Raw genomic sequence first — 57,671 nt, 5'->3', positions numbered from 1 at the left:
CTTATGAATGGCGTACGCCTGCTTTATGGGGCATTGGTCTGGCGCAAACGGTCGATCCACAAGCAACGTTTTTGCATGATGGTCGCGCCCGTACGTTGATGGAAGCGGTGTTATGGCACGGCGGTGAAGCCCAGAAGCAACAGCAAAAAGTACTCAAACTCGACAAACAAGGTCGTTCTGAATTGAATGCGTTCTTACAGTCATTATAGAGATAAGGTCATTTATCTATGCTAAATGACTGAGCAATAACTGAGAAAATAAGTAAGTGTTGATAAGGTTATCCGCCCAATCAAACACTAGAGACTAGAGCTTGTAAAGATTAGAATTTAAACCATTATTGATAATAATATTGAGAAATTTATGAAAATAAACCATGCTTTAGCGATGGCCTTATCGGCCTTAAGCGCAGGCTTGCTGATCAGCTGTGTTAAACCGGCTGATGACAATAAAGCGCCAGAAGTAGATAGCCAAAAAGTTGCGCAAGACAGTGCGGCATCTACAAGCGCAGCAGAAAAAGATAGTAGTGGAGATAAAATTACCGCTGTCGATATTAGTGCCGAGACTGAAAAGACCTATTTGACCCATGTGGCAAATGACATTGTCATTCCAGCCTATGCGGATGCCGCAAAACAGAGTGATTTATTGCATGATTTGGCACAAAAGCATTGTCAGCAAGCACCAGTCAGCGGTGATGAGCTGCAAGCACTGCGCGATCAATGGCTAGTGCTCGCACAAGCATGGGCAGGCGCTGAGATGATTAACTTTGGTCCAGCGACCGCCAGCATGAGTAATTTATATATCAATTACTATCCTGATGAGCGCGGTCTGGTACACAGTGGCGTTGCCGATCTAATCGCTGCCAATCCTAAGCTCACCGCCGAGCAATTGGCTAACGAGAGCGCCATCGTGCAAGGGGTGCCAGGATTAGAAGAAGCGTTATATGCCAATGACAGTCTGGATGCTGCTCAATGTGCTTATGTGATGAGTGCAAGCAGTGCTTTGAGCACGCGCCTAAAAGATATTGAGAAAAACTGGCAGCAAAATGCCACTAATCTATTAGCCATTGATAAAACGGCTGACAGCGATCAAGGATTGAATCAATGGTTTAATTCTTTACTCTCGTTGGTTGAGACCATGAAGTCTAATGCCATCGATCAACCGTTAGGCTTAACAGGAAAGGCAAAAGGTCATTTGCCAGCCGCTACCGCAGAGCAAAGCCGTGCCATTATCAATGCCAAATTGGCAACATTGAATGAAGCACTGACAGATCCCGTTTTGACAGCTATCTTAGGCAGCAATAATGAAAATGAAGTCGCGGATAACTTATCGACCGCGCTTGCTGATGCCACCACACTATTAGCGCAAATGCCAGAAGACTTAGGGACTGCCGATAAAGCCACTCAACAAGAGCTGTATGATCACCTCACGACTATTACACGTATTATTAAGCGCCAATTGATTCCGACGCTGGGTATCCGTGTGGGCTTTAACAGTACTGATGGCGATTAAAAAATGCACTCTATCGATACTAAGACAGCAAATAAATCACAGCCGCAGCCAGAAGATAAGCAGTCTAATAATGAGCTGCTGGCAACATCAGCATTGACGATGCTTTCTACTATAATGGGTACCGTAGCGCTTGTCGGTATTCATCATCGTTATCGCAAGCAGCGTCAGCCTGATGCCCGCTTGCAGGATTATGTCGTAGGCATACGTTCGCAGTTGCAGTCGTTAACCTCTACACCAACACCCCAGCTAGCACGGTTTAGTTACGCTTGTCAGCAAGCCGCTACTGCATGGCAACACGCTTACTATTTATCGCTAGATGATAGGAATAATACCAACCATCATAGCATCGCTGACTTTAGCGCGGTACATACCACCACCGTACTGACGCGACCCATTTGTTGGGTTAGCGGCGTGGCGTCTATGCCAAAAAATAACGCATTAGCAAATGATGAGCAGCGTGCTGACAATGATTTTGGTGTGGTCGGTATTGACGCTGATAGACAAATCGTTTGGCAAACGACCATGCCTGAACGTGTCCATGATATTGTCGTTCAGCCTGTGCTTAGTGATCAAGATAGTACGATGAAGAATCATAGCAGTCGTGACGTTGTGGTGATGGGTCGTCGTCCGAGCGAAAATTTTTGGGTATTAGACACAGCAACTGGAGAAGTAAAATTCGCCATTAACGCTGCAAACAACCGTCATTTTTATGGACACGCTTGTTATAGCCTAGATGGTAAGTTGCTGTATGTGACCGAGAATGACACCATAAGTTTGGATGGTAAAATCGGTATCTACGATGCTTATGATATTTATAAGAAAATAGCAGAGTATGACTCGCATGGTATCGGTCCGCACGAGCTGATTATGCATCCTGATGGCGAGACGTTAGTGATCGCTAACGGCGGTATCAAAACCGAGCAAGCGTCGCGTGAAGAGCTCAATTTAGACAGCATGCGTCCTTCATTGGTTTACGTTAATCGTCATACTGGCGCTTTACTTGAGCAGATTATGCCTGAGCACAATCAAATGAGCGTGCGTCACCTAGCCATGCATGACGATGGGACGGTGATGATAGGTATTCAATTCCAAGGTGAAAAACATATCAATGTGCCGTTAGTATTGACCCATAAACGCGGTGATACAGATTTTAAACCTCTTATTATGCCCAACAATCAATGGCAGCGCTTCCATCAGTATATCGCCAGTGTAGCGGTCGATAGTGCGCGTAACCTACTATGCGTGACAACACCGATTGGCGGTTGTGCAGCGATTTATGATTTAAACACTCGCACCTTGATAAATGACGTTAGCCTGCCAGATTGTGCAGGTGCAGCAGTGCTTTTACTGCAAAGCACTAATAATACAGCCAATCATGATGATCAATCCGCTTTCATCGTTAGTGATGGGCAAGGTCAATTGACCAGATTAACGGTCAATGATTTATCTATAGCAAACTCAGACATCGTCACTACAAATGAAGCTATCGTTAAAGACAGTCAATACCATATGATGTCGTTTGATAATCACTTGCAAGCGCTCTGAGCATGAATGTACCGCCAGCATATCAGTCTATTTTATTAGACAGCGCTAAACATTGTTTGGCGCAAGCAGGTATTGAGCTACATATCAGCAAAAAGCGGGTTAAAAATATCAATTTCCGCTTAAAGCCACATCAATTACTGGTATCTGTACCACTATTTATTAGCCCAGCCCAAGCTGCGCAGGCTGTGATGAAACGCGTGTCATGGGCGATAGCAAACCATCCGCAAGTATTAGAGCAGTATAAACGGCAACAACGTCCTTTAGCGCAAGCTTTAACTGCTGATAGTACCTTGCCATTGTGGGGTGTAGAGCAATCATTCACCCTAAACCATGATGAAAAACCTGCCTATTATCGGCAACATCTCGCCGAAGCGATACCTGCATTATTTGCAAAGTGGCAACCGATTGTCGGTGCGACAGCCAATGAGATACGCCTAAAAAAAATGCATACGCGCTGGGGCAGTTGTAACACGCGTGCGCGCCGAATTTGGTTGTCTGTGTATCTGCCTGCTTATCCTATTGAATGCACAGAATACGTCATCGTCCATGAGCTGTGTCATTTACACCATGCCAATCATAGTGCGGAGTTTTGGCAGACGGTAGCGAATGCGATGCCAGATTATCAGAACTGGCATAATATGCTGGCAGGGAAGACGGGAAAATTAGATTAAATGATTTATCTAAATAATATCCATAATCGTAAGGCATGTCCTCATTTTCATCACCATCTTTAAAATGAGACACGCTCTAATAAGCCTGATATGATAAGACATAACGATATAAATCGTGTCGTTTAAATAATAAGTTTGTCTACAGGGATGTCATATGGAAAACGTCAATCAAGCGGAATTTTGGCAGCAGCGTTATGAGCAAGACAGTATCGGTTGGGACATGGGACAGGTATCGCCACCGCTCAAAGCCTATATTGACCAACTGCCCGAATCTGCCAAAGAGCAAGCGATTCTAGTGCCGGGTGCGGGTAATGCTTACGAGGTAGGTTATTTACATGAGCAAGGGTTTACCAATGTCACCTTGGTTGATTTTGCCCCAGCACCGATTGCAGCGTTTGCTGAGCGTTATCCTAGCTTTCCAGCTAAGCATTTAATCTGTGCCGACTTTTTTGAGTTATCGCCTGAGCAGTATCAGTTTGATTGGGTGCTTGAGCAGACGTTTTTTTGTGCGATAAATCCATCACGCCGTGACGAGTATGTGCAGCAGATGGCAGCGTTACTGAAACCGAATGGTAAGCTGATTGGTTTGCTCTTTGATAAAGACTTTGGACGAGAAGAACCACCGTTTGGCGGTACAAAAGCTGAATATCAGCGGCGTTTTGAGCAGTGTTTTGATATTGAAATCATGGAGCCAAGCTATAATTCACATCCTGCACGGCAGGGCAGTGAGCTGTTTATTAAGATGCGTGTAAAAGCGTAATTTCGTGCTCAATATTTTTTCGAGCCTGCTTCTCTAAACGTGCATAGTAATAATCCGTCAGATAAAGCGTTGGATGCGCCAGTAATTCTTTTAACACTGCCATGCGTCCGACGCGATAATCACCATCTGAGACATGCGCATACTCTTGGCGTACAGCGTGAGCATAGTGTTCATACACCGACCAAGATACCCCTAAAATACTTAAGTCCATATCTAGTAAATAAGCGGCATCGCTGTATTTTCCTCTCTCTTTAGCCTCATCTGACCATTTCTCAATTTGATGACTAGCCGTCATCATAATCAGCGCATAGATATGTTGGCATTGCTCCGCACTTAAATAACCAGTTAATGACTCTACTGCATATTCTGCACTTTTAAGCTCGTTATCTGAGTGCGTCGGCTCATATATCACATCATGATACAACAGTGCTAACGCAATAATATGCGGCTCATGCAAATTATCTTTAACCTGATCGAAATGCCCGAATAACTGCTGAATATGCTGCAAGCTATGATAAGCACGCTGCGGCTCGTTATAACGCATGGCGATATCCTGCCAAAGTATGCTCACTTGCTCTGGCGTGATATGGCTACTCATAGCGGATAAATGCTGCGTAAAAATCGTACCAAGCTCAGTATTTAGTTGCGACAAGTCGTCCATCGTTAATATTCGTTTGATAACTGCTGGCAATTTACAACCAACACATTATTCTTTATTAGCAGCATCTTCAAAGGCTTGCTTAAACACTTTACCCAATAAATTGACATCATCGACGCGGGCGTAGTTCAAACGGGTGACAAAGGCAATATGACGATGCGGCCCTTTCTCAGCGAGTGGTATCGCGACGGCATTTTGGTTCTGCAGATGCAGCTGATCCAATGCCATTTCTGGCACCAATGTCGTCCCCATATTGGCAAGTGCCATCTGTATAAGGGTATTCAGACTGGCATCTGAAAAGCTTGATTTCATCTGTGCACGGTCAAAATGACAGACAGACAGGGTTTGATCGGTCAAGCAATGCCCTTCGCCGAGCAGCATAAGATTGGCGGTAGCCAGCTCATCAGCGTTGATGGTTTCAAGCTTGGCATGCACATCATCTTTTGGGAATACGGCAAAGAAATCTTCGCTCCAAAACTCAAAGCTGTGCAAACCATCGACCGCATAAGGCAGCGCAATAATAGCGGTATCAATATGACCGTAACGCACTTGCTCTAGCAAACGCTCCGTTTGTTGCTCAACGATGGTCATACGAAATTCTGGATAATTTGCTCGCAGGGCAGGTAAGACTTTTGGCAGTAGATAAGGCGCAATCGTTGGAATGATACCGACAGTCATCGGATACGCCAGCGGCGATTGATGGCTATGGGCGCGTGTGGTCAAATCATTGACTTCAGAAAAAACTCGTTGCGCCCGTGTTAAAATGTCTTCACCAATAGGGGTAATCAATACTTGCTTATTATTACGCTCAAAAATCTGCGTATCCAGTTGCTTTTCTAACTCGGCAATCCCCAAGCTCAGCGCTGATTGCGAGATATTACAGTCTTCTGCTGCACGTTTGAAGTGACGGTGCTTGGCCACTGCTAAAGCAAACTCAAGTTGACGTAAAGTAATCATAAAACCTCTCTATTAATGGGTTTTTAACGTGATATATTATGCTGATTCATTTGGTGTAACAATTCGATATCCAAACTCGATGTCATCTTAACGTAACCTAACGGCTGTATAGTGACTGACGCATGCTCTATAGTGGCTGATGGATAATGCACTGATGATAAAAAGTAGAGAGAATAGTTTAACAAGTTTAATAAAACAAAACATCACATTAAAAACTTTTAACTGGATTAACGATAGAATTCGCGTATAGTTTGTCAGGTGGCCCAAAGCAGTAAAGGCTTAATAGAAACAATCATACCAAGAAATTTCAATCAACTTAACTATTAATTAACTATAAAGGAGCCAATCATGGCGTCTATTATCAATCAAGAAATCCCAGAATTTTCAGCTGATGCGTACGTTAATGGTGAATTCAAAACCATCACTTCAGAAGATGTAAAAGGTAACTGGGCAATCTTTTTATTCTACCCAGCTGACTTTACCTTTGTTTGCCCAACTGAACTTGAAGACATGGCGGCTCATTACGACGAGCTTAAAGGTTTGGGCGTAGAAGTATACTCAGTATCTACTGATACTCATTTCACGCATAAAGCATGGCATGATTCTTCAGAAGCTATCGGTAAAGTACAATACCCAATGATCGGCGATCCTACTGGCCGTATCACTCGTGGCTTTAACGTCATGATCGAAGAAGCAGGTTTGGCTGAACGCGGTACATTCCTAGTTGATCCAGACGGCTTGATTCAAGTTGCTGAGATTCATGCTGGTGGTATTGGCCGTAGTGCAAAAGACATGCTACGTAAAGTGAAAGCAGCTCAATATGTTCGTGAAAACGATGGCGAAGTTTGCCCTGCCGCTTGGGAAGCTGGTCAAGAAACATTAAAACCAAGTCTTGATCTTGTTGGTAAAATCTAACTCTTGATTTAACGAACTGGCTCAATACTTTAGATATTTGTAGTGCTGTATATCCTACTTTGAGTTAAATCAGCATTATAAATGAAGACCCCATCAGCATAAGTTGATGGGGTCTTTTTATGTCATTTATCAATAAGTGTTTTTATTCATGCATCGTGATAATAAGTGAAGCGCTAAGCATGAGATTGTAGTTTATTTTTATCAATTATCTTATAAATCTCATCTTTTAAATGCAGTTTTCGTCGTTTCATCAGTTCAATTTCTTCATCGCGACTGGTGTGTGTCACCAAGTTTTTATCCAACTGATTAATCTGCTGATCTAGCTGGGTATGCTCATCAAAGATCGTCGCAAAATGACTGTCTTTTAGCTTAAGCTCAGCAATAATGTCTTTGTTATCTTGCCATGTATCAGTCTTTCTCATGTTGTCATCCTTGTTATGAAGCGCAAGCTTGTAGTAAGCATCCGCGCATGGTCGTAAGATTGTTTTGATGAATTGCTATGATTTTGAGACTTGATTTTATTAAGCCAAAACACTATTTAGCTCAATATGGATAAGACCTAATAGTAGCAGAAAGCTTCTTTGATAAACTTGCATAAAAGACAATCTGCAACGAGGGAAATAAGAGTTTTTCCTATTAACCTCATTTGATTGTAGCGAAAAAACAGCCTTGTTACCACGAGAATAATTTAGATATGTATTGAAATTTAATTTAAAATAATAATTAATGATTGGTTTTGTAAAACATAAGGTTTGAGTTTCTCAGCTTGCCGAAACCCTCAGAACCTATGATAATAGAGACATCAAAGGGCATAAACTTATGGCCTATAATATTTTAGATAAAATTATTAATACCAAATAGTCTATATTTGAACGAGCAACATGACAGTTGCCGTTACATATCCAGTAATGATGAGGAACAAACATGATAGATAAAAGTTTATTAGATGCCATCAAAGGTTACAGCGAAAAAATGACTCGTCCAATTACCTTTGTATTGGGTAGTGGCGAACATAGTAAACGTGCTGAGTTGATTGATTTTTTGACTAAAATCGCTGGCACCACAGATAAAATCAATTTTGATGCAACAGCAACTGATGATAGCTTACCAAGTCCAATTAGCTTTAAAGTAGTCAGTCATGTCGATGGTGCATTGACCGATACGGGTATTGTTTTTAGTGGTATCCCCGGTGGTCATGAATTTACCTCGCTGATTTTGGCTATTTTGCAAGCCGGTGGTCATACGCTAAAATTGGATGAAAGTATTCAAAAGCTGATTAAGCGTTTTAATAAGCCACTACAGTTTCAAACTTACGTGTCGCTATCTTGCCACAGTTGCCCAGAAGTGGTACAAGCGCTCAACCAGTTTGCACTATTGAACGATGGTATTAGCAACGAGATGATTGATGGTGCTCTATTCCAAGAGCAGGTTGATGCTAATAACATCCAAGGTGTACCAGCGGTATTCTTAAATGGTAAACCGTTTGCCAATGGTCTCATTGACACGGCCAAATTGATTGGAAAGTTGCAAGAGCAATTTCCTGACTTGTTAGCAGAAGCTGATGACGATGCTGAGCAGTTAGAGCAGCAAGATGTGACGATTATTGGTGCAGGTCCAGCTGGCGTTGCCGCTGCGATTTATACCGCGCGTAAAGGCTTAAAAGTGACGATGGTTGCTGATCGTATCGGCGGACAGGTGAAAGACACGCAGGATATCGAAAACTTGATTTCTGTGCCTTTAACCACGGGTACTGAGCTATCAGCGAACTTTGAAAAACATTTACGCGAATACGATATTACTTTAAAAGAGCACGTCAGCGTCAAAGAAATTAGTGAGACAGAAGATGAAAACTATCGCATTCATCTAAATACGGGTGAGACGTTTGAGACACGCAGTATTATCTTAGCGACGGGTGCTCAGTGGCGTAAGCTTGGTGTTCCAGGTGAAGAAGAAAACATCGGTAAAGGCGTGGCTTTCTGTGCTCACTGTGATGGCCCATTCTTTAAGGGTAAAGACATTGCTGTCGTCGGTGGTGGTAACTCTGGTATCGAAGCGGCATTAGATCTTGCTGGTATCGTGAAGCATGTGACCGTGCTTGAGTTCGCGGATGATTTAAAAGCGGATCAGGTATTGATTAACAAAGCCAAAGAGAAAGATAATATCGAATTTATCACTGGCGCAGCGACGCAAGAAATTAAAGCGACTGATGGTAAAGTGACTTCGATCGTTTATCAAGATCGCAGTACAGGTGATACTCATGAGCGTGACTTGGCAGGGGTGTTTGTACAGATTGGTCTAGTACCGAACTCTGCGTTTGTTAAAGGCTTTGTTGATTTGAACCGTTTTGGCGAGATTGAGATTGATGAGCGCTGCCGTACTGATCGTAAAGGTATCTTTGCTTGTGGTGACGTGACCACTGTGCCATTTAAGCAAATTAATATTGCGATGGGTGAAGGTAGCAAAGCGGCATTATCAGCGTTTGAATACTTGGTTATGCAGTAAGTTATTTCACGCTAAATTTAGTCTAACAAGCCACCTCTTTTGAGGTGGTTTTTTTATGGGTGCTGATATACTACTTGTAAAAATTTATCAATTAACTTATGTTCGTTAATATTTTATGAGAGCCTTAATAGTGAAAAATAAATATGCAGTTCGCAAAAATAATCATTGGGTTAAATGTCTGGTTTTTATATCGTTTATATTTAGTGTAACCAATGCTTATGCAGGGCAAACGGTCAATGAGATTCTGAATGAATACTATCCTATCTATAATGAGGCTAAGCAGTGTCGAGGTATTATGGCTAATAACGGTTCATCAGATGGCGAAGGCACACTTTATCAAAACGGTTACTGTATTAAAATTGATAGACAATTAAAGGTACAAGCCAAGCAGGGTACAAGGCTATATATATCGGTCATTGGCGATATCGGTTTTAATGAAGACGGTAGCGAAGCGTATGGAGCACACGTATTTTCTGGTCTAGTAGGCATGTTTGTTCTAAAGCCACAAGGTTCAGGCTGGGAAGTAGAATCTGCCAATCCAGCGATGAATGCAGGTGCTTCTGGTAAAGGTCTAAAAGACTGGAAGCTGATACAAGTTGCCCCTGATAAATGGGGATTTATTAACATTCATAGTGATTCGCATTGGGTTCATTCAGGCTCGGCTTTTGTGTTACTTACGCCAGACAAGAGTAATATTAGAAGAAGCTGGGTAGAAGCCAAGTATGAACATTCTAATGGAGGATCTGGGTCAGCAGGAGGCTGTAGCAACCCTGATGCCAGTACTTGTACACTTTTAAAGGCTAAGCTAGGCGTTGATAAAAAGACGATAATTAATGGTTTTTATCCATTAGAGATTACTCTAAACGGTTTTGAAGATGATAAGGTATATAAAAATCAAGTCTATCTTATTAAGTATCAGCCCCGATTAGGGTATCAAGTACCTAATGATTATCCAATGAAAGATGTAAGCTTTTGATTCATATTCATAACTATATTCGTGTTTCATAAAAATGAACGATAAAAATTTTGAGAGCTTCAAAGGAAGTATTTAAGATGTTCAAATCTAATTTAGGATTACTCAGCTTAAGAAAACTAACGTTCCTTATTACAGTCACATTAATATGCGGTACAGCCTCTGCTGTTGATAGCGTGATAGATATCCTCAAGCAGTACTATCCGCTTTATAACGAAGCATTACAGTGTCATGGTGTCATTGCACCTTCTGGTTCTGTGAATGGTTTAACTAAAGGGCCTTATATGACGGGCTATTGCATAGATATTGATAGGCAAAAGGTCATAGAGACGGATAAAGGTAAACGCTTATATATATTAATTACAGGTGATGTTGGCTTTGATGAAGATGGTGAAGAAGTTTTACGTGGTCATGCCGATAGTGGTTTAGTCGGTATGTTTGTTTTAAAGCCTAAGGGTGAAGGCTGGCAAGTTGAGTCGGCCAATCCTTATATGAATGCAGGCAGTAATGGTCTTGGTTTAGGTGATTGGGATTTAGAACAGTTTGCGACAAATACGTGGGGCTTTATAAATGAGCATGGTGATACGCATCAAGGTTATTACAGTGATAGTCTTGTCATATTGACACCTAGTGGCAGCGGTATTACACAGAGTTGGATAGGTATTAATTTTAATAACGAAAATGCGGGGAAATGCGAAGACGATATGTCAGAGTGTGATGATGTCAAAGCTACTTTTACTGTTGATAGCAGTAGGGTAGTCAATGGGTTTTATCCTTTGGAACTAACCATCAATGGGCGGACAAAAGGTAAGGTATATGCTGATTTTGTTTATCGTATTCATTATCAAAAAGACAAAGGTTATATAGAGCCTAATGATTATCCTTTAAAAGATAACTACTAAGCTCGTTTCCAATGATTCACTTTTAATCAGCCAACACCCCAACCACCGACAGTATCTCACCTGCTTCATCTTCTTTAATTACGCGAGTTTCTTCAAGTGCTGCCTCTCGCCAAGCCTGTAGATAAGGATCGTTTAATATCGTCTCACAATACTGTTTGGTCGTTGATTTCAATACTATGCCAGAGGCATCGGCATACGTTTGCAAACGTAGAATAACTGGTGCGAAAAAAGCATCGGCAGCTGTAAATGAGCCAAACAAGTAGCTGTCTGTTGCGCGATTTTTTAAACAATCCGCAAAAATATCTTCTATCCGAGCGATATCATTTAAGCATGCGTTACTTGGTTGTATCTTCGCCGTCGCTCGAATATTCATCGGCATCTCACTACGAATGCCTGTTAAACCTGAGTGCATCTCAGCGACGATACTTTGGCAATAGGCGCTATTTATTCTGGTGCTAGTATCACTCTTAGCATCAGTATCAGACTTCTTCAATCCTGTCCAAAGATCTAATTCTGCCAAATAATCATTGGCATGAATGGCAATCGCTAAAGTATCCCAGACCGTGACTTTTTCATCATCTTGACCATAGACTAAAACTGGCACTTTGCCTGTTGGCGCATGCTCATCGAGAATGGCTGTCGCGGATGGATGAAACAGCTCAATCAGTTGCTCGTCAAAGTCAATATTGAAAGCTTTGAGTAATAGCCAAGCTCGTAATGACCATGACGAATAGTTTTTATTGCCGATGATGAGTAGCGGTTTTTGCATCATAAAATCCTATTGAGCTGTATAAGTAGTATTTTATTATGTGCTCAATATTAAAAATTAACCAGTCTATAGTTTAGTAATTCCAATAAAAAACGCCCCTCCAAAATTTGGACGGGCGTTTTTTCAGAAGTAGTAATTATATTTAAACCACTATCAGTCGTCTAATAAATCCATACGCTTTGCCGCTTCATAAATACCTGTTGAGCGGTTGCCAGTACGGCAAAAAATTAGCATTGGCTGTTCAGCTTGATTAAAGAAACCAGCAAATTCTTCGACATGGTTTTGATTAAGCTCACTACCAGCGAAAGACACTTCTTTATAAGCAAGCCCTGCTTTTTTAGCAGCAGCTTCAATCTCAGCGCTGGTCGGTTGGTTCGGCTCTTCACCATCTGGACGGTTGTTAATAATGGTTTTAAAACCATTTTCAGCAATCATAGGTACTTGATCAGGGGTGATTTGTCCGGTAATACTAATTTGATGGCTCATAAGAGCTCCTTTTTATTTTTTAGCGTAAAAACGAAACTTTTGCGCTTGGATTAAAATATTTCAATAAGGTATAGCGGTTTTTACAACAAACCTTGCATCAATGCGCTTTGATATAACAATTTAGCACGTGCACCTGTCCCGCAAAACATCAATATCGGTTTAGGCATCGAGCGATAAAACGCCGCAAACTGCTCGACAGTCGCCATGCTCAAACGCTCATCATCAAACGGTAAATGATGATAAGTAAGGTTGGCTTTTGCCGTCGCACTGGTAAAGTCGCCGCTATTGGGCTGCGTTTCTGTCTCGGCATCAGGACGAATATTGAGCACGGAGCGGTAGCCAAGCTCAGCAATCTTGGTGCATTGGCTTGGATAAATTTGCTTATAAATGGTTAAATTATCGGTCATAAGTAGCTTCGATCGCGTATATTAAAAGACGTTTGGAGGTATAGTATTGTAGCTAAGCGCCATTTTATAAAGGCTGTACTTTAGGTATCTCTTCTAAAGGCTGTATTTTTTAAGGGCTTATACCAATTTAGCATAACACAGCTTTTATCATATCTATATTTTGTCACAGCATAATAATAAGTATGCTTGATTGAGCAACATATGTCTCACAGACCGATTAGACATCCTTTAGCGCATTTACCGCATCCATCGTGCTTAAATAAACTTGACCTGAGAGGTTAGTAATGACCGGAGTATGCTCGATGATGTCCATTACTGGCCCTTTAATAAAGCTAAAGTTTAAATGTTTATTTTGGTTCAACAGCTCTTGATTAAGACTGATAAGCATCTCTTGTCCGGTCAGGTCAATGTGATTGACCGCTGACATAATAAGAATAATCTCATGCGCTTCTGGATATTGCTGAGTGGCTTTTATGACCCTACGATGGACGGATTCACTATTGCCAAAAAATAAGCTCTCATCGATACGCAGCATCAATAAATTTCTAAAAGTCACCACATCGTGACGGTTTATATTACGAAAATGCCCTGTGCCAGCTAGCTGACCAACCACAGCGACGTGCGGTTTACTCGATTGCCAAATGAGGCTAGCAAATGACACCATCAAACCAATCACCAAGCCAGTATTTAATCCAAATATCAATACGCCGATGAATGCCGCCAAAAAGCTGGCCGCATCTAGGCGGTCGCGTTGCCATGCCGACTTCAAGGTTGCCATATCAATGAGACCGATGATCGATGCCATGATGGTTGCACCCAATAAAGCGTAGGGCAGTGGTGCGAGTACATTGCCAAAAGCGATTAAAGCAGCAATCATGACCAGCACAGTTACTAAACTTGCAACTGGTGTTTTGGCCCCTGAGTCGGCATTGATAGCGGTGCGCGAAAAGCCGCCAGCGACGGTAAAGCCTTGAAAAAAGCCACCTGCCATATTGGCAAGCCCCAGTCCAGTCAGCTCACTATTGGCGTTAAAAGTCTCACCGCGCAGGCGTGCATAGTTGCTGGCGACGGAGCTGCTAGAGACAAAGATAATCAATGCCATCAAACCTGCGCTAGGTAATAGATTCAGTGCTTCATCGAAGTCTGGTACATAGGGCAGGGTAAAGGATGGTAAGCCTTGTGGAATACTACCAATCGTAGCCACGCCGTTCGTGGTCCAGTGTAAGCTGATGCTCAAAACAATCGCAATACCGAGCAAAATAAGCGGAAATAGTCGCTCAGCCCATTTGGCATAAGACACTGATAACCAAGATTTCCATAGCCATTTGCTACCGTAGCGATTGGTCGCCAACAGTGCAAAAGCAATGACGCCAATAACTAAGGTTAGTGGATGTAGCTGGCGCGCATACATTTGCATGCTTGATAGATAACCGATTAAGTTATTTCCCGCAATCGGAATCGCAGTCAGATACTTAAGCTGACTGACAAAAATCAATACGGCTGCACCACTGATAAAGCCTGCTGAAACGCCGCGACTAATAAACTGCATAATCCAGCCAAGCTTGAGCCGTCCTGCTAGCCATAACATCGTACCAACCATCAATGACAGCAAACTTGCCATCAATATATACTGCTGAGAGCCCTCTGTAGCATAAGGGTGCAGACTGCTGGCGGTCATAATCGCTGTAATAGCGACAGGCCCTACTGCTTGCACATTACTCGAGCCTATCCATGCATAGACCAGCACGGGAACGATGGCCGCGTAGAGTCCATAGACGGGTGGTAATCCTGCCAATACCGCATAACCTAAGCTTTGCGGAATGACGAGCACCCCAACCACCAACCCAGCAATAACATCAGTTGGCAGGGCAGATAGCTGGTATTGACGCAACCAAGCAGGAATCAGACGAGCGGTGATAGAAGGCATAGCAATATGTCATCACAATATATAGTCTATCCTATATAAATCAGATACGGTGTCAGCCTCGCTTAGTCTACTATTGGTAGTACTTTCGCTTGCTTCCCTTGTATCTAAACTATATTGAACCGACTATAGTAGAAAAAATTGAATAAAAGAAAAGGTTAAATACAGCCAAGCGCTAAATTCATAAAGTTATGCTGAAAAATGACGCTAACAAGTGATGCTAAAAACGCAAGCCAACAAACTAGCTATCAGTTTTGGCACAAAAGCGTTCATACAATAAATGTAACACCGCCAAGGCATCGTCACTGGCAATACTATAATAGATTTGCTTGCCTTCGCGGCGGGTCGTCACCAGCGCATCTTTGCGTAGAATACCAAGCTGCTGTGACAAGCTTGGCTGACCAACACCGACTAAGCTTTCGAGCTCGCTGACGCAATATTCTCCTTGAGTCAGCTGACATAAGAGTAATAAGCGATCCGGATGTGAAAGCGACTTTAATAATTGGCTGGCTTGCATGGACGCTTGCTGCATTTGCTCAGCAAGGTCTTTAGGGGCAAAGTCTGCTACGCTAGATGACGCATCATCAATGCTGGTAGTCGAGGTGCTCAATGCTGAAGTAGAAGTAGTCAGAGCAAGCTCCTTATATAAGACATAATAAAAAATTTAGGATTAATAGCTAAGATAAGATTAATTATCAATGATATTGCCACGGATAGCAAGTTATCATTATTTACATTATATAAATTGATAAAATGTTAAATCGTTGCTATATTGGTATGCATCGTTGATAAATATGTGGCGGTCAATACGATAAGCAGAAGCTGGCGCATATTATACTGAACAATTTATCAAAAAATAAAATATTCATCTAAAAGCCAAGAGGTAGCCATGCAAGTTCATTCATTCTTACATAGCGACACAGAAACTTATACTCACGTACTCGCAGACGTTCAGCAACAAGTCTGTGCCATCATCGATCCTGTATTGGATTTTGATGCTAAGTCAGGGCGCACGAGTACTACTAGCGTCGATGAGGTGGTTAAGTTCGTCCGCGAGCATGGTTGGGAGCTGGTTTACATCATAGAGACTCATGCGCATGCTGACCATATATCCGCCGCGATACATGTCAAAGACGTACTTGGCGGGCAGTTGGTAATCGGTCAACATATCACCGAAGTGCAAAAAATATTTAAGCAAATATTCAACTTTGATACCAGCTTTCGCACCGATGCCAGCCAGTTCGATATTCTAACGGATGAGGGCGATACTTTGGCGCTTGGCAATATTACTATTACGGTCATGTATGTACCGGGTCATACGCCGGCAGATATGGCCTATATTGCTACTGATGATGAAAAGACCGTGGTCTTTGTTGGTGATACTTTATTTGCTCCTGATGTCGGGACGGCTCGCTGTGACTTTCCAGGTGGGGATGCCAAGACGCTGTACCACTCAATCAAGAAGCTCCTTGCGCTCCCTGAAGATACGATAATATATCTGTGCCATGATTACCCAAGCAAGGGTCGCCAGCACTGTCCAACCACGACTGTCGCTGCACAGAAACTGGGCAATATCCATGTCAAAGATGGCATCAATGAAGCAGAGTTTGTGCAAATGCGTGAGCGCCGCGATGCCACTCTTGACATGCCGCGTCTCATTATTCCATCGGTACAAGTAAACATCGATGCAGGTCATTTCCCAGAGCCAGAAGACAATGGTACCCGTTATCTCAAAGTACCGATTAATGTACTTGGGCAATAAGACAGATATCAGGATAAGTAGACATCAGAATAAGCAAATATTATAAACATGTATCACGTTACGTAAGCACAATACGAGTATAAGCCATCATAATGCTAGTCTTTACCGTAAACACATGGCTATATTACTCCTCTACCATTGAGCCTTCACACTTAAGGATTGAACCATGGAAATTAATATCGGCAGTACTGAGCGTTTACTACGTATTATCGCGGGTGTCGTGATTATCGGCTTGGGTTTGTATTTTCAAAGCTGGTGGGGCGTGATTGGCTTAGTGCCTTTACTCACAGGACTCTTCCGCTTTTGTCCTTTGTATAAAATGCTTGGGATGAATACCTGCAAGCGTTAAACAGTCGCTAGATTTATTGTCATAAATACATAATCAGGCATGGGTATTGGATACTTTGATTGACCAATACCCATGCTACTTGCATAGGAGTCTTATAATGAGTGAGCAAAACTCTCATCTGGTCTGCCCACATTGTCAGGCAACCAACCGCATACCAGCAGCCAAACTTAGTGCTGCGCCAAATTGTGGCAAATGTGGTCAGCCGTTATTAACGGGTAGCCCTCATGAACTAAACGCCCAAACGGTTCGTAAAGTCATTCAAAAAAATGAGGTCTTGACCATCGTTGATTTTTGGGCGAGTTGGTGTCAGCCGTGTCTCATGATGGCACCGCAGTTTAAAGCCGCAGCGGCGCGACTGCCACAAGTAGTGTTTGCCAAAATACAAACCGATAAATATGAGCAAGCGGCGGCACCTTATAATATTCGCAGTTTGCCAACCATGGTGGCTTTTAAAAATGGTAGAGAGATAGCACGGCAGTCAGGTGCGTTACCTAGCGACCAAATTGTCCAGTGGGTACAAAGCTTACATTCTTGAGTTTTAACGGATTATGATTATAAAAAAGCCAGTATGCTTATTGCATGCTGGCTTTTTTATAACAAATACTATCTAAAGTCATCAAAGGATTGAACAGTTAAATATTACTTATCAAACTTAACTTATTAAATATAATCTATTAGGGCGTGTTGAACATTGGGAATAAAACGATGGCAAAAAAATAGCAAACGGTTAGTCTTTAAGTTCTCACACAAAAAAGACCTCGTTTGCTATGCCTCGTACAATGCTCAAAGATCAACACTGGACAAGACTAAGACCTATATTACTAGAACTTAATATCTATGACAAAGGAAATCTTAGACAAACAGTCGAAGGCGTATTATATCGTATGCGTGTTGGCTGTCCTTGGCGTGATCTGCCACCTTACTTTGGTAAGCCTAATACCGTCTACAAGGCTTATCAGCGCTGGTTTCGTAGCAATAAACTGATTGCACTGTTCGCTTTATTAATTAAAGACTCAGACTGTGAATGGGTATTTATCGATGGCACACACATTAAAGCGCATCAGCACAGTAATGGTAGCAATGAGGTGGAACAAGCCATTAGTAAAAGTGTGGCAGGACGCGCCACCAAGATTCATTTAGCGGTTGATGCTCACGGTAATCCTATTACTTTTATCTTATCAGATGGCACGACTCACGATGTAAAGGTAGCACCAGATTTAGTGGATAAGATTAATTTAAGTGGTACAGACATGCTATGTGCCGATAAGGGCTATGATTCTGATCCGCTGCGAGACCATATTGAACAAGCGGGTTGCTTCAATAATATTCCTAGAAAACAGAATACTAAGTTCACCAATAACCATATGGACTGGCACTTGTACAAGGCTCGGCACTTAGTAGAAAATGCTTTTGCTAAGTTAAAAAACTACAGGGCGGTTGCAACTAGATTTGATAAGCTCAAACAAAGTTATGAGAACACAGTGGCTCTCGCTTGTGCCTATATCTGGCTGAAATTATGAATGTTCAACACGCCCTAAATATAACCTATCATACATTACTCGCCATAAATCTTGACACCATTGGCAAAGCTACAACGCTGAATGCGGGCGGATTGAATGATGGCATCACGCTCGCCATAGAGTCGTGATAATTTTGCATCGCGTGCCTTGGTATTGTTGCTTTTGCCAACGCCAAAACTAATATTAGGGGAGATGCCCCAACGTCCCGCAGAAACCCCAACCCCGACACCTGAGGCGGATAAAGTTGATTGCTCGTTGCGCGCCGCATCGACATAGCGATTGACGCGGGTATATTCTTGACTAAGGGCTTGGCAATCGTAACTTTGATACGTGCTTGGCGGCACATATTGTGGCGTGACATTACCCGTCGAGGCACAGCCTGAGAGACCAAAAATGCCAGCTGTCGCCAGTAGTGTCGCTGCAGTAAGAGTTTTCATAGTGGCTCCATTAGGCTAGGTTAAGGCGATTGTATTTATGTAAGATAGCAAAAATAATGGGATTAAGATATTGAAAATATAGCAATTATTAAATATTTTCAATGCTGGTAATATAAGTATTTGTGCAATCAAAATGTTATATGTTTATTAAAATAAGTTACCAGGTTTAGCAAAGGCTAGTACCACAATGCCCACATATGCCGCTCCAGCAATAAGAATACCGGTCTTTCTTTGACTAGATGTGGCGTTGTTATTAAACGCTTTAATACTGGCACTGATAGCCGCAACGAGTAAGATTACTTTTGCAAATACCCATTGTATGGGTGCATTGGCACTCATCAGCTGCATTAGCATGACTGCCCCTGACACAATAATGAGGGCATAGAGAATGTGCGAAGAGATTTTAACCACGCGTGGCGCTTGCTTGTTTGAGCTTAATACCAAATAGCTCTGATATAAAAACAGGGCAATGAGCAATACAGCCATGAGCATGTGTAGATGTTTCATGAGATATTATTTCCTTTAAAGGTGCAGTTTCAGCGCTTACTGGTTACATATAATTATGGTATGGAAAACACTATCTTCGCAATAGTTCGTTATTAGCCCTTGTTTTGTCCGGCACATAACGGACTATCAGGGCTTTGACCTTGCCATTCTATTGGGGTGTAAGCATGAATCGCTAAAGCATGGATTTGACCGCCTTGCGAGGTTAATAAGGAGTTTGCCAGTCCATATACAAGCTGATGGCGTGCGACCAATCTTTTGCCTTTAAAAGCATCACTAACAATCGTAAGCTTAAAATGGCTTTCTTTACCATCAAAATAACCAGAATGATTCATTGACTCATTCAACAATTCTATATGTTGCGGCTGCAACGCTTGTAGCTCAGCATTGAGCGCATCAGCGGTCGGTGTTTTACTCATAATAATCTTTCCATATATTTTGCCTAATAGTACTTGGCGGTATCATACTTAGCAATTTGTGAATTGCAAATAATGCCCATTATAGCAGACGCTATTAGCGGTAAAACCTGCTATTAAGCTGCGTGTGCCTGTAAGCGATTACACTTTTGAGCAATCCTGTTTCTAAAAAATATAGCAATGAAAGATATTCTTTTTAACATACTGTCTTTAATGACGATAAATAATAGCCAGTCATGGCAAGTAGCGGTACCTGTTAGCTATCAGCATAAAAAAGCAGAGCACAATTGATAACCTGTACTCTGCTTTTATAAGTAACAACCATTTACTCAAAGCATGAAATCAAACCACTTCATTAGCGACGCGCTTTTTGATAAAGCGGCATCACTTTAGGCATTAAAGACTGCAATTGAGCAATACGGTTGCTGCTGGTCGGGTGAGTGCTTAAGAACTGCGGTGGCTCACCTTGACTCGCGCTTTGCATTTTTTGCCATAAGGTAACTGCTGCTTGCGGATTATAGCCAGCACGTGCCATTAACTCTAGACCAATTTGATCGGCTTCAGCTTCTTGTGTGCGACTGTGCGGACGGCTAAGACCCAAATCACCAGCAACGTTGGCTAGCTCAGCCTGACCTTGTGACAGTCCAAAGATGCTAGCAGCCACGCCGATACCAGTCTGTGTGGCATATTGGCGCGATAGGCGTTCACGTGAGTGCTCACGCAGCGCATGTGACATCTCATGACCCATAATAGCCGCAATCTCGTCATCGGTGAGATTCAGGCGGTCAATGATACCCGAGTAAAACATGATTTTGCCACCCGGCACCACAAAGGCATTCAGCTCATTAGATTTGATCGTATGAACTTCCCATTGCCATTTCGCCGCATCTGGACGGTAGACGCCGACCTGACCGACCAAACGATTAGCGATGTTCTTTAAGCGATTAAGCTGAGCCTTATTGGTATCTAGTACGCCGCGCGCTTTTGCTTCTTGCAACGTTTTGGCATAACTCTGTGCAGACAGCTGCAAAACTTGCTCACTAGAAACCAGTAATAGCTGCTGACGGTCAACGCCAACGGCACCAGTACTGGTGGTGCTGGTACAACCTGTCAGTGCTAGTGCCGACAATGAAGCGGCCATCACGGTGCTGGTCAGTAATTTTTTCATAATAAACATCCTCGCTGTAAATGATAAAAAATAAAATAAAACAAAGCGGCTATTAATAATAAAGCGGTTGTCGTGAAAGTGATTATCGTTCAAATGACTCGTATTAAATTTTTTGTGGAATAAAGAGTTAAAGCAGCAAGTAAGGCAATTTTTTATTAATGTTCTACCTATGCTTGCTACTTCACCTCAACAGTAAAATTTTACCCGAACTGTCATTAGGCATAAGTATAATAATGTTACTAAGGCAAAACCAATGCAGGAAAAGTAACAATACAGCGTAGGATTGTAAGTGAGAGGGACGTTGACACCAACAAATCTATTTTTCGCGACTAACGTCTATAAACTTGATAGGCGGCATAAATATCAGTCAAAAAATAGTCTCATAGGCGATGAGATACTACCTACAAGGACAGAGCTTTAGATTTCTAACATTATTCTGAAAAATAACTGATATTATTTTAAATAAATAATTATCGCTAAATCAATTATTTATGATGACTACATTAATAAATAGCGAGTTAAAGACATAATATTGGAAATAAACGTTAAAAATGAGGTTGACAGGATTGGAATATCTGATAGAATAGCCAGCCTATCGAGACGGAGTTGTTGTTAACAACACTACAATTCGATAATCAGCGGGAATAGCTCAGTGGTAGAGCATAACCTTGCCAAGGTTGGGGTCGAGAGTTCGAATCTCTTTTCCCGCTCCAAATATGGCTTGAAAAAGCATCAAAGCCTCACTTCATTGTGAGGCTTTTTTTTGTCCTGATTTTAAGGGTTGTCATTGTTTCTTAAGAATATTTCGATGACATTCCAAGTTACTATCGACGGAATTAACGACATAGATTACTAAAAGTTGCAGCGCCGAAACTAAGTTACAAAAGGTGGTCAATTTGACACATTAGGCTCAGTTCAATCATGCATAATTATATAGATCGTTTAAACGAATATAACAACAAATAATCCATCTATAAACAATGATGATAATAAGGAATAATTATGCAAGAATTCAAACATAGAGCATTTAATGAATTATTTGATCTGTCAGGAAAAACCGCAATTGTGACGGGCGGTGCAAATGGCATTGGTAAAGCAACGGCGCTACGTCTAGCACAAGCTGGGGCAAATATCGCTATTGCTGATTTAAAACTAGAAGATGCAAAGGCTGCGGTCAAGGATATCGAAGTGTATGGTGTAAAAGGCTTGGCAGTCGAATGTAATATCTTAAAAGATGAAGATTTGGTCGCTATGGTAGACAAGGTCGTCGCTGAATTTGGCACGGTCAATATTTTAATCAATAATGCTGGTGGTGGCGGCGGTGGTCGTGAAAACCCAGCCACAGCATCGGTCGATGATATTCGTCGTGATTTTGAGTTGAATGTTTTTAGTGGCTGGCGCTTGTCTCAATTATGCGTGCCACACATGAAAGCGTCGGGTTATGGCTCGATTGTATTTACCACTTCGATGTCGAGTATCAATAAAAGCCCGAACATGAGTGGTTATGCAGGATCAAAAGCGGCTGTCAATCATATGGTGGCGAACTTGGCACATGATTTTGGCCCTGAGGTACGCGTCAATGCGGTTGGCCCTGGTGCCACGCGTACTGATGCGTTAAAAACTGTACTAACACCAGAAATCGAAAAGAAAATGCTAGAGCATACGCCGATTCAACGTTTGGGTGAAGCCGATGATATCGCTGGTGCTATGCTGTATTTTGCCGCACCACTGTCTGAGTGGGTCAGTGGTCAAACTATATTTGTGAATGGCGGCGGTGTGCAAACCTTGGACTAAGCTTATCTGCATATGAAAGTATTTAAACCATGATGTTAAAGCTATAGTAAATAGTAAAAAAACCGTTATGAAAAGCGTCATTCAACGTATAGTTGGGTGACGCTTTTATCGTTTTAAGCCTATGTTTTATGATAAAGATAATGGCGCATTGATAGGCTGTATCTTTCAATTGACTGAATGTGCTCAATTAATGAGTATTCAAGTAACTCAAGTTATTCAAAGCAAATATGAGCGACCTCATTGCAAAAAGTTTGCTTGCCATTCTTAAAGCCTGCGATGGCTTGTGAATTAATTCTAATCGCTTCTACCGCGTCTTTCGCTTCTAATATGACTAGGGTAGCCGGTGCTCGTACTTTAATCTCCGTTTGCCGTGACAAAAGCTTCGCTGCATTTTTGCTAATCATATCGAATACCTCCGCTATCTGCTCATCTTTTGCTAATTGAGTGATATTGGCATACATATTTGCCATTCTAATCAGTGAGGCATCACCGTAAGGCGTGAAAGCATTTAAAATATTATTACTAGAAATAGTCGTATTGATGCCCATTGCTAATAGCTCATTGGCGTTGACCATGCCTCTAGGAATGAGCGCCTCGTAATCACGTCCATTCAAAAATATGTCGGTGGCTGGTAACACCGTCAAGGTAATGTCAGCGAATTTCAGTAACGCAGCCATTTCTATACGTTTGTCTTTGTCCATCGCTGACAGTTTAGTCACATGACCAATAGACACGCGACCTTGATAATGGCGCTTGATGGTTTCTTCAACCAATTTTGGAATGCTCGAGCCTTGTGGATCCAGATCAAAATCTAAATGAAAATCAACATCGACGTCAAACTGCTCAGCCAAGTCAAACACCATTTCAATATGCTTGTGAGGATGTTCATCTTTGTATGGACATCCGCCAACCAAATCAGCTCCTTGTGACAATGCCAGTTTTAGTAGCTCATAAGTATGCAGGTCATTGCTCAATCCTGATTGCGCAAAGGCGCAAATCTCTATATCGATGGCAAATGCATAGGTATCGCGGGCTTTTTTGATGGCATTAAAGGCACGCATCTCTGTTTTTGAATCTGTTTCAACAAAGGTGCGCAGACCAACGGTGCCTTTTTTAATCGCCATCTCAATCACTCGTGAAGCACGATTAAACACATCTACTTCCGTAAAATCCTTTTTAGCCTTACCTGTTTCTTCAACAGCCTCGTTTAAATCACCTTGCTCTATAGTACAGCGATCAAGGATGCAGGCTTTATCAAGGTGAATGTGGCTCTCATAGAATCCTGCACAGACAAAGTAACCTTTAGCATCGTAAATTGCTTTTGGCGCATCATCATGTTCAGTTTTTTCCGAAATGTCGTCAATACTCTCAATATAAGAGCCGTTTATACTGATATTGACCAAGTTTTTATGATTGGGTAATTGGGCATTTTTTATAAGTAAATCGGGCATCATTTTTCCTTATTTGTTTGCTTGGAATGACTCAACGGTTAATGGCATTTTAGTGTCAAGAGTGGGGGTTTTAAACTTTAAATCCGCATGACTATTCGATGTTTTTATTTTTTCCTACCCAACGGTCGTTTTTTGTTCATGAGTGGTTAGGGGCAAGCGTCATCGAGTCTAATATATGGAATATAATGACCACCGCTACGGTATGTATACTTTGTTTATAAATAGACTATATCGTTTTTACCAAAAAACATACTTAGTTATTGATATTTTATTGTTATAATTATCTTATAAGTTTTGAGTGTGAGTTAAGATATACTAATAATAAAAAAGAGTAAATAATAAGCTAAATTTAGCTTCATAGCTTGAAACTACGAAGGCATTTCTGCGATGGAATGACTTCATGTAAATACAATCAGATAAATAGGAAAAAGTATGTCAAATATCGATGAGTCGTTACAAGAATTAATGAATCTTGATGGTGCAATGGGTGGCTGTATCGTCGACTATATGTCAGGCATGGTACTTGGTATGGCTGGCGGCGGCGTTGACTTAGAACTTGCAGCAGCAGGTAACTCGCAAGTGGTAAAGGCGAAAGTAGCAACGATGAAGTCATTAGATATCAAAGGTGAAATCGAAGATATGTTGATCACCTTGGAGTCTCAATTGCATATCATTCGTCCTACAGCCAAGCATGAAGACTTGTTTATTTATTTGGTGCTTGATAAATCAAAAGCCAATCTTGCATTAGCCCGCCGTAAGGTACAAGCGGTAGAAAATAAACTAGAGGTATAATTCGGTTGGTCGTGTTCAAAAAATGAGTGATTTATCAAACTCTCCTTGTTGCTTATCGCGCCTTAAATAAGACAAGAGTGGCAACAAGGTCAAATTCGTTATGTACGTACTGTACATAGCGAATTATTATTTTATAGGCAGTGGTAACAACTTAACGAGCGTGAGCCGTTTTATCAAGTGGTGGCAAAATGAAGTGTATTGCGTACGTCAGTAGAGTGCCTATCAGTGATCGTACTATTCGAATGCCTACTGGGTTATCAGACATCGTTAGCGTCTCTCGTAAGCATAATCCAAAATCGCAAATTACGGGTATCATCTCTTACCGTGAAGGTCAGTATCTGCAAGTGCTAGAAGGCCCTTATTTGGAAGTAGACAAGTTAATGAGTAAGATAGCTTCCGATCCTAGACATGAAGATCTTTGGGTGTTTTTGGATGTGCGCGTGATCAAACGCAGCTTTAATAATTGGGCTGTGAGCGTGTTTGATTTTGTGGATCAAGGCAACTTTTTTAATGCGTTCATTGAGAACAATAGCGCTGTGTTAAACAGCTTTGATGAGTCTCAACAAAGACGTATTCAACCGTTTATTGATATAAAAAAATCTGATACGGTGCCTGAAAAGTATTATGAAGGTAAGGATTTAAGATTGCTGGCATGGCCTGATCTCAACAATGAAAGCCAGCCGCAGATGATGAACCTGTGTATCAAATTGACTAAAAAGCCTTATTCGTTTAATGCACTAGCGGACAGTGGTGATTTTGGCAGCCATCATCAAGTCACACAGATTATCAGAGAGTTTGATCGTTTAGGTTTATTGAGTGTCACAGAGGCAGCACCGATACATGAGCAAACCGTAAATGAGAAAAAGCCTAACAAATTCTATGGTGCGATCAAAAAATTCTTAGGAATGAGGTAAAAAATTGAATTATCAGAAGCTAGCAATCATTGGTGAAGTAGGTGCTGGAAAAACTCGGTTGGTCAAAACTCTAAGCGAGATAAGCCCCATCGAAACAGAAGCAAAATCTAGTATTGATATCGGTAAAGAGTACACGACAGTCGGCATCGATTATGGGCGCATCACTCTGTTTGACGATATGGCACTAGGTATTTACGGTGTGCCAGGTCAAGAGCGTTTTTCTTTTTTATGGGAGTTCGTCAATCAGTCGCTATGGGGATTGCTCATTTTGATTAGATATGGCGAGACACCCGATTATGCCAATTTAGATAAGCTGTTACACTTTTTTGCGCCAGAAAAAAATCAGACCACGTGTATCATTGGTATCACTCATTGCGAGGATGCTGACAAAGATAGCCTTTCAGCACTGGGACAAGAAATAAGAGTGATGTTGATGCAGCATAATGTGGTGGCACCCGTGCTCCATACAGATCCTAGAAATAGAGAGTCCGCTGTGTCTCTGTTGTCATTATTTAATACCCTTAATAATCAAGACTAATGCCAGATATGACTATGTTAAAAGAAAAATTAGACGAAAAATCACCAGCAAAAATAGCGTTATTAAGCCATATGAAAGCATTGTGTGACGCCAATAGAGAAGTCATATTGGTTAGCTTATGCACCACAGATGGCTTTCCCATTAGTTGCTTTTCGATCAGTGAATTGAGCAATCAAACGGACAAGTTTGCGGCGATGAGTAGCACGCTATCAGCGCTGAGCGATTCATCCGCGAGTCAAATGAAGCAGGGCAAGTGCGACATCACTATCGTCGAAGCCACTGCTGGGAATATGCTATTTGTCAAAACTGACTATATTGGTAAACCTTGTGTATTGACCGTGGTAGCGCAGAATAAGATGGCACTAGCAGAAGCAAGATATAAGACCAAAAAATTGATTGGTGTCATTTCTGCTATCACTGAGTAAGGCGCATAAGTAACTAAGATTGCTGGATTCGGTAGGCTATAAGCGATAATTCAACGTGATAGACATGTGATATTATTTGCGTGATCAAATATCGACACTGTATTCAGGTATCGACCTTGTATAAAGGTAATGCCCTGACCTTTGACGACCATATCTACCAAAAACGCACCATTAGTGGCATTAATTTTGGCATGAGTCGTGTGGTTGTGCCTTCTGCGTCGGTCAGCTATAGGTTGCTTCTTTTGCCCAGACCATATTGTAAAAACTCATGATTTCTCAAATCTGCTAGCGTCTCAAGTAATCCCATCCTGCTCAGATAACCGGGACTGGCACAGAGCGAATAACGAGTCAGCGCCAGCCGTTTTGTTTGGTCGCTGGAATCTTGCAGCTCTTAAGGCGAACGGCGAGCTCATACCCTTTTTCGATTAAATCAATGTCGATCAGAAAAACCCAACTCAACGTTTAGGACGGGACAGCAGTGCTGTATCTATCGGTGATGGCGCGTAATGAAGAACTTCTACAGTACGTTACGTAGAGGCTTGTCACGTATTAACTATCGGGCGAATAGGCTGAATTTATGCTGTTGGCTCTATTCTAAAATGAATGGTTCGATTTTGAAGTAAACGGTTCTGCTGTGGCTATTTGACGCTATATTTACAGTATTATTGTTCTGAAAGTTAGAGTAATTAATTACAGTCAATAATTTTTTTTGAGAGCTTATTTTTTATAACTTGTTCTTTGATAGCGTAATATACAAAGCACCACTTAACGGATTGTTGAGCGGTGCTTTTTTGAGTCAAGATATCAGTTTTAGATAGTGGTTTTTTAGGTACTAATTCTAACGGTACTGAGCTTAAAGATACTATCAAGGATAAATAGTTAGGCTTGGCCTTTTTTTACGACCCATCAAGCTATTAGCTACCCATGCTGGACCAATTAATAAGAATTGTAAGTCTTCAAAAAATGAGGGTTTTTTGCCTTCAATTTTATGACCGATGAACTGTCCAATCCAAGCAACCACAAAAATAGCCGCCCAAACCTTAAAGCCCCATGGTAATAATGCCATCACTGACAAACAAATAAGAATAAATATTCCCATCGCCAAGAATAACGGCGTGGATAGACGCATATAAAACAACAATACCAACGCGCTAAGTACCAAGGTAAACCAGACTGATAGCGACATGCCCATGCCTAACAGGCTGACAAATATAGTAGGAACGCATAGCCAATGGATTTTTTTATTGACTAGGTTTTGATGACTGACAGAATATTCACTAAGCCATTGCTCAAGTGTGCGTTTAGACAGGCGTTTTTGCTGAGTACGAGACATACTAACCTCCGTGTTAGTAGATGAATTGAAAAATCTCTCCTATCAGTTGTAGCACTAATTGAGCCAGTCCACCACATTATCTGATAGACGGCACAGTCAAAACCTATAGCGCTATCAATATATTTGTCAATATCTGCGAGCTCTTCGATTTTATTCTTTTGAGATATCAGCGCTTATGACCATACAAGATAACCGTTAACCTTGTTCACTGCGCTGCCATTCATACAAACCAATAAAAGCGTTTATTTGATATATCATGGTTTGAATGGCAAAAATGTAATTGCCCGACATTAGATTGACGATGAGCCAGACAAAGTTAACGATAATCCATAACCACCAGTTAAATGAATAGCGCAAAATCATTGCGGCTTGTGCAGTGATGGAGAGGACAAAAGCAATGACGTTGATCCAAAAGAAGGAGATAAATCCTAGGAATTTACTATTATCATTTTCAACCACTGCATAGCCATAGCTGGCGAGTAAATTATTTACCGTGGGGAAAAGTGCGAGACCAATAATAATAAAGGCGGCGGTAATTAACCAAACTGCTTTGCTCGCCGCCTTTGGTATCATGTCGCCATCAGGATCGGTATGTTTTGACCAATAAAAAATACCGTAGACATGGGTGAAAAAGTTGAAAAGTGGCGCGAGCATCAAACCGACTGCACCAGACGTCGCCTGCACGACGACTTCTCCCGCAGTCGCTGCCATTCCCAGCCCGTTGCCCATGACGTTTTTGCGAAATGATAGCGAAACCACACAGACCAAACCAACGAAAGACACGCCCAAATAAAACATATCAAGTGTGGTGTGTTCTGTCGTGAGCCAAAAACCTGCGGATAAGGCTATTACCCCGCAAATGAACCAAGTGACAATCCATTGCATCGCCCACTTTCCAGTAATATTATCTAATAGCTGAATACGCATAAAGCCTTTTTCCTTAAAGTATTAAAACTACAATGGGTGCTTATCTTATTTTTTAATATCCTATTATTTTTGTATTCTTGCCATCGCTATTTTTACCATGTCGTCTATCTGCCATAAACATACTGATCGATAAGCAGCAGCGCTTGCTGATAGCGCGCATCGTAATCTGGCTGATCAACCATGTGTGGTTTGATATCATGACGAGCAAAAATATCGACGAGACGTCGCTCAAAGCGTCCACGTGCCTCAGGCGTGCCCAATGAGCGCATGCCATCATCAATCCACGGCGTATTGTTATCCAGCATAATGGTATGATCTAAGCGAAACTCATCGATACAAGCCGCCACAAAAGGATGGCTGCGACCTTCATATTCTTCACAAAATGCTTGAGTGGTCACAAAATCGGTATCAACGATGGTGACAGGAGCGGTCGCATTAGCCGCCGCGTCTCTTATAGCTTGAGCATGCTGAAGGGCAATCGGACCATAGTCATTGTATTGTAGACCGACTTCACTACCGCCCAAATCAGTGCCGACATATAAGCGTCCCATCTCTAAAGCAAAGCTGGCGCCATAATAATTGGCCAGTTTATGCACCAATGTGGTCTTACCTGAGCTTTCACCGCCAACAATTGCCACCGTTTTGGTATAGTCGCCGCGCGCTTGGGGATGAATAGCTGACCAATGCGCGACTGGATTACGAGCGATGGAATAAGAGTCAAACTCAGGCTGTAGCGGGGTCGTGACGACTGGTATCGATAATCGCTCATAGACATCACTCTGCGCCAATGGGTGGTTTTCTGCGACAAACAATACTGTATCTGTTGGTAAGTCGAGCGCTGTCGTTAATCGTTGTAGTTTGGCATTGCTGGCGGGAATGTCGATTGTCACATCGACGAAGCTATCATGTAGCGGCAGCTCAATCTCATGAGTGGTATGAATCTGGATAAATGGCAAATCAGCACACGCCATCTGTAGCCAACGTGCTTTGTCTTGCAAAGTAATGTCAAAGTCTGGATGCGGTGCTGGATGCGCCATAATGATAATATGCAAGGTTTTCGCTTGTCCTGCCGCAGCCAATATACTGCGCATTTGACCTAAATGTAGTGGCTCAAAATGTCCAATCATCAATCCTGACTCGTACATAGCTTTCCTTAATTTTTATTTATTCTTAATTGCACTAATTTTATAGATAGACTTCTAGAATATCTGTTATTTACCAGCATGTTATAAAGGTTTAAGGCGATTTACAGGTAGGTTATTGTAAAGGGGTGTTTTTTTATACGACTTTTTTCTGATAAAAATATGACCAAGTTATTAATTTAACTGTGATTGTTTGACTATCTCACCATTTCTGAAGTTCCATCTACACAATATCTATGTGCTGAAAATGGCTAAATATTGGATTTGTAACAACATGTGTAATATGGCAGCAATAAAGCTAATTGTGAAACATTTTGAAATAACTATTTAAAATCAGCAGTTTATGAGGTTTTATGACAGATTAGGGCAAGCTTGGTTAGCATAAACTCACAAAGTACGTCTATACGTTCAACAGATAAATATTAAATAGTTGCTATACTTATTCATAAGTTAAGAAGGCTAAGCAGCTTCCTAACTAGAATCGGAAAAAAGCATAAAAACAGAAGAAAAGAAGCAGAATTTCAAATAACAATAGAAATGATAGAGAGGTATTTGATTTGGCTAAACTAGCAAAACTACATCGCTCACAGAACAATCGCATGATAGCAGGTGTGATGGGCGGCATTGCCGAATACGTTGGCTGGTCACCGACTTGGGTGAGAGTCTTATTCGTGATTATCTCATCTTTGAGTGCAGCAGTACCTGGCATCTTAATTTATATAATTTTATGGATAATCATGCCAAAAGCGACTAGTGCGTCTTACCAGTAAAGTTATTTTATATTTGCTCGTATTTTTTTAACAGCTTAGTAGCAGTACCATTTTAATATTATCGTTTTGATAGCATCACTATCGAGATTAGCTCAGATAGATTTTTACCAAAAAAAGAGAATAGTAGTTCGACTAAAAAACAAAAAGCCTGACTCATCAGGATACCAAAGACATACCTTTCCTCCTGCCCAGATGCTCGCGCATTTGGGTATTTTTTTATCTGCTACTTTTGTGTCTCCTATATTGCAGCAGTTTGATTATAAATGAGCCTTATAACGACTCATTTAGGTCTGCAGCATAAATTTAATTGATGTAAATATAGATAAAATAGTCAATTTTTAGTAAGGTGAGCAGGCAAATAGAGTCGTTGCCGAATAGGCTATACGAGTGCTATCAAAACTTTATTTATAAATATCCATTCCACAGTGGCTTTACTATGAAAACCCAAACTATGACATCCCAAGCGACAACTCCGATGATAGAAAATACAGACCCTCAACCGATGACGTTTCAGGATTTAATCCTAACCCTACAGAATTATTGGGCAGATAAGGGCTGCGTTATCTTGCAGCCTTATGATATGGAAGTCGGCGCGGGTACTTTTCACACCGCGACATTTTTACGCTCGTTAGGTCCTGAGCGTTGGAATGCTGCCTATGTGCAGCCATCGCGTCGTCCAACCGATGGTCGCTACGGTGACAACCCCAACCGCTTGCAGCATTACTATCAGTTTCAAGTGGTGCTAAAGCCAAATCCACCCAATATCCAAGAGCTGTATTTGGACTCGCTAAGAGCCATTGGTATTGATCCATTGGTGCACGATGTGCGTTTTGTTGAAGATAACTGGGAGTCGCCAACGCTGGGTGCGTGGGGACTAGGCTGGGAGATTTGGCTCAACGGTATGGAAGTGACGCAATTTACGTACTTCCAGCAAGTAGGCGGTCTTGAGTGCTTCCCAGTGACCGGCGAGATTACCTACGGTCTTGAGCGCTTGGCGATGTATGTACAAGGCGTCGATAGCGTTTATGATTTGGTCTGGGCAGATGGTGAGTTTGGTCGCGTCACTTATGGCGATGTTTTCCATCAAAACGAAGTTGAGCAATCGACCTATAACTTTGAGCACGCAGATGTGCCGATGATGGGTCAGATGTTTGACTTTTATGAGCAGCAAGCAGATAAGTTGGTTGCCGAAGGTTTGCCATTACCTGCCTATGAGATGGTACTAAAAGCCTCACATGCTTTTAATTTACTCGATGCTCGTGGTGCGATTTCAGTGACCGAACGTCAGCGTTTTATCCTACGTGTGCGTACGCTTGCCCGTAAGGTTGCCATTGGTTACGTCGAAGCACGCGCTAAGTTAGGCTTTCCATTGGCAGATGAGGTACATCGTCAAGCGGCGCTCGATAAGTATTTGCCAAAAGAAGAAGCCGCTGAGAATACAGAAATCAATCAAGCTATTGATAACAATCAATCTACTAATAACAATAAATAGGAGCATCCCATGAGTACCATTCTATTTGAACTGGGGTGTGAAGAGCTACCTCCAAAAAGCCTAAAGCCACTACGTGATGCGCTACAAGCGAGTGTCACCGAACAATTAAATGAAGCAGAAATCAGCTTCGATAGTATCAAAGCCTTTGCTGCCCCGCGTCGTTTGGCACTTCAGATTCAGGGTATTAGCGATAAGCAGCCGGATCGCAGTGAGCAAAAACGCGGCCCTGCGATTAAAGCCGCGTTTGATGCGGAAGGTAATCCAACACGTGCAGCGATGGGTTTTGCCAAGGGTTTAGGTATTGAAGCCAGCGAGTTGATAACGATTAACACCGACAAAGGTGATTATGTCGGTTATGAGCAAGTCATTCATGGTCAAGCAACTACTGAACTGTTAGCTGCCATTTTCCAGACTGCACTAGACAATCTACCGATTGCTAAGCGTATGCGTTCAGGTGCCAGCCGCAATGAATTTGTGCGTCCAGTACAGTGGGCGGTATTGATGCAAGATAGCACCGTCATTGATGCGATCATTCAGGGGCATCAGACAGGCACGCAAACTCATGGTCATCGCTTCCATAGTCCTAATTATCATGAGATTGCGCATGCCAATGACTACGAAGAGTTACTAGGTGGTTTAAAAGTGGTTGCTGATTTTGATAAGCGTCAAATGCTGATTAAAAACCAAGTCAAAGCCTTGGCTGATGAAGTTAATTCAGATGCTATCGTGCCGCAAGATTTGTTGGATGAAGTAACCGCATTGGTTGATTTCCCTATTGCTTTACGTGCAAGTTTTGAACCGCGCTTTTTACAAGTGCCACAAGAAGCGCTTATCTCTACCATGCAAGCGGATCAAAAGTATTTTTGCTTAACCGATAAAGCGGGCAAATTACAGCCGTACTTTATTTTCATCACCAACATTGAGTCAAAAGATCCCAATCAAATTATCGAAGGTAATGAGAAAGTCGTGCGTCCACGTTTGGCTGATGCCGAGTTTTTCTTCTTACAAGACCAGAAGCAGCCATTATTTGCGTTGACAGAAAGCCTCAAAACTCGTGTCTTCCAAGACAAGCTGGGTACGATTTGGGAAAAATCTGAGCGTATTGCCAAGCTTGCCGCCTTTGTTGCCGCCTTGATGCAACAGCAAGGTCAGCAGATTGATATCGATGAAACGGTGCGTGCGGGTATTTTGTCCAAAGCCGATTTGGCAAGCTCGCTCGTAGGTGAATATCCTGAATTACAAGGTATTGCAGGCACTTACTATGCGCGTTTGAATAATGAGCCTGAAGCAGTCGCGGCAAGTTTAGAAGAGCAATATTTGCCCAAGTTCAGTGGCGACGTATTACCACAGACGCCAATTGGCATTTGCTTAGCATTAGCCGACCGTTTAGATACGCTTGTTGGTATTTTTGCCATTGACCAAGCACCGACGGGTTCAAAAGATCCGTTCAGTCTACGTCGTTCAGCCATCGGTATCTTGCGTATTTTGATCGAAAAGCAATTGCCAATTAATTTGGTAGTGCTCGTTGAACAAGCGGTCAAAGGCTATAGTGACGCTGAAGGCAGCAAGATTGAAAAAATGGGCGATACGTTTACTCAGGTCATGGCATTCTTAAACTCGCGCTATCGGGCGATGTATACCGAGCAGGGAGTGAGCGTCGATACCATTCAGGCAGTGCAAGCGATTAACCCGCATATGCCGCTCGATTTTGATCAGCGTATTCGCGCGGTACAAGCCTTTAGCGAATTGTCACAAGCTTCAATGCTTGCTGATTCAAACAAGCGTGTCGCCAATATATTGGCCAAATCAGAAGTGAGTGTCGCTGATACTGTCGATGAAGCGCTATTGTCTGAGCCTGCGGAGCAAAGCTTATATGCAAGTGTGCTGCAAGCGCAGACGGCGGTTAAACCGCTGCTAGAACAAGCTGATTACACACAAGTATTGCAAACGCTTGCCAGCTTAGATGAGCCGTTGACGCAATTCTTTGATAATGTGATGGTCAACAGTGAAGACGCTGCCCTTAAAAACAACCGCTTAGCGCTGCTTAAGCAAGTACGCGCATTGTTTTTAACCGTCGCTGATATCAGTGAGTTGCAGCTATAGTTTCACTAATATAGATCGCTCACTTTATTGTTTTCTATTTAATACAAAAACTGGCCCGCTATGGCCAGTTTTTTACAACGTATCATGGCATTTATTGATAAATGGATGGACAATTAACTCGCTAAAGCATAGCACTATCGTCAGTATTGCTGGTTAAGTTATACTGTTCAGACGTATTGAATAATCCGCCAAGCGGCTTTTATCATTCATAGCGCTTACTCATATTCAAAGGAGCACTGCCGTGTTTGCTGTTATCATTATCATCATCGTTATTTGGATAGTAATGTGGGGGTTTTATAAATTTATGTACCCGCGTGCGCCCAAAAGCATGATGCCAAAAAAAGGGGATGTGATCACACCGCGTCAGTGCAATTTTTGTGGCAACAGCTTGGCTGAATACCGTGGCGTCCTTGAAACCAAGCCCAATTTGGCTGCAAATAGTGAAAGTACTATTGGCGAAAACCAAGCATTGTTTTTTTGCAATTATGAGCATCAAGCAGACTTTCATGCAGGTAAGGTTTATAACCCTGAGGTATAAATAATTGGGTTATGACTTAAGCATAAAAAAGCGCTTGGCTCATCAGAGCGAAGCGCTCATTGTTTCGTCGCTTAATACAGGCTTATAAAACAGACTGTGCGTCTTTCATAATTTTATTTAATAGCGCTTCAGATTGTTTGTCTTGCTGTAGTCGATCTTCATCGCTTCTTTGATTGGTGTGTATTTTTTCATACAAATTCAAGCAGCACAGTACCAAGATACTTTCTTGACTGAGGCTTGGCGCATCTCGTTTGAGATCTAGCGCATGGTTATTAATATACGAGACAGCTGAGAGCAGCTCTTCTTGTTCGTGTACTGGGCAATAAATAGGATAGGTGACACCCGCAATTGCAATATCAACCTTTTTGATTTGTGGTTCAAGGATAGTGGTTTTCACAGTAGCACTCGACGTATTTGAACCAGTTGCAGCGACTGGTTGTGGTTTAGAAGAAATATTCTGCTGTTGGCCATTTTGTGGCTGTTTTTCTATAGAGTTTTTGTGGTCATCTGTCATGATAAATCCTACAATGTCTGGTCAGTAAAATGAGTAATATAAGATATTACCGTTTTGATTTTGTCAGTTCCTTAGCAAGTAGTGATGATCGGTCATCGTTTATTGCCATCCCTGATCAGCCTTCTACTTGATCGATGTGAGTTAAGCGTTTTAATACAACTTGTGTACGCTCAGCTGCCAATTGATTCTTTTTCTGCAGCTCACTGTTTTGCTGTTTAATATCGCTATATTGCTGCTTTAATTCATTATTTTGTTGCTGTAACTGGCTGTTTTGTTGTTGCAATTGGCTGACCTGTTTTTGCAATTTATCTTGTTCTTCGCCTATCATATGATGCGCTTCAGCCAAGCTTTGGTAGCGCTTGTCGAGATCGTTCAATTGTTTTTTGGCACTATCGCGTTCGCTATGACTAGTATTGAGCTTGGTCGTTAATGCTGCAAGCTCTTGAGGGTCGCTAACAGGATGCTGTTTGAGGCTGCTAAGTTCAGCACTGACAAGCTGATACTGTTTTTTTATGTCGAGTATCATTTTTTCTAATATTCTAAGTTGATCATACATAGTCAGTTTTTATCCTTAACAAGTAAGCGTGAATGAATTTTGTTCTCTGCGTTTAATAATGCCATAGGTGACCGCATAATATCTATATCAACAAAGTAATTACCTATATTAGGCGTTGTTTGTTTATTTTTATTAGCCATGGTTTGATTGATAATATCAAGCGATGTCTCACACCTATTTTATCCGTCTGTTTTTATTTTTTAAGCAATAATCAATCACTAGGACCTCTATTATGAATGACAATATATCTGGCTGGAATACATGGCTGACTGCTTTTGATGACTGGACTGACGTATCTATCAGCGAAGTGCATGGCTTGATGACAGGGCTGATGACTGCCTGTAATGCGCCTGATGAGCAAGTATGGGCTAAGGTATTTGAGGAGCTCAGTTTTGCGCCGTTACCTGATGAAGCATTGACACTGTTAACAGAAGAAGCGGAAGACACTGTTTTTCAGCTTAAAGACAAAGACGATGCTTATTCTTATACGCCATTAGTACCAGATGATGAACATGATTTGTACGAGCGCGTGATGGCATTGAAACAGTGGGCAAATGGTTTTATGACGGGTTTTGGGATTACCGACTGTGGTCTCAGTGGTGACGAAAATGAGATGCTGTCTGATTTGGCTAAAATCGGTGGTATTCGACTAGAGGATGATGAAAACTTTGAAGGTGGCGAAGAGTCTTATCTGCATATTTATGAGTTTGCGCGCATGGTACCAGTGAGCTTTGCCACCCGCAAGCGTAAACCTGTTAAAGATATTGCCCTGATTGCTGGACTGGCTATCGATGCCAAAACCACCAAAGAGCTGCAGGCAGAAGGCAAGTTACCAAAGCCAATGCCGCCAGTCGTTGATGCGATGAATCAAAACCGTCCTTCATAATAAAGACGCCATCGTAAGAAGCAATCTGTCATAAAAGCCAACTTATCATCCATGCTAGGGCGTGTCCTCAATCTAAGAGAAAGCGACTAAATGGGCTAAAAATAGTCAAATCTTGCAAAACTACGTCAAATAGCTGGTTAATGTCCCGATATTATCTGCGCTATTTTTCTGATTTGGCTATCATTTATCTCATTTTTATCACCATTTTCAAAATGAGGACACGCCCGAGTATTTTCTAAAAAGATATGAGAGATTTTAAGGGTCATTACTGGCGCTTAGGTAATAGAAGAGAGATTATGATGATTACCGCTAATGATATGATGTATTTGCGCCGCTGCGTAGAGCTTGCTACTGAAGCTTTAGAGGCGGGCGATGAGCCATTTGGTAGCGTATTGGTCGACGGCGACGGTCATGTGCTGCATGAAGATCGTAACCGAGCCAATTCTGTCGATGCAACCTATCATCCTGAAATTGCTGTTGCAAAATGGGCAGCAGCAAATATGACAGCGGAGGCGCGCGCTAACGCTGTGGTTTATACCTCAGGCGAGCATTGTGCCATGTGTTCGGCCGCGCATGCGTGGGCAGGGCTTGGTCGTATCGTTTATGTCAGCTCATCAAAACAGTTGGATGAATGGATGGAGGAGATGGGCGTGACATCAACATCACCAATTAATTCATTAAGTATTCAAGAAGTAGCACCAAATGTATCAGTACAAGGTCCGATTGTTGGATTAGATGCAGAAATAAAGGTGCTGCAACAGCGCGCATTTCAAAGGCGCTAACGCTTTCTATTTTTACCATTCCAGAAATTACAGTAGCGAAAAATGAGTGCGAGTACTACATCTAGTAGGCTTGGAAAATTTAACATCGCTAACCGTCTTTCTAAAATCGGTATTATATCGTGATAAGGATATTTCATGACTTCGAACAATAATAATCAGCTCAAAAATACGTCTTACCCTGCGCATAGTATCGATTGGCTAACGCGTTTGATTGCTTTTGATACGGTCAGTCGCCATTCAAATTTAGCCTTGATTGAAGATGTGCAAGCGTACTGTGAACAATTAGGTTTGATAGTAGATTTGACTTTTAATGAAGCCAAAAACAAAGCCAATCTATTCGTCACTGTGCCAGCAGGCAAAAACTTTGATGAAGTAAATCATGGTCTGGTGCTGTCTGGTCATACCGATGTGGTGCCAGTTGATGGTCAAGACTGGGCGTCAGATCCATTCACTGCGACGATACGTGGCGATAAGCTATACGGACGCGGTGCGTGTGATATGAAAGGTTTTATCGCTTGTGCATTGACGTTATTACCACGCGCTGTGCAATTATCAAATAGCGGTCAGTTACGTCGTCCACTGCATTTGGCATTGTCATTCGATGAAGAAGTGGGCTGTTTGGGTGCGCCATTGATACTGGCAGATTTGAAAGCTCGTGGTATCACACCTGATTATTGTATCGTCGGTGAGCCAACCAATATGACGATGGTTGTGGCACATAAAGGCATTGCCGTTTATCGTTGCCGCGTCCATGGTAAGTCTGCGCATTCGTCATTGACCGCCCAAGGTGTCAATGCTATCAGCTATGCCAGTCGTTTGATTGGTTATGTTGATGAGTTGGCAGAAGAATTGAGCCATCGTGATGGTGCTCTTGAAGATGGGAACGCGCTATTCGATGTGCCTTATTCCACATTGTCTGTAGGCACGATTCGAGGTGGTACCGCGACCAATATTGTGCCTAATCTATGCGAGTTTACCTTTGACTATCGTAACCTGCCGCATATGACGCAAGAGGATATTCTTGCACCGATTCAAGCGAAAGTGGCAGAATTAAATGCCCAGATGCAAGCACGTGCTGCCGATACTGGCATTGAGCTGATGCAAGAAGAAAGCGTACCGGCAATGACTGATAACGACAGTGCTGAATTGCAATCGTTAATAGCCGCTCTGACTGGAGATAAAGAGCGTCATAAAGTGGCTTATGCAACTGAGGGCGGGCAATTTACCAATGCTGGCATCCCAACGATTATCTGCGGTCCCGGTAGTATTGAGCAGGCGCATAAAGCTGATGAATACGTTAAGCTGAGTGAAATTGAGCGCTGTGATGGTTTTTTACAGAAGTTATTAGACAGCTGTACGATCAATTGATGGATTAAATCAGCAAGTCTTCCTTTCTGTTATCAGCAAGTGACGAGTTAGCAGAAGAGACACCGTCGTTATGGCGGTGTTTATTTTTTAGCAGTTTGGCATTATTACGATAAATTTTTATAAATAACAAAGTAGGGGTTGGTCGATGTCTTGGCATCTGTTTGCAGTATTCTTTGCAAGTACGTTTTTTATCTCAGCGACCCCAGGTCCCAATATGCTGCTCGCGTTTCAGTATGGCATGAACTATGGCGTAAAGCGCACATTGTGGACGCTGGCAGGACTGAGCCTTGGGTTGTTTATTTTGCTGCTATCGACACTACTTGGACTCGATGTGATCAGTCGCCAGTCGCCTTGGTTGTTGACAGTCATTAAGGCAGTGGGTGCGGCGTATTTAATCTATCTGGGTATTAGCTCTTGGCGCGATGCAGGCGATGGCAGCTTGATGAGTGATGCTCGTGAAATGAGCGAAGAAGTCGCGGCAGAATATACTGTTTCTGGTAGTGAAGATACAGCTGGTACACCGCAGCCGCGTTCGCTCTCAAGCGCAGCGGTTAGAATCTCGCCAAGTAATACGACCCTATTTCGTACAGGTATTTGGGTATCGCTATCTAACCCCAAAGCCATCTTATTTTTTGCCGCTTTCTTCCCCAAATTTATCAATTTTAATGCGCCGTTATGGCCGCAATATGTTTTATTAACGATAGGGTTGTTCTTAAGTGAAACAATTTGGCAAATCGTTTATACCTTGGGTGGTACAAAGCTGGCAAGTTGGCTCGATGTTGGCAATCGTTTAGCGTGGCTCAATCGTGGTTGCGGCGTCATATTTATCATCATTGCAGCCGCTTTATTGGCTGAAGTAATAAATAGCTTTACGGTTTAAATGTTTCTGAATTCTATATTTAAAATAACACTATTAAATTAACGATATTAAAATAACAGGTTTAATAAAACATAGTATTTTGTATTTAATTAAAATTAATTATTGACTTTGTTTTTTAAATCGTTATTATTACCACATCGATTTATTAGCTTCTATGTAAGCGATAAGTTACCCCAATAAATCTGCTACTATTGTCTACAATAATTAGCCACAACCTATGGAGGAATCATCGTGTCCTATTTAACTATCAAGACGTTTTTAAAGATTGAATGTGTAAACTACCTGACAGCAATGACGACTTCGAACAGGTTTGGCTGAATCTATATACAAGCTATTCTGTTGATATCCTATTTATTGATATCAACAGAATAGCGTTCTGTATCTAATCGCTTTATCCTGCCTCTAAGTCTACTGTGTCAAAATAGCTATGCGTCCGTGCTCAGCACTGTACCTGTTGCTATAGTCAAGTATATATAAATCTGCTACACCGTCATCCTCGCTAAGCATACTAATGTATAACTTGCACTCGGTTTCCTTGTATCGAAATTATATTGAACTAACTATATCTGTTTACCTCACATTTTGCTTTACCGTTATTACCAATAAGATTGCTATCGTTTAGCGTATGTTTTTCAGTATGCATAATGTTTATGCTTTCAAAATGGGTATGGTAAAACCTTTCTTAAAAACGTCCTATAATAAATTAACCATGCATTTCTATTAATTTTTTAATTTAATAGATATATGGTATTTTATTGTCTGTAATTTATGGTTTATTAAATTATTTTCTTGTTAAATATTTTGTTTAATAGAGATGGATAAGTAATGTCTAAAAATTGTAAAAATAGATAAATAAGAAAATACGTTACATGGTTCCAAAATAATAAAATAGAAAATATAAATTATGAGCATTCAATTAATATTAAACGAAAATCGTAAACACGGCGTACCAGTCAAAATTTATACCTCGGATGTTGAGCAAGGTGCGATGCAGCAACTACGCAATTTGGCTCAGTTGGAGTTTGTACACTCGCATATCGCGGTGATGCCCGATGTGCACGTTGGCAAAGGTGCTACAGTCGGTAGTGTGATCCCGACCAAATCAGCCATTATCCCTGCCGCCGTTGGTGTGGATATCGGCTGCGGTATGAACGCGGTGCGTTTGTCACTGACAGCGAGTGATCTGCCTGACAGCTTAAAGTCATTGCGGTCGATCGTTGAGCAGCAAGTGCCTGTTGGCTTCAACATGCACAAACAAATCCAAGCCAAGAACTCAACGCTTGATCCACTAGGCAAACGCCTAAAACCGATTACTTATAAGCATCCAGGTTTACTCAAAATGCTCAAAGGCTTTGAGCGCACGTGGGCAAAGCAGTTGGGAACACTCGGCGGTGGCAATCATTTCATTGAGCTTTGCTTAGATGAAAACAAAGATGTCTGGGTAATGCTGCATTCTGGCAGCCGTGGTATTGGTAATTGTATCGGCCAGTACTTTATTAATTTAGCAAAAAAAGAGCGTCAATCGCGCTTTGGTCATGTGCCAGATCGAGATTTGTCTTACTTTGCCGAAGGGTCTGATGGCTTTGCTGATTACGTTGAAACGGTGGGTTGGGCGCAGGACTACGCGCTAGAAAATCGCCGTGAGATGATGCGATTAGTCATCAAGTCATTGCAGTCGCCACAAGCGGGGTTACCACGATTTCAGTTGACGAAAGAAGCCATCAATTGCCATCATAATTATGTCAATGAAGAGGTGCATTTCGGTGAGCAAGTCTATGTCACTCGTAAAGGCGCGATCAGTGCTTATGCCGGTGAGCTTGGCATTATCCCAGGCTCTATGGGCGCAAAATCCTTTATCGTACGCGGTCTAGGCGCAGAAGAGTCGTTTTGCTCATGTTCACATGGGGCAGGACGACAGATGAGCCGAGGTAAAGCCATGCGAGCGTTTACTATTGATGAGCTAAAAGCACAGACGGATGGTGTTGAATGTCGCAAAGACAAAGGCGTCATCGATGAAATACCCGGTGCTTATAAAGACATTGATGAAGTAATGGCGAATCAATCTGACTTAGTAGAAGTGGTGCATACGCTGAAGCAGGTGATGTGTATTAAAGGCTAACGAGTTAAACCATAGCGAGCCACGACGATGTCAACCGAACTAAATGTACTCAGTGTACAAGTTTCGGCTTTGGTATCTCAGAAACATTAAAGTATAGGTAACAATATGAGCTTAAAACAAACTCTAAAAAAGGCCAAGCAGATTGAACGGCAGTTAGAACAGCAAGCTGAAACAGGTGCCCAGCACTCACTAGGTACAGTCAAGCCGCGCAACTATTTGGCATTGGATCCACTGTTAAGAAAAGGTGGTATTCACGAAAAGGAGGATATCGATATCGTCCGAAAAAAACGTCGCCGTGAGACCAAGCAGCAGCTACGGCAGACGGATTGGTTGTCGGAGTAGCAATCGCTCATCTTAATCTTAAATTTAAACAACAAAAAAGCCGTTCACTATCATAGCGAACGGCTTTTTCTTATTGACTCATAGCTATTTTTGAGTAGCCGCTTTCTAACAGTTACGCCAACACTTCGATTAGCTCACCTTTTACCATGTGCGGACTGACGAAATCAGTAATACGTACGCTCACGAGTTTACCCAACATCTCATCCATTTTTTCGACATCATGAGGGAACATAACCGTACGGGTGTTATCCGCTGTGCCGATTAAGCAGTCAGGATGACGGTTGGCAATTTGTTCCACCAACACACGTGTCGTGGTGCCGACCATCTCATGCGTTTTCGCTAGCGTTGAATCAATGATGACCTTTTGGAATTCTGCCAAGCGTTCTTTTTTAGTTTTGAAACTCACATCATCTGGCAACTCAGCGGCTGGCGTGCCCGGACGCTTCGAGTAGATAAAACTATAAGAATGATCGAAGTTCAATTCTTTGGCCAAGTTCAAAGTATCTTGGAAATCTTGATCTGTCTCACCAGGGAAGCCAATGATAAAGTCGCTCGATAAGTGAATATCAGGACGAATGGCTTTGAGCTTATTAATCTGATTGATATAGACATCAATCGTGTGATTGCGCTTCATCGCTGCCAAGATAGCGTTTGAGCCACTTTGCACAGGTAGATGCAAGTGAGAAACCAGCTCTGGCAATTGTGCATAGGCATCAATGATGTCATCAGTGAACTCTAGCGGATGGCTGGTCGTATAGCGAATACGCTCGACACCATCGACATGCGAGACATAATGCAATAGCTCGGCGAAACGGCAAATGCTGCCATCGTCTTTTTCACCGCGATAGCCGTTGACGTTTTGACCCAATAGGTTGATTTCACGCACACCTTGCGCTGCTAAGCTATCAATCTCAGCCAATACGTCATCGAGTGGACGTGATAACTCTTCACCGCGGGTATAAGGAACGACGCAAAATGAGCAATATTTTGAGCAACCTTCCATGATGGAGACAAAGGCTTTAAACCCTTCCACTCTTGGCTCAGGCAAAAAGTCAAACTTTTCGATACTCGGGAATGACACATCAATCGTACCGATACGGTTTTTAGGCGCGATTTCACGTTGTTCATGTGATTGATCATACAGCTCTGGCAGACGGTGCAAGGTTTGCGGGCCAAACACCATGTCGACGTAAGGCGCACGTTTTTGGATATTATCGCCTTCTTGTGAGGCCACGCAACCACCGACGCCGATGACGAGGTCAGGGCGTTTTTCTTTTAGTTTGCGCCAGCGGCCCAATTCTGAAAATACTTTCTCTTGCGCTTTTTCGCGGATAGAGCAGGTATTCATCAGCAGCACATCGGCTTCATCGATATCATGCGTGACTTCCATACCGTGGGAATCACCGAGCACATCCAGCATTTTGCCAGAATCATAGACGTTCATCTGACAGCCCTGTGTGGTGACAAAGACTTTCTTAGTCGCTGTTTTGACAGGTGCTTGGGCTGAACTTGATTCTTTGAGTGCAGTGACAGCAGGCGCAGTAGCGGTTGTTTCAGCGACAGCAGTGTCATCGATGCGGGGATTAAATACAGTAACACTCATAAGGATAAGTCCATGATTGACTAAAAATATAGCGTGATAGGTGATTAACAGGTGGCGTATTTTATCACAACCCTATGACAATGTGAAAAATTAGCAGGGTCAATTGTTGGTCGTTATGATAAATTATTTATAACAGTATCAATTGTTTACTGCTACTAGTAACGCGTTTGGCAAAAATTATGGCTTGCTATCACTTCTATGTTACACCGTGCTATCGTATTTATTAACAAAAGGTAAAGGTGATGGTTGAAAGTGCAACGAGTATAGTATGATGAATGCGACCATATTAGCGCGATTGATTAAATCGCGATTTACGCCGTTTTGGCATTGTTATTCTAAACATATTATTTAGCCAAATCATTTGGACACATTACAAAGAGAGTCAGTATGACAAAGCCGCAGGTTGCTCATAGCATCAAGGATAGAGAATCTATTAAGCAAAATGAAGATGCAAAACGATTGAAAGCAAGGACGCTACGAGTCAGTGCGTTAAGTTTGGCGACAGCAATGAGTGCGCTAGGATTGTCACAGGTGGCTTGTGCTGAGCTGACGTGGGGTGAAGAGGACAGTTATCAGCAAGAAGGCAGCTATCAACAAAACAGTGGCTATCAGTCAGACAATGGTGTGAGCTCATTTACAGCAGCGGCAATTGCGGCAGAACGCGGTGATGTCAGTGCTTTATACAATTATGAGCAAGCGATGAGTGGGGGTTTGTTTGCCATGTATCCCACTTATTGGCGGATGAATTTGGATCTTAATTCGCAAAGTTCGGCGGCAGTGTCACAGTTTGTGCGTCAATATCCAAATACGGTGATGGCAGAAAAGCTGGTGGCGGATTTTGCCGAGACTAAAGCAGGCTCCAATGATTACGCCTCAGTACGCCAAGTTGCGAATTTGATTACCAATGCGGATGCCAGTGAGCGCTGTGCGGTTGCGCTTGGGTTCAATAATGGCGGCGATACTATGCGGGCTATGGCAGCCAAGTCTGAAGTTTGGTTGACGACCAAAAAGCAGCCAGCCTTGTGTGACCAGCTCGCGATGGAGATGAATAATAACGCGCTGATTAGCAATCAGGATCGCGCGGCGCGCCTCAAGCGTATGCTACGCAAAGGCAAAACGGGTGATATTATGGCATTGTCATCACGTTTAGGAACGCCCATTGCTTATTCAGCATTGAGTGAGATTCAACTGAATCCGTCTGCTTTTTTTAGCCGTTTTAGTCGAGAACCTGCCAGTCAAAACAATCAATACCTATACCTATATGCCATAGGACGCGTTGCTGACAAGTCTTACCGTGAAGCTGCATTACAGTTAGATTTTGATGTTAAGCAAGACAATCAGCGTTCAGTTAAATTGTTGAATGCGGAGACTCGTCGCTATGCGTATCGTATCCTTGGGGTGCAACGTATGAATCATAATACGGATGATGGTTTTAATGCTGAGGCGGTTGACTGGTTCCGCAATAGCCTAGACGAAGATTTTAATTTTGAAGAAGCCGAAGATTATGCCATGGCAGCGATTCGTTTTAGCCGCTGGGACGATGTGGTCGAAGCCATCTCAAAAATGGAGGCTGAAACCCAAAAAAGTGACCAGTGGCAATATTGGCTGGCTCGCGCTTATGAGCAATCAAGCCATGCTAACAAGCGTAATACTGCTAAAAAAATGTATCAAAACTTGGCAAAAAATAATGACTATTATGGCTTAATGGCAAAGGATAAAGTGGGTCAGCGTTTTGATGCCAGTCGTTTGGGTGGTAATAACTTACCAAATGTCAGTACCGCTGATCGCGCACGGGTTATGCAAGATGCCAACTTTGCGCGTGCTTTTGCTCTATATAATGCTGACGCCAGCCGTGCCTATGCCAATCGTGAATGGAACTGGGCGGTAAAGCAGGCGCGCGACAAGCGTGATGATAACTTGATTATTGCCGCTGCTCGTCAAGCCTATGATATGGGCTGGCTCGACCGAGCAATTTATGCCGTTGATAATACTGATAGAGTAGACAGCTTAGCGTTATCACATCCGATGCCGCATCAAGATGCAGTCGTACGTTATAGTCAGTCTGCTGGTATCGATCCTGCTTGGGCTTATGGCATCATGCGTCAAGAAAGTCGTTTTGTTGCATCAGCACGCTCAAACGTTGGTGCCAGTGGTTTGATGCAGGTGATGCCTGACACGGCAAAATACATTGCTCGTAACTTAGGTGAGACCTATAGCGCCAGCCGTGCCAATAGTGGCGATACCAATATTCGTTACGGCACATGGTATATGGGTGATATTTTCGGTAAGCTAAACCGTCAACCTGTGTTGGCAACGGCTGGCTATAATGCGGGTCCGAACAATGCCAAGCGTTGGCAACCAGTATATGGTTCGCTCGCAGCCGACCAGTACGTCGAGTCGATTGCCTTTCCTGAAACCCGTAATTACGTTAAACACGTGATGGAAAATGCCACCATTTATAGCAGTCTATTAGGTCGTAGTCAGCCTATTAGCCAGCGCATGGGCACGATACCTGCCGCGTTCTAAAATGCTAATGTATAAATTAAAAAAACCATTCGTGAGCAATCATTAATGGTTTTTTTATGTCACTTTTTATCGTGCAATCAAAGCTAGCTTTGTCTTGACGCGATGCCTAATTCGACGCCCAACATCGCTGATGATGACATGCTAACGTTGCGATATTTTTGTACTATTGATGCTATCATTAGATTATGTTTACGTTTCTGCTATAGATTAAAAAAAACGTTTTGCTACCATTGCATCAATTAGTGTCTTTTATACGTGCTTATAATAAGTGCTTATCAATCAACGCACACATTTTTGTTAGCTCTATTCTTAGTTTTATCAGTGTTTATACGTCGAACACTATGAGCTAAACGATAGCCCATGTTTTTATCATTGCTAGATGCCTTCAGCCCCTATGATCAAAAAATATTTCAATCTGTCCCTGTTATCCAAAGTTCAGCATCAGTCATCTATTCAGCAGATGCAGATGCAGATGCGCTCGCTATCTAATCTGACGCCAGATTTAAACCAATCAAGCTCGATAACTAATACATCTATGGATAAACTAAATACGACGCTAAGTATCGGTGTATTAGTGATGTTGCAAGGCATTATGATGATGCCGGTACATGCCGCGAGCGCTGTTAAGAGCGGACAGCGGGTGTTGATGATTGAGATGACACCAGCATTGTGTAGCATACAGCCGACGCGTGCCCGCATGCGTCAATGCTTGGAGGGTTATTCGTTGACAGTATCAGGTCTGGATATGGGATATGGTGAGCGCTGCGGACGCGGTAGTGAGCCACGTCTGACACCGTTACAATTAAAAGTCGTCAACCGTATCATGCCTGATACGACAGTACGTAGCCAAGCTTGGCAGCGTTATGGGGCGTGTAGTCCACTCAGTGCCAGTAGTTATTTCCGCCAGATTACCAATTACGCTGGCGCATTAAAGCTGCCTAACGAGCTTAATACGGGTAATAGCTATACGGTTTCTAAATCTCGATTTATCAGTCAAATGACCCAGCTTAACAGCGGTATGTCCTCAAACAGTATTGATTTGATTTGCCAAGCGGGCAGTCGTCGTCAATCAACATTGACGGATATCCATATTTGTTATGAAGGGAGCGAATTTGGCACATGTCATAATGTTGTGAATAATTGTGGCAGCAAGTTCGTCATTTCGGGTGGAAAATAGTTTTTTAGCCCATTTAAATGTTTATTGATTGAATTGAGGACACGCCCTAATAATACTCGCTTATTTTAAGCGTTATATCACTGTATACAACGCTTCTCAATGCTGTTATCAGCTGCCTTTGATTGCTTTCTCGCACTGTATCCGTATAGGTTTACAGTAGGTATAAAAATCCTCCCGTATAAAATGTAACAATATAATCGGTGGTCGGCGTCTTATTGTCTCTAGACGATTTGCTGAACGAAGTGCTACACTAGCTCTCGGTTTATGACTGCTATATTCAGTAGGCAAGTCGCTATTTACAACGATAGTCATCCATTAGAACCATCAATCAGAATCATGAATTATCTAATCTATAATTAGGGAGTATTCAATGTCAATGAAACAGCCTTTACGTGTTGCCGTCACTGGTGCCGCTGGTAATATCAGCTATGCTATGTTATTTCGTATTGCATCTGGTGAGATGCTAGGTAAAGATCAGCCAGTTATTTTGCAATTGCTTGAAATCGCTCCAGCACTTGACGCCCTAAAGGGTGTGGTCATGGAATTAGAAGATTGTGCATTCCCTTTATTAGCAGGTATTGTGCAGACTGATGATGCGACCGTTGCATTCAAAGATGTTGACTATGCTCTGCTAGTCGGTTCACGTCCGCGTGGTCCAGGTATGGAACGTAAAGATTTGCTAGAAGCCAACGCTGCGATTTTCTCAGCACAAGGTAAAGCATTGAATGACGTTGCAAGCCGTGACGTAAAAGTGTTGGTTGTCGGTAACCCTGCCAACACCAACGCCCTTATCGCTCAGCGCAATGCACCAGATCTTGATCCACGTAACTTCACTGCGATGACTCGTTTAGATCACAACCGTGCCATGGCACAGTTGGCTGGCAAAACTGACAGAACCGTCAATGACGTGAAAAAAATGATCATCTGGGGCAACCATTCATCAACGCAGTATCCTGATCTGACTGCTGCTACTGTCAACGGTAAGCCTGCATTAGATTTGGTTGATCGCGAATGGTACGAAGCGACTTATATCCCAGAAGTACAACAACGCGGTGCCGCAATCATTAAAGCACGCGGTGCATCATCTGCCGCTTCTGCTGCCAACGCGGCCATTGCACACGTACGTACATGGGCATTGGGTACTGATGAGAACGATTGGGTATCAATGGGCGTTTATTCAAATGGCGAATACGGTATCGCGAAAGGCTTAATCTACTCATTCCCATGCACATGCACTAACGGTGACTGGTCTATCGTAGATGGCGTTGATGTGTCATCAGATTTCTCTAAAGAGAAAATGGCAGCGACTGAGCAAGAGCTTAGCGAAGAACGTGATGCAGTAGCACACCTGCTTCCATAAGCGGCCAATGTCACGATATTATCATGTCATCATGTCATAAAGCTGTTTTATAGAAATTGATCTAAAAAAGCCCTCTACATTAGAGGGCTTTTTTGTGTTTTGTCTGCCTATCAAAATACAATTGATAACGTTAGATACACGTTGATTAACAGCTATTAAAATAAAGCTTGCTACAATAAATGTGTCAATTTAGATAATAAACACAAAGACACTCGTACCATTTAAGGAGAAAAGTATGTTGGGTGAACCAGAATACAATATGAATGAATTATTTGCACAGTTGGGACTTGATAGCTCAGATGCAGCGATTGATAGTTTTATTGAAAATAATCAGTTGGATAAAGAAGAGAAGTTGATAGAAGCGAGCATTTGGACAGACAATCAACGTACTTTTCTACAAGAAGAATGGGAAAAAGATGCGGAATGGGTAGAGGTCATCGATGACTTAAACGTACGTATGCATCCAGATGCTTAGAAAAACCCCTATTAAGTAAAAACCCACAAACGTTATAAACGCTGTGGGTTTTTTATAAATTATAAATATCGACGCCCGCATTTAAGCCTACTAGCTATCTAACTGGGCTGCTGCTCTCGCCACTCAATTAATGCTTTGACATCATTATGGATGCCTGTTTTTAATGCTTCTAAGCCATCATAATGTCGTTCACCATGTAAATAATGCAAAAATCGAACCTGTAAAGTTAATCCATATAAATCGGCATTTAATTCTGGGAAATGCACTTCCAAACGCCAATCATGTTGTTTATCGACAGAGGGTCTGGTGCCGATATTGGCTGTCCCAAAGAGGCTGTTGGAACGTAATCCTGAGATACCTGATTTGCCATCTATAGCAAGTGCCGATAAGCCATCAGCAATCACTTGCCCATCCTCGTCGAGGCTGAGGACATCAACAGCAAAGATACCATGCAGGGCAGGTTTTAAACGCTGTAGGTCAATATTCGCAGTAGGAAAGTCCATGGTGCGACCTATTTTATCACCACCAACGACCATTCCTGTAATCGCATAATCGCGACCAAGTAGCGCATTAGCAGCGTCAATATCACCAGCCAATAGTAAGTCCCGAACGCGAGTAGAGCTGATACGTGCCGCTTTACCACTATCATCGATGACGGTATGTAGATTGGTCACATCTAAGCCATAATTCCGCAAAAACTGACTGTCGCCAGTACGGTCATGACCAAATTTGAAGTCATCACCCAACACTAACGCTTTGACATTTAAGCGCAGGGCTAAAAGATCGGCAAATGCTTGGGCGGATAGCGAGCGAAACTCTGCATCAAATCCTGCCACAATCAAGGTCTCAACGCCATATTCTGCTAACAAAGCTTGTTTTTCAGCGAGATTGGTGAGGCGAGCAGGCGCGGTGGCTGGCGCAAAAAATTCACGAGGCTGTGGCTCAAATATCATGACAGCAGAACCAAGATTTTGTGCATGGGCAATATCACGGACTTGTTCAAGCATTGCTTGATGACCAAGATGGACACCATCGAAGTTACCGATAGTGAGCACACAGGGCGCTAAATCTACTGGGCTAGTATTTGTAGTCAAATTACTTGGCGAGGCAATCAGTTGCTCAAGAAAATAGGTGTTCATAAATTTTCAGCTATGATAGATAAGACCGGATAAAAAAGAAAAAACACACTCGTACCAAAATCAATGTGTTTAAAATCAGCCATTATAAAGTAAAATGAGCACACTAACATCCTATAGTCTACCGACAATAAAAGTATGGCGCTATCCGCTCTGTCATCTTAAAATACTGTGATGTTTGTCCACATGCTTTTGTAATGACCCTCTGTATAGATGGATCATCTAGCAACAATTATCACTCATAGACTATTAATTAATAATTACGGAGACCTTATGCCCGTTGCTGCCTTAAATGCTATGCCAGCTGTTTTGTCGGAACATTATCTTACGGATGAGTTTGTCGTGCAGCCTGCAAGTAGAGACGACTTGTCAGAGATTTTGGCGATTTACAATCAGACTATTGCAGGTAAGCAAGCCACTGCCAATCTTACTCCAGTGACTTGTGAAGAGCGTGCAGATTGGTTTGATGAGCATATAAACAGTCCGACGCGTCCTATTTATGTGGTAAAAGTGATGCATAAGACCACGCAGAATGCAGCGAAAACAGAGACAACAACAATCGTTGCATGGGGCAGCTTTAGCGATTTATATGCACGACCGGCTTATCATATCAGCACTGAGATTAGTATCTACCTGCATCAGGATTTTCACGGTCAAGGATTGGGCAGTTTATTGACATGCTGGATGTTGACACAAGCGCCAAGCCTTGGCATTCATAATGTAATCGCGCTTATTTTTGCGCACAATCAGCCAAGCTTAGGATTGTTCCGTAAGCTTGGTTTTGAGCAATGGGGATATATGCCAAAAGTGTGTGATATGCAAGGCTTTATCGCTGATGTTGTAATGTTGGGTAAAGCGGTGACATCGGATGATGCTTCAGATAAGTAAGCTAAAATAGCTTAACCCAAGATCTTCCATTGACCTTCTATTTTCTGTAGCTGATAGGTCAATGGTGCAGGTTCGCTTTGTCCTTTTAGCATCAGCTTCCCAATGATGGTGGCACGGGTTTTATCATCACTGTATTTAGTATCGGTAATAGTGACGCCATCGACCGTTTGCTGAAAGGCATACTGGGTTTTAGCCAGCTCTTCTTCGAAGTTTGCCATATCTACTTTATAATATCTAACGGCTTCTTTTACCTCGCCATAATACAAGCTATCTAGTGCTTGCTTTACAGTATCTTCTGGTGTGCCAGCTTGGGTTGGATTGGTTACGAGGCTTTTTTGCTTGGTCGCAGAAGTGACTGGATTGATATCATCACTATCAATAGCCGTTTCATCTTTACCACTCTCAGCCGCCTGCTTACTATCAACTGTGCTATTCGCATCCACTTCTGACGTTTGATTAGCAGCGCTATTTTCAGCATCAATGCTTTCATCAGCACTGCCTTCAGCGATGGCTGCCGTATCTTCAGCACTATTAGCTGTCTTATCGTTATCGCTACAAGCACTTAAAAGCAGTCCAGTGCTAAGGACACCAGCGGTCAGGATAGTTGGTAAGCGTAGCAAGGTTACTCGTTTGGTTATCATTATTAGCCCTCAGATTTTATTTATTCGTTAATGGTTAATTATGGCAACTATCCGCGTCATTCACTATCCATTCTCTTACTAAGCTTGTTTTGGTTTCGTAAGTGAAGCTGCTTAACCATGCTTTAGCTGGCGCGGACGGAAACCAGTGGCTAGTAATACCACGCCATAAACCAGTGCCCCTACGGCACACATAATGAGTAAAGCGGCGATACGTCGCCACTGCGCATCATCGCTAGGGAAATAAGGCAGCATGACATAAAGTACGCCAATCATAGCGCTGGTCGCAATCGCAAACTGGGTGAATAGTTTTTTCCAATGGCTGCCAAAGCGGAAAATATCACGTTTATGTAAGAAGTAATATAATAAGCCTGCGTTCACAAAGGCCGCGCCTGTGGTTGCTAATGCCAAGCCGCCATGTAGCGGAATCTCTAAGAAATAAAATATACCGATGAAAATGACACTAAAAATCATGTTGGCAAAGACAGAAATGATACCGATTTTTACGGGTGTTCTGGTATCTTGACGGGCAAAAAAAGCAGGGGCAAAGATTTTAATAAGCATAAAGCCTAAAATACCACCAGCCATACTACGTAATGCGAGCGAACTCATCTGCGCATCGCGTAAGGTAAACTCACCGCGCAAAAACAGTGCTTGCATCAGTACATCGGCGAGTATAAACAACGCTGCTGATGCCGGAACACCGACTAAAATGATTAAGCGTGCCGCCCAATCGATGGTCTTTTTAAAGCTAACATCATCTTTTTGGGCTTCACTTTTTGATAAGCTTGGCAAAATGACTGTACCGATTGCCACGCCAATCAGTCCTAACGGCAGCTCACTCATACGCTCTGCGGCATACAGCCAAGAAACCGAGCCACCAATCATCAATGAGGCAAAAATGGTATTGAGTAGCAGATTAATCTGAGTGACAGAGACCCCAAAGATAGCAGGCAGCATGAGTTTTAAAATACGGCGAACGCCTTCATGCTGAAAGTCGACCTTGGGTGCGACCAGCAGCTTTTGTTGCCATAGCTGAGGCAGCTGCAGTAAGAATTGCAACAATCCTGCGATAGCGACCGCATAGCCTAGTGCCATGATAGGAACATCGAACATAGGGGCAAAAATTAGCGCGCCACCAATCATACATAAGTTCAATAACACGGGTGCAAAGGCAGGCGCAGCAAAGCGTCCGTAGCTTTGTAAAATGCCACTGGCAAAGGCGGTCATAGAAATAAATAGCAAATAAGGAAAGGTCAGACGCAGTAATTCAGCGGTAATAGCAAACTTACCTGGTTGATCCGCAAAACCAGGCGCGAATAAAGTCACGACCCAAGGTGCCATTAAAATAACAACGACGGTAAGCATCGACAAAATTAACAACAGAGCGCCTGAAGTACGACTGACTAAGATTTGTACCTGCTGCAAACTATATTTTTCTTTGTATTCGGACAGTACAGGGACGAAGGCTTGACTAAAAGCACCTTCTGCAAATAAACGCCGCAAAAAGTTTGGGATTTTGAAGGCGACTAAAAAGGCATCCATCAGACCACCAGCGCCAAAGACGCCTAACAATACGACATCGCGTACCAGACCTAAAATACGAGACAGCATGGTCATACTACTGACCACCATGGTTGAACGAAATAACCGACTTTTTGCCATGAGAACCTATTGTGCTAATTTGTTTATTGAAGGTTGTTTACTGATGGTTGTTTACTAAGTTGCTGCTATCAAAAAGCTGACGAATTATAGCATTTTCATAATCGAGATAAATGGATTGGATGTGGAATATAATGCATACAGTTAACTGTTAATAGAGCTTTTAACAGGACTGACAAAATAATTATCCATATGACTTAACCCTCAAGAATGTTGGCGACCATCTCACGTAATTTTGCCCATTCAAAATAATCACCGGGATCTGTTTTGCGACCAGGGGCAATATCGCTATGACCTGCTAGATGACGACGAGCTTTGGGATAGGCGGCATAAATGGCACAGACTATTTTTGCAAGTACCTCATATTGTGCGGCGGTGAAGGACACAAAATCAGACCCTTCAAGCTCAATACCGATGCTATAATCATTACATTCAGGGCGACCCAAGTAGCTAGAGCGTCCAGCATGCCACGCGCGCTCATTAAAATTAACAAACTGAGTTATCGCGCCATCACGCTCGATAAATAAGTGAGCCGAAACCTCCGCGCCTTTAATCGTTTGAAAATAGGGATGCGCCGCCCAGTCTAGCTGATTGGTAAATAATGCTTTAACGTAATGGGTGCCGTCAGTATCAGATGCTCCGAACTCGTTCGGCGGTAGGCTGATATTATGAATAACAATAGTATCAATACTCATATCTGTTGGTCGCAGATTGCAGTTTGGTGATGCAAGGTATGTGGCTGCAGATAATCTGCCATCGTTAATCGTTATTGGTGTTATGGACATAATATTCTCTTTTATCATGATATTAATAAGTGGGTATTGACCGCTGGTTGCTAGCCATTTTTTATCAATTAATAGCCATTCTGACAGTAGCTACCTTGAAAACAGTAGTTTTGATAGTAACAACTTTGATAACAGCCACTTTGACTAAGATATTTCAATGATCTAGCTCTTATATGGTTTTTGAGGTTATTTTAGTGGACGATCCAATCGGCATTATCAACTAGCCATCAATCACGCTATTGGCGTATGAATAGTAACGTGCGAGGTTTACCCCATGATTCTAAAGCCTAATTTATTCTCTGTAGATTGTACCCTAACTATTATGAGCCAACGAGCACGTTTACCATTTGCTATTGTAGGATTGCTACTCTCTGCACAAACGCAGGCTATTCTTCCAACGCCAGAATCGTTAGTTACGACAGGGGCATTGGCGCCTACACTGCAAGCTGCCGCAATCGCTAATAATACGCCAGATAATGCCACTCAAGAAGATACTCAAGTACTAAAAAAAAGCAACGCTGAGCAGTTGTTAGCCAAGTGGCGTGAGCAAGCAGCAACACAAAATTTAGCCCAAGATACGACATGGCGACGTTTATTGTATTTTTTTGATGATCAAAGGAACTTGATTGGTAAGAAAAAAGACACCAGCATGGTTGATGAGGCTGACTTTTTTTTGAGTGAGCATGGTCGGCAAGACTCGAATGCCGAGCTTGATGCGTTACTCGTCGCCCTCGCTAATGAGGTAGCGACAACGAATAATCGTACTGTCAAAAAAAATACTGCCAACAGTTCGGTATTATGTCGTTTTCCAGCGCGTGTACAATGGTTGACCGATACATTGAACATTGATAAGGCGACGCTACAAGTTGACTGTCCGGAGTTGAATGAATGGATGCAGAAGATTGCCCCCGAGCAGCTCTCTATCATGTTTGCCCAAGAATATTTAGACAACCCTTTATCAGCCTTTGCTCATACCTTATTGCGTATCGACTCAAAAGCGAGCGTGGCTGATCCGAGCCAGATTCATCATGCGGTTGCGCTGAATTATACGGTTGGTGGTAACCCAAAAGACAATTTTGTGGTGTATGCCATCAAATCAATGACCGGCGGTTATGACAATCTCATTGAAATTGATCCTTATCCAGCAAGGCTGGCGAAATATCTGCAAGAAGACGAGCGTGATGCATGGACGTATCAATTGGATTTGACACCAGCGGAAGTGCAACAGATTATGTTGCACGTTTGGGAAACCAAAGATTTAAAATTGCCATATTACTTCACCACAGATAACTGTGCGTCTGAGATTTTACGCTTAATTGATGTGGTGCGTCCGCAGCAGCACTTATTGAGTCAGCTGCCTTATGCGGTTATTCCCTCAGATGTCGTGCAATTGCTTGATGATGAAGGCTTACTTGCCAGCACCAACTATACCCCTGCTGATAGTACTTTACGCCAAGCGCAGTTAAACAAGGTTAAAGAGCAGCGCGAGCAATTCGGCTATCACAACAGCGCCAAGCAGACGATCAATGAGATTAAATCTGCCCAACTCAATGCGGTTTCGAGTATGTCAGCTGATGGACAGACGTTATTGCAGCCTACTATAGTGGTATCAGATAACAATCCAATAGACAGACATCCGCTGCAACTGGCTCATATGGGACTAGGACAGCGCGGTGATAATAACTATATCGATTTGGGCTTACGAGCGGGCTATCATGATATTCTCGATCGTCCCTCAGGATTCCCACAGTTTTTTGACTTAGAAGGCGCATCTGCGACTTTGCGCCTGTACGACACCGATAATGACAAAGCCAATCAGCCAAACAGTGTGGTTTTGCAAAATGTGACATTGATTCGTGGGCGCTCATTTAATCCGGTCAATTCTGCCAAAAAAGGCAAAACGTGGGGCGCCAGCATCGAGGCGACGCGTGTGAATGATGGCTCCCAGCAAGACGGTCGCGATCATTTAGTTGGGAGCTTGGGCTATGAATCAGGTTGGTCATGGGCATTTGGCACGCCTCGCACAGGTACAGGCGAGATGCCGCCGCAGCTATGCTATACCTTTTTGTCCGGCACAGCGCAAGCAGGGCGCGGTATCAATAAAGGCTTTCGCGTTGGTGCTGGCGTCAATGCAGGCTGTCGTTATCAGATTAACAATCAGTTACGCGCGCAGGCTGAATTGCAACTGCCATATTGGTATCATGGCAGCAGCGATGAGTCTAATGCCCGTGGTCATTATTGGCAGCCGATATCGACATTAGGGCTGCAGTATGATATCGATAAAAAACAAGCATTACGCATCAATGCTAATTATGATTGGCAAGATCGTGTTGATGCCAATGAAGACGTACAGCTGTCGTACAGACGCTATTTTTAACACTTATTACTGAAAAAATGTATAGATTATTAAAAAGATGTATAAGCAGTCATTAGAAATGGCGTTCGAATAAAGGATAAATGATGAGTACGCAAAATTTATTGATTATTGGTCAAGGTGATATTGGTTTGCCAGTCAGCAACCAGCTAGCACAGGACGGCTTGAATGTCACAGGTTTGGCTCGTGGTGAGCGCCATCATTACTCTTTGGATGATAACGCTGAATTTATGCAAGCCGATGCATT

59 protein-coding genes and 1 tRNA gene (2 of these 60 cut by a window edge) are annotated in these 57,671 nt (G+C 42.4%); 37 read left to right on the top strand and 23 right to left on the bottom strand.

Going from position 1 to position 57,671, the window contains the following annotated elements:
* From Q6344_12315 to Q6344_12295, 5 genes are all read left to right on the top strand, one after another.
* Positions 1-209 carry the 3' end of a di-heme oxidoredictase family protein gene (locus tag Q6344_12315; protein WLG15215.1) on the top strand. 1,459 nt of this gene lie to the left of the window's left edge, so only the last 209 of its 1,668 coding nucleotides appear in the window; the start codon falls outside the window, past its left edge; the stop codon is at positions 207-209.
* A 151-nt stretch (positions 210-360) separates the two neighbouring features.
* Positions 361-1,509, top strand: a complete 1,149-nt coding sequence (locus Q6344_12310; protein ID WLG13370.1) for an imelysin family protein — start codon at positions 361-363, stop codon at positions 1,507-1,509.
* 3 nt (positions 1,510-1,512) lie between these two features.
* Positions 1,513-3,054, top strand: coding sequence for a DUF1513 domain-containing protein (locus Q6344_12305; GenBank protein ID WLG13369.1), 1,542 nt, complete (start codon positions 1,513-1,515; stop codon positions 3,052-3,054).
* Between the two features lie 2 nt (positions 3,055-3,056).
* Positions 3,057-3,725, top strand: a complete 669-nt coding sequence (locus Q6344_12300) for a DUF45 domain-containing protein (protein ID WLG13368.1) — start codon at positions 3,057-3,059, stop codon at positions 3,723-3,725.
* A 154-nt stretch (positions 3,726-3,879) separates the two neighbouring features.
* Positions 3,880-4,485 (top strand): methyltransferase domain-containing protein, encoded by a 606-nt coding sequence (locus Q6344_12295; protein ID WLG13367.1) that lies wholly within the window; start codon positions 3,880-3,882, stop codon positions 4,483-4,485.
* Here Q6344_12295 and Q6344_12290 read toward each other — a convergent pair.
* Both Q6344_12290 and Q6344_12285 read right to left on the bottom strand, forming a co-directional pair.
* Complete coding sequence (locus tag Q6344_12290) at positions 4,463-5,146, bottom strand: hypothetical protein (protein ID WLG13366.1); 684 nt, start codon at positions 5,144-5,146, stop codon at positions 4,463-4,465. The genes Q6344_12295 and Q6344_12290 overlap by 23 nt on opposite strands.
* 45 nt (positions 5,147-5,191) lie before the next feature.
* Positions 5,192-6,100 carry a hydrogen peroxide-inducible genes activator gene (locus tag Q6344_12285; GenBank protein WLG13365.1) on the bottom strand — a complete coding sequence of 303 codons (909 nt, stop codon included), beginning with the start codon at positions 6,098-6,100 and terminating at the stop codon, positions 5,192-5,194.
* A gap of 348 nt (positions 6,101-6,448) precedes the next feature.
* Between Q6344_12285 and ahpC the strand changes: the two genes are divergently transcribed.
* On the top strand, positions 6,449-7,015 hold the full coding sequence (gene ahpC, locus Q6344_12280) for an alkyl hydroperoxide reductase subunit C (GenBank protein WLG13364.1): 567 nt from the start codon (positions 6,449-6,451) through the stop codon (positions 7,013-7,015).
* 173 nt (positions 7,016-7,188) lie between these two features.
* Here the strand turns inward: ahpC and Q6344_12275 are convergent, their stop codons facing one another.
* Positions 7,189-7,437, bottom strand: a complete 249-nt coding sequence (locus tag Q6344_12275) for a DUF465 domain-containing protein (GenBank protein WLG13363.1) — start codon at positions 7,435-7,437, stop codon at positions 7,189-7,191.
* 502 nt (positions 7,438-7,939) lie between these two features.
* Here Q6344_12275 and ahpF point away from each other — a divergent pair.
* From ahpF to Q6344_12260, 3 genes are all read left to right on the top strand, one after another.
* A complete protein-coding gene (ahpF, locus tag Q6344_12270; GenBank protein ID WLG13362.1) occupies positions 7,940-9,517 on the top strand; it encodes an alkyl hydroperoxide reductase subunit F in 1,578 nt (525 codons plus the stop codon).
* Positions 9,518-9,647: 130 nt separating this feature from the next.
* Entirely contained in the window at positions 9,648-10,493 is an 846-nt protein-coding gene (locus tag Q6344_12265; protein WLG13361.1) for a hypothetical protein, read from the top strand.
* Between the two features lie 77 nt (positions 10,494-10,570).
* Positions 10,571-11,392 (top strand): hypothetical protein, encoded by an 822-nt coding sequence (locus Q6344_12260; GenBank protein WLG13360.1) that lies wholly within the window; start codon positions 10,571-10,573, stop codon positions 11,390-11,392.
* Positions 11,393-11,414: 22 nt separating this feature from the next.
* Here Q6344_12260 and Q6344_12255 read toward each other — a convergent pair whose 3' ends face one another.
* The 5 genes from Q6344_12255 to Q6344_12235 form a co-directional block, all read right to left on the bottom strand.
* Positions 11,415-12,161 (bottom strand): glutathione S-transferase family protein, encoded by a 747-nt coding sequence (locus Q6344_12255; protein ID WLG13359.1) that lies wholly within the window; start codon positions 12,159-12,161, stop codon positions 11,415-11,417.
* A gap of 153 nt (positions 12,162-12,314) precedes the next feature.
* A complete protein-coding gene (locus Q6344_12250; protein ID WLG13358.1) occupies positions 12,315-12,647 on the bottom strand; it encodes a TIGR01244 family sulfur transferase in 333 nt (110 codons plus the stop codon).
* Between the two features lie 80 nt (positions 12,648-12,727).
* Positions 12,728-13,054, bottom strand: a complete 327-nt coding sequence (locus Q6344_12245) for a sulfur transferase domain-containing protein (GenBank protein ID WLG13357.1) — start codon at positions 13,052-13,054, stop codon at positions 12,728-12,730.
* A gap of 217 nt (positions 13,055-13,271) precedes the next feature.
* The gene (locus tag Q6344_12240) at positions 13,272-14,981 is read right to left on the bottom strand and encodes a SulP family inorganic anion transporter (protein WLG13356.1); all 1,710 of its coding nucleotides are present in this window, start codon (positions 14,979-14,981) and stop codon (positions 13,272-13,274) included.
* 238 nt (positions 14,982-15,219) lie between these two features.
* Positions 15,220-15,510, bottom strand: a complete 291-nt coding sequence (locus Q6344_12235) for a metalloregulator ArsR/SmtB family transcription factor (GenBank protein WLG15214.1) — start codon at positions 15,508-15,510, stop codon at positions 15,220-15,222.
* 357 nt (positions 15,511-15,867) lie between these two features.
* Here Q6344_12235 and Q6344_12230 point away from each other — a divergent pair, with 357 nt between their 5' ends.
* The 4 genes from Q6344_12230 to Q6344_12215 all read left to right on the top strand — a co-directional run bounded on the left by Q6344_12230 (position 15,868) and on the right by Q6344_12215 (position 18,609).
* Positions 15,868-16,740, top strand: a complete 873-nt coding sequence (locus Q6344_12230) for an MBL fold metallo-hydrolase (protein WLG13355.1) — start codon at positions 15,868-15,870, stop codon at positions 16,738-16,740.
* 166 nt (positions 16,741-16,906) lie between these two features.
* A complete protein-coding gene (locus Q6344_12225; GenBank protein ID WLG13354.1) occupies positions 16,907-17,089 on the top strand; it encodes a DUF2892 domain-containing protein in 183 nt (60 codons plus the stop codon).
* Between the two features lie 97 nt (positions 17,090-17,186).
* Positions 17,187-17,624, top strand: coding sequence for a thioredoxin TrxC (gene trxC, locus Q6344_12220; protein WLG13353.1), 438 nt, complete (start codon positions 17,187-17,189; stop codon positions 17,622-17,624).
* A gap of 232 nt (positions 17,625-17,856) precedes the next feature.
* Positions 17,857-18,609, top strand: coding sequence for an IS5 family transposase (locus Q6344_12215; protein WLG13352.1), 753 nt, complete (start codon positions 17,857-17,859; stop codon positions 18,607-18,609).
* A gap of 35 nt (positions 18,610-18,644) precedes the next feature.
* On the opposite strand, the gene Q6344_12210 is transcribed toward Q6344_12215, so the two are convergent.
* The 4 genes from Q6344_12210 to Q6344_12195 all read right to left on the bottom strand — a co-directional run bounded on the left by Q6344_12210 (position 18,645) and on the right by Q6344_12195 (position 21,134).
* The gene (locus Q6344_12210) at positions 18,645-19,046 is read right to left on the bottom strand and encodes a hypothetical protein (protein WLG13351.1); all 402 of its coding nucleotides are present in this window, start codon (positions 19,044-19,046) and stop codon (positions 18,645-18,647) included.
* A gap of 147 nt (positions 19,047-19,193) precedes the next feature.
* Positions 19,194-19,553 (bottom strand): SirB2 family protein, encoded by a 360-nt coding sequence (locus Q6344_12205; protein WLG13350.1) that lies wholly within the window; start codon positions 19,551-19,553, stop codon positions 19,194-19,196.
* 92 nt (positions 19,554-19,645) lie between these two features.
* On the bottom strand, positions 19,646-19,969 hold the full coding sequence (locus tag Q6344_12200; GenBank protein ID WLG13349.1) for a BolA family protein: 324 nt from the start codon (positions 19,967-19,969) through the stop codon (positions 19,646-19,648).
* Positions 19,970-20,321: 352 nt separating this feature from the next.
* A complete protein-coding gene (locus Q6344_12195) occupies positions 20,322-21,134 on the bottom strand; it encodes a M48 family metallopeptidase (GenBank protein WLG13348.1) in 813 nt (270 codons plus the stop codon).
* A 638-nt stretch (positions 21,135-21,772) separates the two neighbouring features.
* Between Q6344_12195 and Q6344_12190 the strand changes: the two genes are divergently transcribed.
* A tRNA-Gly gene (locus Q6344_12190) sits at positions 21,773-21,847 on the top strand.
* A gap of 289 nt (positions 21,848-22,136) precedes the next feature.
* Positions 22,137-22,928, top strand: coding sequence for a glucose 1-dehydrogenase (locus Q6344_12185; GenBank protein ID WLG13347.1), 792 nt, complete (start codon positions 22,137-22,139; stop codon positions 22,926-22,928).
* 212 nt (positions 22,929-23,140) lie between these two features.
* Here the strand turns inward: Q6344_12185 and Q6344_12180 are convergent, their stop codons facing one another.
* Positions 23,141-24,379, bottom strand: a complete 1,239-nt coding sequence (locus Q6344_12180) for an amidohydrolase family protein (GenBank protein WLG13346.1) — start codon at positions 24,377-24,379, stop codon at positions 23,141-23,143.
* Between the two features lie 432 nt (positions 24,380-24,811).
* Between Q6344_12180 and Q6344_12175 the strand changes: the two genes are divergently transcribed.
* The 4 genes from Q6344_12175 (at position 24,812) to Q6344_12160 (ending at position 27,048) form a co-directional block, all read left to right on the top strand.
* On the top strand, positions 24,812-25,171 hold the full coding sequence (locus tag Q6344_12175) for a hypothetical protein (protein ID WLG13345.1): 360 nt from the start codon (positions 24,812-24,814) through the stop codon (positions 25,169-25,171).
* A 188-nt stretch (positions 25,172-25,359) separates the two neighbouring features.
* A complete protein-coding gene (locus Q6344_12170; protein WLG13344.1) occupies positions 25,360-26,085 on the top strand; it encodes a BLUF domain-containing protein in 726 nt (241 codons plus the stop codon).
* A gap of 4 nt (positions 26,086-26,089) precedes the next feature.
* On the top strand, positions 26,090-26,623 hold the full coding sequence (locus Q6344_12165; GenBank protein WLG13343.1) for a hypothetical protein: 534 nt from the start codon (positions 26,090-26,092) through the stop codon (positions 26,621-26,623).
* A gap of 8 nt (positions 26,624-26,631) precedes the next feature.
* The gene (locus tag Q6344_12160) at positions 26,632-27,048 is read left to right on the top strand and encodes a hypothetical protein (protein ID WLG13342.1); all 417 of its coding nucleotides are present in this window, start codon (positions 26,632-26,634) and stop codon (positions 27,046-27,048) included.
* An 865-nt stretch (positions 27,049-27,913) separates the two neighbouring features.
* Here Q6344_12160 and Q6344_12155 read toward each other — a convergent pair.
* The 3 genes from Q6344_12155 to nadR all read right to left on the bottom strand — a co-directional run bounded on the left by Q6344_12155 (position 27,914) and on the right by nadR (position 30,453).
* Entirely contained in the window at positions 27,914-28,381 is a 468-nt protein-coding gene (locus tag Q6344_12155; protein ID WLG13341.1) for a DUF962 domain-containing protein, read from the bottom strand.
* 195 nt (positions 28,382-28,576) lie between these two features.
* Positions 28,577-29,308, bottom strand: coding sequence for a nicotinamide riboside transporter PnuC (gene pnuC, locus Q6344_12150; protein WLG13340.1), 732 nt, complete (start codon positions 29,306-29,308; stop codon positions 28,577-28,579).
* Positions 29,309-29,412: 104 nt separating this feature from the next.
* Positions 29,413-30,453: a multifunctional transcriptional regulator/nicotinamide-nucleotide adenylyltransferase/ribosylnicotinamide kinase NadR gene (nadR, locus tag Q6344_12145; protein WLG13339.1), complete on the bottom strand. Its 1,041-nt coding sequence runs from the start codon at positions 30,451-30,453 to the stop codon at positions 29,413-29,415.
* A gap of 554 nt (positions 30,454-31,007) precedes the next feature.
* Here nadR and Q6344_12140 point away from each other — a divergent pair.
* From Q6344_12140 to Q6344_12125, 4 genes are all read left to right on the top strand, one after another.
* On the top strand, positions 31,008-31,220 hold the full coding sequence (locus tag Q6344_12140; GenBank protein WLG13338.1) for a PspC domain-containing protein: 213 nt from the start codon (positions 31,008-31,010) through the stop codon (positions 31,218-31,220).
* 502 nt (positions 31,221-31,722) lie between these two features.
* Positions 31,723-32,712, top strand: a complete 990-nt coding sequence (gene glyQ, locus Q6344_12135; GenBank protein WLG15213.1) for a glycine--tRNA ligase subunit alpha — start codon at positions 31,723-31,725, stop codon at positions 32,710-32,712.
* Positions 32,713-32,721: 9 nt separating this feature from the next.
* The gene (gene glyS, locus Q6344_12130) at positions 32,722-34,815 is read left to right on the top strand and encodes a glycine--tRNA ligase subunit beta (protein WLG13337.1); all 2,094 of its coding nucleotides are present in this window, start codon (positions 32,722-32,724) and stop codon (positions 34,813-34,815) included.
* 241 nt (positions 34,816-35,056) lie between these two features.
* Entirely contained in the window at positions 35,057-35,353 is a 297-nt protein-coding gene (locus Q6344_12125; protein ID WLG13336.1) for a hypothetical protein, read from the top strand.
* 82 nt (positions 35,354-35,435) lie between these two features.
* On the opposite strand, the gene Q6344_12120 is transcribed toward Q6344_12125, so the two are convergent.
* Both Q6344_12120 and Q6344_12115 read right to left on the bottom strand, forming a co-directional pair.
* Entirely contained in the window at positions 35,436-35,867 is a 432-nt protein-coding gene (locus Q6344_12120; GenBank protein ID WLG13335.1) for a cell division protein ZapA, read from the bottom strand.
* A gap of 115 nt (positions 35,868-35,982) precedes the next feature.
* Positions 35,983-36,423: a hypothetical protein gene (locus Q6344_12115; GenBank protein ID WLG13334.1), complete on the bottom strand. Its 441-nt coding sequence runs from the start codon at positions 36,421-36,423 to the stop codon at positions 35,983-35,985.
* A 232-nt stretch (positions 36,424-36,655) separates the two neighbouring features.
* Between Q6344_12115 and Q6344_12110 the strand changes: the two genes are divergently transcribed.
* The 6 genes from Q6344_12110 to Q6344_12085 all read left to right on the top strand — a co-directional run bounded on the left by Q6344_12110 (position 36,656) and on the right by Q6344_12085 (position 42,800).
* Positions 36,656-37,309, top strand: a complete 654-nt coding sequence (locus Q6344_12110; protein ID WLG13333.1) for a UPF0149 family protein — start codon at positions 36,656-36,658, stop codon at positions 37,307-37,309.
* 296 nt (positions 37,310-37,605) lie between these two features.
* Positions 37,606-38,091, top strand: coding sequence for a nucleoside deaminase (locus Q6344_12105; GenBank protein ID WLG13332.1), 486 nt, complete (start codon positions 37,606-37,608; stop codon positions 38,089-38,091).
* A gap of 135 nt (positions 38,092-38,226) precedes the next feature.
* A complete protein-coding gene (gene argE / locus Q6344_12100) occupies positions 38,227-39,459 on the top strand; it encodes an acetylornithine deacetylase (GenBank protein ID WLG13331.1) in 1,233 nt (410 codons plus the stop codon).
* A 145-nt stretch (positions 39,460-39,604) separates the two neighbouring features.
* Entirely contained in the window at positions 39,605-40,339 is a 735-nt protein-coding gene (locus Q6344_12095) for a LysE family translocator (GenBank protein ID WLG13330.1), read from the top strand.
* Positions 40,340-41,243: 904 nt separating this feature from the next.
* Complete coding sequence (locus tag Q6344_12090) at positions 41,244-42,458, top strand: RtcB family protein (protein ID WLG13329.1); 1,215 nt, start codon at positions 41,244-41,246, stop codon at positions 42,456-42,458.
* 105 nt (positions 42,459-42,563) lie between these two features.
* The gene (locus tag Q6344_12085; protein WLG13328.1) at positions 42,564-42,800 is read left to right on the top strand and encodes a hypothetical protein; all 237 of its coding nucleotides are present in this window, start codon (positions 42,564-42,566) and stop codon (positions 42,798-42,800) included.
* A 112-nt stretch (positions 42,801-42,912) separates the two neighbouring features.
* On the opposite strand, the gene miaB is transcribed toward Q6344_12085, so the two are convergent.
* A complete protein-coding gene (miaB, locus tag Q6344_12080) occupies positions 42,913-44,403 on the bottom strand; it encodes a tRNA (N6-isopentenyl adenosine(37)-C2)-methylthiotransferase MiaB (protein WLG13327.1) in 1,491 nt (496 codons plus the stop codon).
* Positions 44,404-44,790: 387 nt separating this feature from the next.
* Between miaB and Q6344_12075 the strand changes: the two genes are divergently transcribed.
* The 5 genes from Q6344_12075 (at position 44,791) to Q6344_12055 (ending at position 49,941) form a co-directional block, all read left to right on the top strand.
* Positions 44,791-46,929: a transglycosylase SLT domain-containing protein gene (locus tag Q6344_12075; protein ID WLG13326.1), complete on the top strand. Its 2,139-nt coding sequence runs from the start codon at positions 44,791-44,793 to the stop codon at positions 46,927-46,929.
* Positions 46,930-47,289: 360 nt separating this feature from the next.
* Positions 47,290-47,418: a hypothetical protein gene (locus Q6344_12070; GenBank protein WLG13325.1), complete on the top strand. Its 129-nt coding sequence runs from the start codon at positions 47,290-47,292 to the stop codon at positions 47,416-47,418.
* Positions 47,419-47,464: 46 nt separating this feature from the next.
* The gene (locus tag Q6344_12065) at positions 47,465-48,106 is read left to right on the top strand and encodes a ribonuclease T2 (GenBank protein WLG13324.1); all 642 of its coding nucleotides are present in this window, start codon (positions 47,465-47,467) and stop codon (positions 48,104-48,106) included.
* A 376-nt stretch (positions 48,107-48,482) separates the two neighbouring features.
* On the top strand, positions 48,483-49,466 hold the full coding sequence (locus Q6344_12060) for a malate dehydrogenase (GenBank protein WLG15212.1): 984 nt from the start codon (positions 48,483-48,485) through the stop codon (positions 49,464-49,466).
* A gap of 235 nt (positions 49,467-49,701) precedes the next feature.
* Positions 49,702-49,941: a DUF2789 domain-containing protein gene (locus tag Q6344_12055; protein ID WLG13323.1), complete on the top strand. Its 240-nt coding sequence runs from the start codon at positions 49,702-49,704 to the stop codon at positions 49,939-49,941.
* A 98-nt stretch (positions 49,942-50,039) separates the two neighbouring features.
* On the opposite strand, the gene ribF is transcribed toward Q6344_12055, so the two are convergent.
* The gene (gene ribF / locus Q6344_12050) at positions 50,040-51,080 is read right to left on the bottom strand and encodes a riboflavin biosynthesis protein RibF (protein ID WLG13322.1); all 1,041 of its coding nucleotides are present in this window, start codon (positions 51,078-51,080) and stop codon (positions 50,040-50,042) included.
* Between the two features lie 270 nt (positions 51,081-51,350).
* Here ribF and Q6344_12045 point away from each other — a divergent pair, with 270 nt between their 5' ends.
* The gene (locus tag Q6344_12045) at positions 51,351-51,965 is read left to right on the top strand and encodes an N-acetyltransferase family protein (protein ID WLG13321.1); all 615 of its coding nucleotides are present in this window, start codon (positions 51,351-51,353) and stop codon (positions 51,963-51,965) included.
* A gap of 11 nt (positions 51,966-51,976) precedes the next feature.
* Here Q6344_12045 and Q6344_12040 read toward each other — a convergent pair whose 3' ends face one another.
* The 3 genes from Q6344_12040 to ampD all read right to left on the bottom strand — a co-directional run bounded on the left by Q6344_12040 (position 51,977) and on the right by ampD (position 55,050).
* Entirely contained in the window at positions 51,977-52,606 is a 630-nt protein-coding gene (locus tag Q6344_12040) for a hypothetical protein (GenBank protein ID WLG13320.1), read from the bottom strand.
* A 111-nt stretch (positions 52,607-52,717) separates the two neighbouring features.
* Positions 52,718-54,268 carry a murein biosynthesis integral membrane protein MurJ gene (gene murJ, locus Q6344_12035; protein ID WLG13319.1) on the bottom strand — a complete coding sequence of 517 codons (1,551 nt, stop codon included), beginning with the start codon at positions 54,266-54,268 and terminating at the stop codon, positions 52,718-52,720.
* A gap of 194 nt (positions 54,269-54,462) precedes the next feature.
* Positions 54,463-55,050: a 1,6-anhydro-N-acetylmuramyl-L-alanine amidase AmpD gene (gene ampD / locus Q6344_12030; GenBank protein ID WLG13318.1), complete on the bottom strand. Its 588-nt coding sequence runs from the start codon at positions 55,048-55,050 to the stop codon at positions 54,463-54,465.
* A 274-nt stretch (positions 55,051-55,324) separates the two neighbouring features.
* On the opposite strand from ampD, the gene Q6344_12025 reads away from it, so the two are divergent.
* Together Q6344_12025 and Q6344_12020 are read left to right on the top strand one after the other, a co-directional pair.
* Complete coding sequence (locus tag Q6344_12025; GenBank protein WLG13317.1) at positions 55,325-57,427, top strand: DUF4105 domain-containing protein; 2,103 nt, start codon at positions 55,325-55,327, stop codon at positions 57,425-57,427.
* A gap of 83 nt (positions 57,428-57,510) precedes the next feature.
* Positions 57,511-57,671 carry the 5' portion of an SDR family oxidoreductase gene (locus Q6344_12020; protein ID WLG13316.1) on the top strand. 703 nt of this gene lie beyond the right edge of the window, so only the first 161 of its 864 coding nucleotides appear in the window; it begins with the start codon at positions 57,511-57,513; the stop codon falls past the right edge of the window.

The sequence above is a fragment of the Psychrobacter cibarius genome, from assembly GCA_030686115.1.
GTDB lineage: Bacteria > Pseudomonadota > Gammaproteobacteria > Pseudomonadales > Moraxellaceae > Psychrobacter > Psychrobacter cibarius_C.
Note: the sequence above shows the minus strand (reverse complement) of the source record. Positions and strands in the feature narration are given on the sequence as shown.

Coding starts and splice junctions, on each gene's coding strand:
- Q6344_12225 (WLG13354.1), top strand. CDS start 16,907: ATGGAAATTAATATCGGCAGTACTGAGCGTTTACTACGTATTATCGCG.
- Q6344_12060 (WLG15212.1), top strand. CDS start 48,483: ATGAAACAGCCTTTACGTGTTGCCGTCACTGGTGCCGCTGGTAATATC.
- trxC (WLG13353.1), top strand. CDS start 17,187: ATGAGTGAGCAAAACTCTCATCTGGTCTGCCCACATTGTCAGGCAACC.
- Q6344_12255 (WLG13359.1), bottom strand. CDS start 12,161: ATGCAAAAACCGCTACTCATCATCGGCAATAAAAACTATTCGTCATGG.
- miaB (WLG13327.1), bottom strand. CDS start 44,403: ATGAGTGTTACTGTATTTAATCCCCGCATCGATGACACTGCTGTCGCT.
- Q6344_12300 (WLG13368.1), top strand. CDS start 3,057: ATGAATGTACCGCCAGCATATCAGTCTATTTTATTAGACAGCGCTAAA.
- Q6344_12055 (WLG13323.1), top strand. CDS start 49,702: ATGTTGGGTGAACCAGAATACAATATGAATGAATTATTTGCACAGTTG.
- Q6344_12110 (WLG13333.1), top strand. CDS start 36,656: ATGAATGACAATATATCTGGCTGGAATACATGGCTGACTGCTTTTGAT.
- Q6344_12200 (WLG13349.1), bottom strand. CDS start 19,969: ATGAGTAAAACACCGACCGCTGATGCGCTCAATGCTGAGCTACAAGCG.
- Q6344_12195 (WLG13348.1), bottom strand. CDS start 21,134: ATGAAAAAATTACTGACCAGCACCGTGATGGCCGCTTCATTGTCGGCA.
- Q6344_12260 (WLG13360.1), top strand. CDS start 10,571: ATGTTCAAATCTAATTTAGGATTACTCAGCTTAAGAAAACTAACGTTC.
- ribF (WLG13322.1), bottom strand. CDS start 51,080: ATGAACACCTATTTTCTTGAGCAACTGATTGCCTCGCCAAGTAATTTG.
- Q6344_12160 (WLG13342.1), top strand. CDS start 26,632: ATGACTATGTTAAAAGAAAAATTAGACGAAAAATCACCAGCAAAAATA.
- murJ (WLG13319.1), bottom strand. CDS start 54,268: ATGGCAAAAAGTCGGTTATTTCGTTCAACCATGGTGGTCAGTAGTATG.
- Q6344_12090 (WLG13329.1), top strand. CDS start 41,244: ATGAGCATTCAATTAATATTAAACGAAAATCGTAAACACGGCGTACCA.
- Q6344_12155 (WLG13341.1), bottom strand. CDS start 28,381: ATGTCTCGTACTCAGCAAAAACGCCTGTCTAAACGCACACTTGAGCAA.
- Q6344_12205 (WLG13350.1), bottom strand. CDS start 19,553: ATGAAACATCTACACATGCTCATGGCTGTATTGCTCATTGCCCTGTTT.
- glyQ (WLG15213.1), top strand. CDS start 31,723: ATGACGTTTCAGGATTTAATCCTAACCCTACAGAATTATTGGGCAGAT.
- Q6344_12085 (WLG13328.1), top strand. CDS start 42,564: ATGAGCTTAAAACAAACTCTAAAAAAGGCCAAGCAGATTGAACGGCAG.
- Q6344_12175 (WLG13345.1), top strand. CDS start 24,812: ATGTCAAATATCGATGAGTCGTTACAAGAATTAATGAATCTTGATGGT.
- Q6344_12305 (WLG13369.1), top strand. CDS start 1,513: ATGCACTCTATCGATACTAAGACAGCAAATAAATCACAGCCGCAGCCA.
- Q6344_12170 (WLG13344.1), top strand. CDS start 25,360: ATGAAGTGTATTGCGTACGTCAGTAGAGTGCCTATCAGTGATCGTACT.
- Q6344_12215 (WLG13352.1), top strand. CDS start 17,857: ATGCCTCGTACAATGCTCAAAGATCAACACTGGACAAGACTAAGACCT.
- Q6344_12180 (WLG13346.1), bottom strand. CDS start 24,379: ATGCCCGATTTACTTATAAAAAATGCCCAATTACCCAATCATAAAAAC.
- Q6344_12075 (WLG13326.1), top strand. CDS start 44,791: ATGACAAAGCCGCAGGTTGCTCATAGCATCAAGGATAGAGAATCTATT.
- Q6344_12285 (WLG13365.1), bottom strand. CDS start 6,100: ATGATTACTTTACGTCAACTTGAGTTTGCTTTAGCAGTGGCCAAGCAC.
- argE (WLG13331.1), top strand. CDS start 38,227: ATGACTTCGAACAATAATAATCAGCTCAAAAATACGTCTTACCCTGCG.
- Q6344_12295 (WLG13367.1), top strand. CDS start 3,880: ATGGAAAACGTCAATCAAGCGGAATTTTGGCAGCAGCGTTATGAGCAA.
- Q6344_12240 (WLG13356.1), bottom strand. CDS start 14,981: ATGCCTTCTATCACCGCTCGTCTGATTCCTGCTTGGTTGCGTCAATAC.
- Q6344_12120 (WLG13335.1), bottom strand. CDS start 35,867: ATGACAGATGACCACAAAAACTCTATAGAAAAACAGCCACAAAATGGC.
- Q6344_12310 (WLG13370.1), top strand. CDS start 361: ATGAAAATAAACCATGCTTTAGCGATGGCCTTATCGGCCTTAAGCGCA.
- ahpF (WLG13362.1), top strand. CDS start 7,940: ATGATAGATAAAAGTTTATTAGATGCCATCAAAGGTTACAGCGAAAAA.
- Q6344_12290 (WLG13366.1), bottom strand. CDS start 5,146: ATGGACGACTTGTCGCAACTAAATACTGAGCTTGGTACGATTTTTACG.
- ahpC (WLG13364.1), top strand. CDS start 6,449: ATGGCGTCTATTATCAATCAAGAAATCCCAGAATTTTCAGCTGATGCG.
- glyS (WLG13337.1), top strand. CDS start 32,722: ATGAGTACCATTCTATTTGAACTGGGGTGTGAAGAGCTACCTCCAAAA.
- Q6344_12105 (WLG13332.1), top strand. CDS start 37,606: ATGATGATTACCGCTAATGATATGATGTATTTGCGCCGCTGCGTAGAG.
- Q6344_12045 (WLG13321.1), top strand. CDS start 51,351: ATGCCCGTTGCTGCCTTAAATGCTATGCCAGCTGTTTTGTCGGAACAT.
- Q6344_12185 (WLG13347.1), top strand. CDS start 22,137: ATGCAAGAATTCAAACATAGAGCATTTAATGAATTATTTGATCTGTCA.
- Q6344_12210 (WLG13351.1), bottom strand. CDS start 19,046: ATGAAAACTCTTACTGCAGCGACACTACTGGCGACAGCTGGCATTTTT.
- pnuC (WLG13340.1), bottom strand. CDS start 29,308: ATGCGTATTCAGCTATTAGATAATATTACTGGAAAGTGGGCGATGCAA.
- nadR (WLG13339.1), bottom strand. CDS start 30,453: ATGTACGAGTCAGGATTGATGATTGGACATTTTGAGCCACTACATTTA.
- Q6344_12095 (WLG13330.1), top strand. CDS start 39,605: ATGTCTTGGCATCTGTTTGCAGTATTCTTTGCAAGTACGTTTTTTATC.
- Q6344_12235 (WLG15214.1), bottom strand. CDS start 15,510: ATGCAGCAAGCGTCCATGCAAGCCAGCCAATTATTAAAGTCGCTTTCA.
- Q6344_12065 (WLG13324.1), top strand. CDS start 47,465: ATGGATAAACTAAATACGACGCTAAGTATCGGTGTATTAGTGATGTTG.
- Q6344_12230 (WLG13355.1), top strand. CDS start 15,868: ATGCAAGTTCATTCATTCTTACATAGCGACACAGAAACTTATACTCAC.
- Q6344_12275 (WLG13363.1), bottom strand. CDS start 7,437: ATGAGAAAGACTGATACATGGCAAGATAACAAAGACATTATTGCTGAG.
- Q6344_12040 (WLG13320.1), bottom strand. CDS start 52,606: ATGATAACCAAACGAGTAACCTTGCTACGCTTACCAACTATCCTGACC.
- Q6344_12250 (WLG13358.1), bottom strand. CDS start 12,647: ATGAGCCATCAAATTAGTATTACCGGACAAATCACCCCTGATCAAGTA.
- Q6344_12070 (WLG13325.1), top strand. CDS start 47,290: ATGTTTTTATCATTGCTAGATGCCTTCAGCCCCTATGATCAAAAAATA.
- Q6344_12115 (WLG13334.1), bottom strand. CDS start 36,423: ATGTATGATCAACTTAGAATATTAGAAAAAATGATACTCGACATAAAA.
- Q6344_12245 (WLG13357.1), bottom strand. CDS start 13,054: ATGACCGATAATTTAACCATTTATAAGCAAATTTATCCAAGCCAATGC.
- ampD (WLG13318.1), bottom strand. CDS start 55,050: ATGTCCATAACACCAATAACGATTAACGATGGCAGATTATCTGCAGCC.
- Q6344_12025 (WLG13317.1), top strand. CDS start 55,325: ATGATTCTAAAGCCTAATTTATTCTCTGTAGATTGTACCCTAACTATT.